General features: G+C 36.5%; 47 protein-coding genes and 1 riboswitch (1 of these 48 running past the window's edge). Of the genes, 10 read left to right on the forward strand and 37 right to left on the reverse strand.

Features of this window, described 5'->3' with window-relative positions; translation table 11 throughout:
- Positions 1-99 precede the first annotated feature (99 nt).
- The 12 genes from lysS to pth form a co-directional block, all read right to left on the reverse strand.
- On the reverse strand, positions 100-1,599 hold the full coding sequence (gene lysS / locus N0K73_RS06890) for a lysine--tRNA ligase (protein WP_112251451.1): 1,500 nt from the start codon (positions 1,597-1,599) through the stop codon (positions 100-102).
- Positions 1,600-1,671: 72 nt separating this feature from the next.
- A complete protein-coding gene (gene dusB / locus N0K73_RS06895) occupies positions 1,672-2,682 on the reverse strand; it encodes a tRNA dihydrouridine synthase DusB (RefSeq protein WP_057974366.1) in 1,011 nt (336 codons plus the stop codon).
- Positions 2,683-2,753: 71 nt separating this feature from the next.
- On the reverse strand, positions 2,754-3,638 hold the full coding sequence (gene hslO / locus N0K73_RS06900; protein ID WP_112251449.1) for an Hsp33 family molecular chaperone HslO: 885 nt from the start codon (positions 3,636-3,638) through the stop codon (positions 2,754-2,756).
- Between the two features lie 75 nt (positions 3,639-3,713).
- A complete protein-coding gene (gene ftsH / locus N0K73_RS06905; RefSeq protein ID WP_112251447.1) occupies positions 3,714-5,792 on the reverse strand; it encodes an ATP-dependent zinc metalloprotease FtsH in 2,079 nt (692 codons plus the stop codon).
- A gap of 100 nt (positions 5,793-5,892) precedes the next feature.
- Positions 5,893-6,432, reverse strand: coding sequence for a hypoxanthine phosphoribosyltransferase (gene hpt, locus N0K73_RS06910; RefSeq protein WP_112251445.1), 540 nt, complete (start codon positions 6,430-6,432; stop codon positions 5,893-5,895).
- A gap of 5 nt (positions 6,433-6,437) precedes the next feature.
- Complete coding sequence (tilS, locus tag N0K73_RS06915) at positions 6,438-7,802, reverse strand: tRNA lysidine(34) synthetase TilS (protein ID WP_112251443.1); 1,365 nt, start codon at positions 7,800-7,802, stop codon at positions 6,438-6,440.
- Between the two features lie 79 nt (positions 7,803-7,881).
- Positions 7,882-8,361, reverse strand: a complete 480-nt coding sequence (locus N0K73_RS06920; protein ID WP_057974361.1) for a S1 domain-containing RNA-binding protein — start codon at positions 8,359-8,361, stop codon at positions 7,882-7,884.
- Positions 8,362-8,459: 98 nt separating this feature from the next.
- Complete coding sequence (locus N0K73_RS06925; RefSeq protein ID WP_057974360.1) at positions 8,460-8,846, reverse strand: FtsB family cell division protein; 387 nt, start codon at positions 8,844-8,846, stop codon at positions 8,460-8,462.
- Positions 8,847-8,892: 46 nt separating this feature from the next.
- Positions 8,893-9,159 carry an RNA-binding S4 domain-containing protein gene (locus tag N0K73_RS06930; protein ID WP_057974359.1) on the reverse strand — a complete coding sequence of 89 codons (267 nt, stop codon included), beginning with the start codon at positions 9,157-9,159 and terminating at the stop codon, positions 8,893-8,895.
- Positions 9,160-9,175: 16 nt separating this feature from the next.
- Entirely contained in the window at positions 9,176-10,744 is a 1,569-nt protein-coding gene (locus N0K73_RS06935; protein WP_112251441.1) for a putative polysaccharide biosynthesis protein, read from the reverse strand.
- A 21-nt stretch (positions 10,745-10,765) separates the two neighbouring features.
- Positions 10,766-14,287 (reverse strand): transcription-repair coupling factor, encoded by a 3,522-nt coding sequence (gene mfd, locus N0K73_RS06940; RefSeq protein ID WP_112251439.1) that lies wholly within the window; start codon positions 14,285-14,287, stop codon positions 10,766-10,768.
- A gap of 36 nt (positions 14,288-14,323) precedes the next feature.
- The gene (pth, locus tag N0K73_RS06945) at positions 14,324-14,887 is read right to left on the reverse strand and encodes an aminoacyl-tRNA hydrolase (protein ID WP_112251437.1); all 564 of its coding nucleotides are present in this window, start codon (positions 14,885-14,887) and stop codon (positions 14,324-14,326) included.
- A 209-nt stretch (positions 14,888-15,096) separates the two neighbouring features.
- Between pth and N0K73_RS06950 the strand changes: the two genes are divergently transcribed.
- Both N0K73_RS06950 and cbpA read left to right on the forward strand, forming a co-directional pair.
- Positions 15,097-16,059 carry an L-lactate dehydrogenase gene (locus N0K73_RS06950; protein ID WP_057974355.1) on the forward strand — a complete coding sequence of 321 codons (963 nt, stop codon included), beginning with the start codon at positions 15,097-15,099 and terminating at the stop codon, positions 16,057-16,059.
- Between the two features lie 149 nt (positions 16,060-16,208).
- Complete coding sequence (gene cbpA / locus N0K73_RS06955) at positions 16,209-16,844, forward strand: cyclic di-AMP binding protein CbpA (protein WP_057974354.1); 636 nt, start codon at positions 16,209-16,211, stop codon at positions 16,842-16,844.
- Positions 16,845-16,876: 32 nt separating this feature from the next.
- Here cbpA and N0K73_RS06960 read toward each other — a convergent pair whose 3' ends face one another.
- From N0K73_RS06960 to N0K73_RS07010, 11 genes are all read right to left on the reverse strand, one after another.
- Positions 16,877-17,377 (reverse strand): QueT transporter family protein, encoded by a 501-nt coding sequence (locus tag N0K73_RS06960; RefSeq protein ID WP_057974353.1) that lies wholly within the window; start codon positions 17,375-17,377, stop codon positions 16,877-16,879.
- A gap of 9 nt (positions 17,378-17,386) precedes the next feature.
- A riboswitch (PreQ1 riboswitch) is annotated at positions 17,387-17,431 on the reverse strand.
- A gap of 24 nt (positions 17,432-17,455) precedes the next feature.
- Positions 17,456-17,827: a type II toxin-antitoxin system PemK/MazF family toxin gene (locus tag N0K73_RS06965; RefSeq protein ID WP_057974352.1), complete on the reverse strand. Its 372-nt coding sequence runs from the start codon at positions 17,825-17,827 to the stop codon at positions 17,456-17,458.
- Positions 17,828-17,841: 14 nt separating this feature from the next.
- The gene (locus N0K73_RS06970) at positions 17,842-18,075 is read right to left on the reverse strand and encodes a hypothetical protein (RefSeq protein ID WP_112251435.1); all 234 of its coding nucleotides are present in this window, start codon (positions 18,073-18,075) and stop codon (positions 17,842-17,844) included.
- Positions 18,076-18,140: 65 nt separating this feature from the next.
- A complete protein-coding gene (gene alr / locus N0K73_RS06975) occupies positions 18,141-19,262 on the reverse strand; it encodes an alanine racemase (protein WP_112251433.1) in 1,122 nt (373 codons plus the stop codon).
- Between the two features lie 14 nt (positions 19,263-19,276).
- On the reverse strand, positions 19,277-19,636 hold the full coding sequence (gene acpS / locus N0K73_RS06980; protein WP_057974349.1) for a holo-ACP synthase: 360 nt from the start codon (positions 19,634-19,636) through the stop codon (positions 19,277-19,279).
- A 177-nt stretch (positions 19,637-19,813) separates the two neighbouring features.
- On the reverse strand, positions 19,814-21,463 hold the full coding sequence (gene cshA / locus N0K73_RS06985; RefSeq protein WP_057974348.1) for a degradosome RNA helicase CshA: 1,650 nt from the start codon (positions 21,461-21,463) through the stop codon (positions 19,814-19,816).
- A gap of 162 nt (positions 21,464-21,625) precedes the next feature.
- Positions 21,626-23,002 (reverse strand): UDP-N-acetylmuramoyl-tripeptide--D-alanyl-D-alanine ligase, encoded by a 1,377-nt coding sequence (locus N0K73_RS06990; RefSeq protein WP_112251431.1) that lies wholly within the window; start codon positions 23,000-23,002, stop codon positions 21,626-21,628.
- Positions 23,003-23,035: 33 nt separating this feature from the next.
- Positions 23,036-24,118 (reverse strand): D-alanine--D-alanine ligase family protein, encoded by a 1,083-nt coding sequence (locus N0K73_RS06995; RefSeq protein ID WP_225416510.1) that lies wholly within the window; start codon positions 24,116-24,118, stop codon positions 23,036-23,038.
- Between the two features lie 78 nt (positions 24,119-24,196).
- Positions 24,197-24,985 (reverse strand): hypothetical protein, encoded by a 789-nt coding sequence (locus tag N0K73_RS07000; RefSeq protein WP_146343044.1) that lies wholly within the window; start codon positions 24,983-24,985, stop codon positions 24,197-24,199.
- Between the two features lie 30 nt (positions 24,986-25,015).
- Positions 25,016-25,912, reverse strand: a complete 897-nt coding sequence (gene htpX / locus N0K73_RS07005) for a zinc metalloprotease HtpX (RefSeq protein ID WP_112251422.1) — start codon at positions 25,910-25,912, stop codon at positions 25,016-25,018.
- A gap of 17 nt (positions 25,913-25,929) precedes the next feature.
- Positions 25,930-26,487 carry a LemA family protein gene (locus N0K73_RS07010; protein WP_112251415.1) on the reverse strand — a complete coding sequence of 186 codons (558 nt, stop codon included), beginning with the start codon at positions 26,485-26,487 and terminating at the stop codon, positions 25,930-25,932.
- Between the two features lie 190 nt (positions 26,488-26,677).
- On the opposite strand from N0K73_RS07010, the gene N0K73_RS07015 reads away from it, so the two are divergent.
- Positions 26,678-27,139: a low molecular weight protein-tyrosine-phosphatase gene (locus N0K73_RS07015; protein WP_225416509.1), complete on the forward strand. Its 462-nt coding sequence runs from the start codon at positions 26,678-26,680 to the stop codon at positions 27,137-27,139.
- A gap of 42 nt (positions 27,140-27,181) precedes the next feature.
- Here N0K73_RS07015 and N0K73_RS07020 read toward each other — a convergent pair whose 3' ends face one another.
- Entirely contained in the window at positions 27,182-27,892 is a 711-nt protein-coding gene (locus tag N0K73_RS07020; RefSeq protein ID WP_112251413.1) for a class A sortase, read from the reverse strand.
- Positions 27,893-27,999: 107 nt separating this feature from the next.
- Between N0K73_RS07020 and N0K73_RS07025 the strand changes: the two genes are divergently transcribed.
- Positions 28,000-29,235, forward strand: coding sequence for a multidrug efflux MFS transporter (locus N0K73_RS07025; RefSeq protein ID WP_057974341.1), 1,236 nt, complete (start codon positions 28,000-28,002; stop codon positions 29,233-29,235).
- Positions 29,236-29,316: 81 nt separating this feature from the next.
- Here the strand turns inward: N0K73_RS07025 and N0K73_RS07030 are convergent, their stop codons facing one another.
- The 7 genes from N0K73_RS07030 to N0K73_RS07060 all read right to left on the reverse strand — a co-directional run bounded on the left by N0K73_RS07030 (position 29,317) and on the right by N0K73_RS07060 (position 37,939).
- A complete protein-coding gene (locus N0K73_RS07030) occupies positions 29,317-29,580 on the reverse strand; it encodes a type B 50S ribosomal protein L31 (RefSeq protein WP_057974340.1) in 264 nt (87 codons plus the stop codon).
- Between the two features lie 106 nt (positions 29,581-29,686).
- Complete coding sequence (gene rho / locus N0K73_RS07035) at positions 29,687-30,952, reverse strand: transcription termination factor Rho (RefSeq protein ID WP_057974339.1); 1,266 nt, start codon at positions 30,950-30,952, stop codon at positions 29,687-29,689.
- 8 nt (positions 30,953-30,960) lie between these two features.
- Positions 30,961-32,226 (reverse strand): UDP-N-acetylglucosamine 1-carboxyvinyltransferase, encoded by a 1,266-nt coding sequence (gene murA, locus N0K73_RS07040; protein ID WP_057974338.1) that lies wholly within the window; start codon positions 32,224-32,226, stop codon positions 30,961-30,963.
- A 116-nt stretch (positions 32,227-32,342) separates the two neighbouring features.
- On the reverse strand, positions 32,343-33,221 hold the full coding sequence (locus N0K73_RS07045) for an RluA family pseudouridine synthase (protein ID WP_225416508.1): 879 nt from the start codon (positions 33,219-33,221) through the stop codon (positions 32,343-32,345).
- A 262-nt stretch (positions 33,222-33,483) separates the two neighbouring features.
- Positions 33,484-34,965, reverse strand: coding sequence for an AcpB/EbpR/MafR family transcriptional regulator (locus tag N0K73_RS07050; RefSeq protein ID WP_112251409.1), 1,482 nt, complete (start codon positions 34,963-34,965; stop codon positions 33,484-33,486).
- 298 nt (positions 34,966-35,263) lie between these two features.
- Positions 35,264-36,748, reverse strand: a complete 1,485-nt coding sequence (gene galT, locus N0K73_RS07055) for a UDP-glucose--hexose-1-phosphate uridylyltransferase (protein ID WP_112251407.1) — start codon at positions 36,746-36,748, stop codon at positions 35,264-35,266.
- Between the two features lie 24 nt (positions 36,749-36,772).
- The gene (locus tag N0K73_RS07060; protein WP_112251405.1) at positions 36,773-37,939 is read right to left on the reverse strand and encodes a galactokinase; all 1,167 of its coding nucleotides are present in this window, start codon (positions 37,937-37,939) and stop codon (positions 36,773-36,775) included.
- Positions 37,940-38,066: 127 nt separating this feature from the next.
- Between N0K73_RS07060 and N0K73_RS07065 the strand changes: the two genes are divergently transcribed.
- Positions 38,067-39,062, forward strand: coding sequence for a LacI family DNA-binding transcriptional regulator (locus N0K73_RS07065; RefSeq protein ID WP_112251403.1), 996 nt, complete (start codon positions 38,067-38,069; stop codon positions 39,060-39,062).
- A 37-nt stretch (positions 39,063-39,099) separates the two neighbouring features.
- Here N0K73_RS07065 and N0K73_RS07070 read toward each other — a convergent pair whose 3' ends face one another.
- Complete coding sequence (locus N0K73_RS07070) at positions 39,100-39,957, reverse strand: hypothetical protein (RefSeq protein WP_112251401.1); 858 nt, start codon at positions 39,955-39,957, stop codon at positions 39,100-39,102.
- A gap of 220 nt (positions 39,958-40,177) precedes the next feature.
- On the opposite strand from N0K73_RS07070, the gene N0K73_RS07075 reads away from it, so the two are divergent.
- Positions 40,178-40,999, forward strand: a complete 822-nt coding sequence (locus tag N0K73_RS07075) for a helix-turn-helix domain-containing protein (protein WP_225416507.1) — start codon at positions 40,178-40,180, stop codon at positions 40,997-40,999.
- Between the two features lie 77 nt (positions 41,000-41,076).
- Positions 41,077-41,493, forward strand: coding sequence for a hypothetical protein (locus N0K73_RS07080; protein ID WP_112251399.1), 417 nt, complete (start codon positions 41,077-41,079; stop codon positions 41,491-41,493).
- 241 nt (positions 41,494-41,734) lie between these two features.
- On the opposite strand, the gene N0K73_RS07085 is transcribed toward N0K73_RS07080, so the two are convergent.
- Positions 41,735-41,839 (reverse strand): family 1 glycosylhydrolase, encoded by a 105-nt coding sequence (locus tag N0K73_RS07085; protein ID WP_225416511.1) that lies wholly within the window; start codon positions 41,837-41,839, stop codon positions 41,735-41,737.
- A gap of 290 nt (positions 41,840-42,129) precedes the next feature.
- The gene (locus N0K73_RS07090; RefSeq protein ID WP_057974330.1) at positions 42,130-42,849 is read right to left on the reverse strand and encodes a GntR family transcriptional regulator; all 720 of its coding nucleotides are present in this window, start codon (positions 42,847-42,849) and stop codon (positions 42,130-42,132) included.
- A 161-nt stretch (positions 42,850-43,010) separates the two neighbouring features.
- Between N0K73_RS07090 and N0K73_RS07095 the strand changes: the two genes are divergently transcribed.
- Genes N0K73_RS07095 through N0K73_RS07105 form a run of 3 tightly spaced genes read left to right on the forward strand, consistent with a single transcriptional unit; the run spans position 43,011 to position 48,362 of the window.
- Positions 43,011-44,360: a PTS sugar transporter subunit IIC gene (locus tag N0K73_RS07095; protein ID WP_057974329.1), complete on the forward strand. Its 1,350-nt coding sequence runs from the start codon at positions 43,011-43,013 to the stop codon at positions 44,358-44,360.
- A 30-nt stretch (positions 44,361-44,390) separates the two neighbouring features.
- Positions 44,391-47,024, forward strand: coding sequence for a glycoside hydrolase family 38 N-terminal domain-containing protein (locus N0K73_RS07100; RefSeq protein WP_057974328.1), 2,634 nt, complete (start codon positions 44,391-44,393; stop codon positions 47,022-47,024).
- A 33-nt stretch (positions 47,025-47,057) separates the two neighbouring features.
- Complete coding sequence (locus N0K73_RS07105) at positions 47,058-48,362, forward strand: glycoside hydrolase family 125 protein (protein WP_112251397.1); 1,305 nt, start codon at positions 47,058-47,060, stop codon at positions 48,360-48,362.
- Between the two features lie 68 nt (positions 48,363-48,430).
- Here the strand turns inward: N0K73_RS07105 and N0K73_RS07110 are convergent, their stop codons facing one another.
- The 3 genes from N0K73_RS07110 to N0K73_RS07120 all read right to left on the reverse strand — a co-directional run.
- Positions 48,431-49,918 (reverse strand): AcpB/EbpR/MafR family transcriptional regulator, encoded by a 1,488-nt coding sequence (locus tag N0K73_RS07110; RefSeq protein ID WP_057974326.1) that lies wholly within the window; start codon positions 49,916-49,918, stop codon positions 48,431-48,433.
- A 208-nt stretch (positions 49,919-50,126) separates the two neighbouring features.
- Positions 50,127-51,533: a C69 family dipeptidase gene (locus N0K73_RS07115; protein WP_284068500.1), complete on the reverse strand. Its 1,407-nt coding sequence runs from the start codon at positions 51,531-51,533 to the stop codon at positions 50,127-50,129.
- A 144-nt stretch (positions 51,534-51,677) separates the two neighbouring features.
- Positions 51,678-57,671 carry the 3' portion of a MucBP domain-containing protein gene (locus tag N0K73_RS07120; protein WP_112251393.1) on the reverse strand. Its footprint extends 159 nt past the window's final position, so 5,994 of the gene's 6,153 nt are visible here — the last part of the coding sequence; the start codon falls outside the window, past its right edge — the gene reads right to left on this strand; the stop codon is at positions 51,678-51,680.

Here is a 57,671-nt window from a genome sequence, read left to right on the forward strand (position 1 = left end):
GCTAAAATGCACTTTGTCAACAACAAATATTCAAAATAAAAAAAGTAGCATGTTTCGATTACAAATTTGTAATCAAAATATACTACTTTCATCATATTTTTATTGGTTATCTTCTGGTCGCATTGTTGGAAATAATAGCACATCCCTGATAGATTGGGCATCTGTCATTAACATTACTAATCTATCTATTCCGATTCCCAGGCCACCCGTTGGAGGCATTCCGTATTCGAGAGCTTCAATGAAGTCTTCATCAATTCCCTCTGCTTCGTCGTTACCGTCCTCGCGTTCTTCCACCTGAGCTTCAAATCTTTCTCTCTGATCAATTGGATCATTCAATTCAGTAAACGCATTAGCATATTCTGTACCCAAAATGTACATTTCAAAACGATCAGTAAATCTAGGATCGTCCTCGTTTTTCTTTGCTAAAGGAGATATTTCTAAAGGATGTCCATAAACAAAGGTCGGATCTACAATCGTATCTTCAACAAATTTTTCGAAAAATTCATTAATTATATGTCCGACCTTCCAGTATGCCTCATATTTAACATGATGCTCGTCAGCCAATTTTTGCGCTTCCTCCACTGACATTTCTTTCCAGAAATCAACCCCAGTCACAGATTTAATCGCATCAACCATATGAACTCTTACAAATTTTTTATTAAAATCTACTTTTTTTCCGTCATATTCGATGATTCCATCATCTGAAACGACATCCGCAACCGCTTTAAAAATACCTTCAGTTTCGTCCATAACGTCATGAAAATCGTAGTACGCCACATATGTTTCAAGCATTGTAAATTCAGGATTATGCTTTGTATCAATTCCTTCATTACGGAATACTCGTCCAATTTCGTATACTTTTTCCATTCCACCGACAATAAGTCGTTTTAAATGTAATTCAAGTGCAATTCTCAAATATAATTCAATGTCTAACGCATTATGATGTGTTGTAAAGGGTTTTGCAGACGCTCCACCGGCTTGGTTATGTAAAACTGGCGTTTCAACCTCAACGTATCCATTACCATCTAAATAACGTCTTACGGCTGAAATTATTTGACTACGTTTCATGAATCGATCAAAGCTCTCACGATTTGTAATCAAATCTAGATATCTTTGTCTATATATTTGTTCTACATTTTGTAAACCATGAAATTTATCTGGTAATGGTCGTAATGCTTTCGATAAGAACGTAATTTCTGTTGGACGAATTGTCAACTCACCCATATCCGTTTTCATAACATCACCGGTTATTCCAACAAAATCGCCAATATCCGCACGTTTAAAGATATGGTACGTATCCTCACCCACGACATCTTTACGGACGTATAATTGTAAACGACCATCTTTATCTTGGATATCAGCAAAACTAACCTTACCCTTGCCACGTTTAGACATTAATCTACCCGCAACTGTTGCTTGAATATCCATACCGTCTAGTTCTTCTTTAGTTAATTCGTCATACTTATCGTGCAGTGCTTTAGTCATATCCTTACGTTCAAACCGGTGTCCAAATGGATCCACTCCCGCTTCACGAAGTTCTACAACTTTCTCGCGACGTACCTTTAATTGATCATTCATGCTCTGTTCTTGCTTTGCCATATTATATTCCTCACTTTAATTACATATTTCACTTACTATCATGCCAATTAACCCGTGAAAATGCAACTATTTCTAAGCTTCTTTTTGCATTAATTTGAATTCACGTTCTTTTGTATCTTCTAAGAATTTATCAAATATTGTAATCATTGTTTCTTCCGAATTTGCCTCGTTTAAAGCAGCCTTAGCTCTCGCAGAACGAGAAATACCCTTTAAATAGTACGCGGCCTGACTTCTAAACTCTTTAGGTCCAATGACTTCACCCTTAATCTGACAAAGCGCATGTAAATGCTCTTTAGCGACTAATATCTTCTCTGATGCCGATGGTTCAGCAATAAGTTTACCTGTTTCAAGGTATGTCGTTGTTTGCTTAATCATCCATGGATTTCCTAACGCTGCGCGACCAATCATAACTGCATCAGCACCAACTTCATCCAGCATCTTCTTGGCATCTTGCGGTGTTTTAATATCACCATTACCCATAAAAGGAATCGTTTTTAAATTACTTTTAACTTCATGTAAAATATTCCAGTCTGCTTTACCATTATACATTTGGTAACGTGTTCTACCATGCATTGCAAGCGCGGCAGCGCCACCTTGTTCAGCAGCCAGCGCATTTTCAACTGCTAAAATGTGATCTTCATCCCAGCCTGTTCTCATTTTAACAGTAACTGGAATTGATAGTTCGCTTGTTACGGCATCTACCATTTCGTAGACCTTATCTGGATCAAGTAACCAACGCGCACCCGCATCCGTTTTTGTTACTTTAGGTACAGGGCAACCCATATTAATATCAACAATATCAGCCGAGGTGTGTTCCTCAACAAATTTTGCAGCGGCAACTAATGTTTCTTTATCGCCACCAAAAATTTGAACACTGACTGGATGTTCTCTAGGATCAACAAACAACATACTCAATGTCTTTTTATTTCTAAATTGGATTCCTTTATCAGAAATCATTTCACAAACGACTAATCCGGCACCAAAATCTTTACAGATCATTCTGAAAGCCGCATTTGTTACACCTGCCATAGGCGCAACAACTACTTGATTAGGGATTAATATATCACCAATTTTCCATTCCATTCTATTCACCTCGTCATTTTTTACGCTTACTATTGTTTAGTATCATATCACAAATAACATTTTGATAATATTTATTTAGCCGAACTATTTAACAATTGCATTAATTCATCTTCGGAGTATTGGTACTTATTTCCACAAAAACGACAAACCGCTTCTGCACCATGATCTAATTCGATCATCTCGGTAATATCAGCTTTAGGTAGTGTAGCCAACGACCCATAAAATTTATCTTTTGAACAGTCACATTCAAATGCAACCGGCATTGTATCCAAAATGTTAATATTTTCTTCACCAAACATGAGATAAATAATATCTTCTGGCGTTTTACCTTCTCTAAGCAACTCAGAAACCATTGGCATTTCTGCTAATTTTTTTTCTAATGCATCGAGTACCTCATCCGTTGCGCCTGGCATCACTTGAATCATAAAACCACCGGCAACTTCAATCGTATTATCTGTATTTACAAAAACGGATAATCCAACAGAAGAGGGGATCTGTTCTGATTTGGCTAGATAGTAGGTAAAATCTTCACCAAGTTCACCGGAAATTAATGGTACCTGCCCCGTGAATGGTTCCTTCATTCCCATATCTTTCGTCACAGCCATCGTTCCAGTTGTTCCAACCGCACCTTTAACATCAATTTTATGTTTTTCATTCAAGGGCAAGTGGATATGCGGTTCATGTAAATACCCCTTAACTGTCCCATCCGCATTACCATCAATCACAATAGCGCCAACTGGACCATCACCATTAATTTTAACCGTCATCTTTTCATCACCAGATAGCGTAGACGTGCTCAATAGTAACGTCCCCACTAAACTACGTCCAAGTGCTGCCGATGCCGCACTCCATGTATCATGTCGCCTTTGCGCTTCAGCGACCGTATTTGTCGCGGTTACAGCGTACACTCTTAATTGGCCATCATAGGCCAAACTTTTCACAAGATAATCTTTCATTTATTTCTCCTTAATATTTCGTTTTAGACCAACAAGAACTCCGACAGATAATCCATCGGAGTTCTTGTGTGACGACTATTTATCGTCTTTATTTACTTTAGGATTAAACACAACTGTTTTAGTCAAATCGACTTCATTTGTTTCTTCGGCCACTTTTTGTGCATCTTTACGTTCTAATTCTTTTTTTGTTGCTTCAAAAGAACCATCTTTTTCACTTGGAAATTCATTTGCGTCATCCTTTTCTGGCATCTTGCCATCTTCGAACAAGCTTAAAATTTCTTTTTCATCAAGTGTTTCAAATTCTAATAATTTATCCGCGATCAATTTATGCTGATCTCTGTGGGCTTCAATGATTTCTTTAGCAAGTGTCATACCTTCTTCAGATAAACGACGAACCTCAGAATCAATAATATCAGCCGTATTACTTGAGTAAGCAGCACTTGGTTGACCTGAACCACCAGCGAACATTTGGCTATCGCCTTCCAATTGAACTGGTCCGAGTTTTTCACTCATTCCATATTCAGTAACCATTGAGCGAGCCATTTGTGTAGCTTGTTGGAAATCGTTTGATGCACCTGAAGATTGTTCGTTATTGATAATTTCTTCAGCTGCACGACCACCCATTAATCCAGCAATTTGTTCGCTCATATCTTTTTTAGATAATAACATTTGATCTTCTTTTGGTAACATGATTGCGTAGCCACCAGCACGACCTCGAGGAACAATCGTAACTTTGTGGACAACTCTAGCTTCATTCAACACTAACCCAACAATCGTATGGCCGGCTTCATGGAATGCAACGGTTCTACGTTCTTTTTCATTGATAACACGATCACGTTTTGCTGGTCCCGCAATTACTCGATCCTCAGCTTCATCCATATCACTTGCATCAATTTTTGATTTATTACGACGAGCAGCCAACAACGCAGCTTCATTTAGAAGGTTTTCTAAATCAGCCCCAACGAATCCTGGCGTTTGCTTCGCAATAACCTTTAAATCAACATCTGAAGCCAATGGCTTGTTTTTAGCATGAACAGCTAAGATTGCTTCACGGCCCTTAACATCAGGACGACCAACCAAAACCTTACGATCAAAACGACCCGGACGTAAAAGAGCTGGATCAAGAACGTCAGAACGGTTAGTAGCTGCAATAACAATTACACCTTCTGTACCCGTAAATCCATCCATTTCAACAAGTAATTGGTTTAATGTTTGTTCACGCTCATCATTACCGCCACCCGTACCAGAACCACGACGACGTCCAACGGCATCAATTTCATCGATAAAAATAATTGATGGTGCTGTTTTTTTAGCATTTTCAAATAAATCACGTACACGACTCGCACCAACTCCGACGAACATCTCAACAAAATCAGATCCTGAGATAGAGTAGAATGGCACTTCAGCCTCACCGGCAACAGCCTTTGCAAGCAATGTTTTACCAGTACCTGGAGGTCCCTCAAGAAGAACACCTGATGGAATCCTTGCACCTAAGTCGGCAAATTTACGTGGTGCCTTCAAGAATTCAACAACTTCAACAAGTTCTTGTTTTTCTTCTTCAGCACCAGCAACATCGGCAAAACGTACTTTATTATCTTTTTTCTCAGAAGGTTTTGTCTTTGATTTACCAAAGTTCATGACTTTACCACCGCCACCGCCACCTTGTCCTGCTTGTCCCATCATAAGATAGAAAAACCCGACCATTAATACAAGCGGGATAACCGTGATAGCTAATTGCAACCAGATGCTATCTGATTGTTCTTCTTTTGTATCTATCTTCGTCTTCGTTGCTTCAGCTGATTTCAAAATTTGTGACATATTTGAATCATTTTGAAGCACTGTTGACGTAAATTTTGTAACCTTTGTTGTTTTCTTAGCAGCCGGAATTAATGAAAATCCGGTATTCTTACTTTTTTCTGTTTGCGCCTTAGTATAAGTACCTGTTATTTTGTAAACGCCACCTGATGGTTGAATATCAAATGACTTTACCTTACTTGATTGTAAATCTGAGACGAATTCACTCGATTGAATTTCTTGTGTTTCCGTTCCGCTGTTACCATCGAAAAAGAAATACATCACGCCCATTATTCCAAGCATAATAACTATGTAAAATAAACTATTTTTAAAAAGCCCATTTTTAGGATTGTTTTTCATATCTACTCTCCTGCCCATTTTTCTTTATTTTTAATTCAGCTATTGCTTGAATTTGAATAGGATACACTATATCACAATTGACATTCTTTGACCATTATTATTACTCCGTGTAGATTTCAGGTTTTAAGATACCAATGTATGGCAAATTTCGATACTTTTCAGCGTAATCCAAGCCATATCCAACCACAAATTCATTCGGTACTTCAAACCCTGCATAATCAACTTGAACATCCACTTTACGACCTTCTGGTTTATCTAGTAATGAACAAACCTTAACGGATTTTACGTTTCTACCGTTAAATAGGTCAATCAAGTATGCCAAAGTTTGGCCTGTATCCACGATGTCTTCAACAATAATTACATCTCTGCCTTTAACATCTATGTCCAGATCTTTTATAATCTTAACGTTGCCAGTTGATACGACACCATCTCCATAACTTGAAACGTTCATGAAATCAACTTCTGCATAGTCTGAAACATTTTTGGCAATATCAGCCATAAAAAGATAGGCACCCTTTAATATACAAACAAGCAATGGATTTTTCCCTTGATAATCAGCCGTGATCTGTTGTCCTAAGCGTTGCGTTACAGCTTGAATTTCTTGTTCACTGTAAAGAACTTTTTTGATATCCGCATCCATACACTTTAGCCTCTTCCCTGACCCTGTTTTTTTAAAACGATTATGTCTTGTATTTTATCAGTTTCAAAGGGTTCTGACAATTGAGATTTCTTATAATTTATTAACCATATGATCTGTTTAGTATTCGTTTCTAGCAACCAAGCCTTATTTCTATCATCTTTGGTTACTTTTTGATCAATAAATATTTTTTTAATTTTTTGATTACCGCTATTCGCAACACTTATAAAGTCTCCTGAAAGCTTTTGTCTCAAGGTAAGACCCCCATCAATAATTAAGGGATCAACAAAAATATAATCCGATATATCGGAATCGGTTAAATTAATTTCGTCACGATTAAATACGCCAATTTTTTCATTTTCATTTAGGTTAAACCATATATTTTTAATGACCTGTATTTTTTCGGGTGTGCTGTCATTCTTTTTTTCTTTTTTCACGAAATTCATATACTCATATTGTTTAACAAATTGCTGATCATGACCCAAATCAATTTTGCCTTGTGGTTTTTTAGGATTCATCAGCAGTTGAGTGATTTGCCTAATTTGGTCCGTTTTCAAGAAAACATCTTGGCTCTCGGCAATTCTTTTCAACACTGGAATTTGCCATTTTTTCGCTAAAATCGTCCATTCTTTTATTTGAAATCCAGATTTATCTTTCAACACGGCTACCTTCTCATCAACCGATTCATCTACTAATTCCAACAAATCTGATAATTGATTCGCATAGCTCTGCGCATGCTCGATTGCTTGCTGATTATTTTCAAGCATTTTCGGTATGATTTCTTTTCTAACACGATTTCTAAAAAAATCAGTTGATTGATTCGTTTCATCTTCAAAAAATGGAATCCCTTGTTTTTCAGCATATTGCCTAATAACTTGTTTTGAAAACGACAGTAATGGTCGAATTAATTGACCTGGGCCAAATGATCGAATTCCACTAATTCCAGTTAATTGTCGGATATCTCCTCCACGAATTCCTTTCATAACAAGCGTTTCTATTTGATCATTAGATTGGTGTGCCGTCATTAGCGTTGGATAATCACCCGAACGCATAACCTGCTCAAAAAAAGTATATCGCATTTTTCGAGCCTCATTTTCGATACCTTTTAGCCCATGTTCTGACACGGGCCAAACTTTTTTATATAATTTTAGTTGATTTTCTAGACAATACTTTTCAATAAATTCAGTTTCAATTTGACTTTGCGCTCTCAGTTGATGGTCAACATAGGCAATACCAATTTCCGGTCGGCTGTCATTTGGTAGTTGTCTTAATAAATCAAGCAGTACCATAGAATCAACGCCAGTCGAAACGGCAACTAAGACTTTTTTGGGACTCCCAAGCAGTCGGTATTGAGCCTCGAACTTTGTATTCAACACAACTTTTCTCCTTTTTTAAATTAAAAAAAGAGCGGTTTAAAATTTTCATTTCAACCACTCATTTTAAAATTTGTTATTAATTACGTCGGCCGCCACGGCCACCGCGTTTACCTTCAGTACTTCTTTTTAGCGAAACTAAACGATCTTCACTATCTTTCAAAAATCCAGATAGTAATGAATCAAAGTCATCTTTTTGAGGCTCAACTTTTTTAGTCTGATAACGATTCTTGCCACCACCTGATGGACGAGAACTAGTCGATGCACGGGCATCTTTGTTAAATGTTTTCTGTGGACGAGATTTTGTTTCTGTTACTTGAGGTTTATCAACCGCTTTGCGTATTGATAAACTAATTTTTCCATCATCACCGATGGATAAAACCTTAACTGTGACTTCATCCCCAACAGTTAATGCATCATGAATATCCTTAATAAATCCGTCAGATACCTCACTAATATGCACTAACCCCGTTTTTCTGTCACCCAAATCAATAAATGCACCGAAATTTGTGATTCCTGAAACTTTACCTGAAACTTTCTCTCCGACTTCAATAGACATAAAAAAGTTGCTCCTCCTTAGATATATATACCATTTTAGTATACCACGCTATAAACCTTGATACAAAGTTAAATCATGACCAATATTTTTTGTGCCAATTAATTTTTTAAATTAGTTTTATCGCTAGGAAAACTATAAACCGTTTCCCCTTTTTTGGAGAAATAATATTTCTCACGAATTAATTTCAGTAAGTAATCATTATCATTTAACTGTTCAACCTGGAATTTAAGATCCTTTTGCTCCGTTTTAGCTTTTTTTAATTTTGTTTGTTCAACCGTTGTCTCTTGCTTATAACGTGCAACTTTAACTTTTGTTGAGATTAGCTGAACGCTAAAGAAAATAATAATAATCGCCAAAACGGCCGTCAATCCAATCAAACGGCGCCGATGAATACGCGCCAAACGTTGATCTGCTTTTTGTCCGTTCTTGTTTGCTCTCATGAAATCGTTATCCAAGAATTTAATTTTCGATTTATTATCGGCCATTTTTGTCTCCTAACCCAATAAAGGTAATCCAATCAAAAATCGATAATTATCGACTTTCTTCAGTATAAACTTCAGAAACAACTTCATATAAATCAATAGATTCCGCTTTTTTTGTCGTTTCTTTAAGTGCCATTACTTTAACAGTTAATGTTTTATTACCAAATTGAATCGTTAAATCATCCCCAACAACGACATCTGTTGATGATTTCGCAACTTTATCATTGATAGTAATACGACCTTTATCTGCAATTTCTTTCGCAACTGTTCTACGTTTAATAATACGTGATACTTTTAAAAATTTATCTAATCTCATTAGTTAGTCCCCTTTATTATCGTCTAATTTTTTTCAAAATACGTTTTCCAAATGGTAAACTTAGCCACTCTCGAATAGAAAACAATTGCCATTTAATTGCCATCAAGGCAAATATTCCAGCTCCTATAGAACCAGAAATGAGTGCGGCAAGTCCACTTAATAAGCGATTATCATCCACCAAATTAATTAATTGATTATCTAATAAATAAACCACAATTCCCATCATTACACAAACTAATGTTAATTTTATCATAAAAAGTGGATCAATTAGTAACTGTCTTATCTCACTTGGCGACATTATCCACATGGCAATTAGCACAACTAGCAAGCTCAAGATTGTTGCTACACTAGCGCCTACAGTCCCCATAACAGAAACCAAGTAAAAATTGATGCCCATTTTAAGTAGGAGTCCTATAAGCAATGAAATAACTGCCGTTCGATACAAGCCTAAGCTCTGTAATACGCTGTTGTATGTCCCGATAACCGCCGCCAAAAAGATACTTATCATATAGACGGACAATGTCCCATTTTGTAATTGATCGCCAAATAAAAATTGATTAATCATTGGCATTAAAGCAACTAATCCCACTGTTGCAGCCATTGATAAGGCTACTGTCACATGGACCAACATCTTAGCATACCGCTGAAAATCTCGTTTCCGATTTTCACGTCGTGCCGCCGCCAGAGAAGGTAGTAACATTGAAGAAAATCCAACTGAAATGACTAACCCTAACTGAACTAACGGCTGAGCACGATCATAAATTCCTTTTAACGATTTAGCGGCAGCATTTGAGTAGCCAAAATGTACCAAGCCATTTTTCACCGTGAATGAATCAATCAGTTGCAATAAAACCATCATTGCAGCAAACAGGCAAATAACCAGTCCTTCTGAAAATAACTTTTTAGTAACAGCCATCAGTCTTCGCCTATCTAGATGCATGATCACTTTTTTGAAATCGACGCTAAAGAAATGGTAAAAAGATAAACTTGCACCAATCGCACCGACAGTCGCACCAAACATTGCCCATGACCCCATTGAATACAACGACATTTTATTTTTTACCGCAATGTACGCAGCTAAAATAATTAATCCAACACGTAATAATTGTTCTACGACCTGCGAAACTGCCGTTTTATTCATTTCAAAAATCCCTTGGTAATAGCCACGTCCGACGGCTAGTACAGGTAGAAATAAGAACATAAACGAGACACTCTTAATTAAACCATCTAATTGACCGTCACCCATTGCTAACGCGATTTTAGCTGCCCCTAACTGCAATCCGAAAAAAACGATCATACTAAACACGCCTAAAACAATAAAAATATCCTGAGATAATTTTATTTTATCTTCCTCCAGAGGCTCCTCCGCAATTAGCTTACTAATATAGACAGGAAACCCGGTTAATGCAAAAGTCATCCCTATCCCATAAATAGGATAAACCTGTTGATAAATATAAAATCCAGTATCGCCAACTAAATTTTGAAAAGGTACTCGATAAATAGCACTCAAAATTTTGGCAATCAACGAGGCAACCGATAAAATCATCGCGCCTCGCATTAAATGTCTAAGCTGCTTATTTCCCATATTATTTTGATTCCTTTTTATTTAGTCAGCGACCGTTATTTCGCCAACAGACTCACTCAACGCTTGAACAAAGTTTTGTAGTTCAATTAACCAATCTTCTTCAGTCATCTTAGGCTGAATCACCAAAATCACACGCATTTGCTTGCCTTGTGGTTTCAATGACGCCTTTAATTTTGTTGTCGACAACGCCTTAAAAATGGCTTCCGTACCTAATAATGTCGTCCCTTTTTCAGAAACGGAAACAATCAACTGATCTTTATCTTTTTTAATTTTCTCAACTAATGCTTTATCGGCAAATAATTTAAGTAACCCAACTTCCATTAAGTTGTTTACTTCGGTTGGAAATTCACCAAAACGATCAATCAAATCACCCTGAACTTCTAAATATTGGTCATACGTATCGAGTTGACGAATTCGTTTATAGATTTCAATTTTTTGACGTTGATCGTCAATATATGTTGATGGTAGGTATGCTTCAATGTTAATTTCAATTTCTGAGTCGGATTTAGGATCAACTTTTTTACCTTGTTTTTTATTCACGGCTTCTGTCAACATCTGTGTATACAAATCGTATCCCACGGAATCAATAAAGCCATGTTGTTGTCGTCCTAATAAATTTCCTGCCCCACGAATAGATAAATCTCGCATGGCAATTTTAAATCCGGACCCTAATTCAGTAAAATCTTTAATTGCCTCTAACCGCTTCTCGCTAACTTCAGTTAATACCTTATTAGGTTTATACATGAAATAAGAATAGGCAATTCGACTACTACGTCCAACACGGCCACGTAATTGATAAAGTTGTGCCAATCCCATATGATCAGCATTTTCAACAAATAATGTATTCGCGTTTGAAATATCCACGCCCGTTTCAATGATTGTCGTTGTGACCAATACATCATACACACCTTGAATAAAATCATACAACACATTTTCTAATTGGTTCTCAGTCATTTGCCCATGAATATAAGCAACACTGGCCTCAGGTACCATAATTTCAATTTCTGAAACAACTTTTTCAATATCTTCAACACGATTATGCAAATAAAAGACCTGCCCACCTCGTTGAAGCTCTCTTTGAATACCATCTCGAATTGTGCCACCGTTTTGTTCCATTACGTATGTTTGAATTGGATAACGATTCAATGGTGCTGTTTCAATTACTGATAAATCACGTACACCAAGCATCGACATATTAAGTGTTCTTGGAATTGGCGTCGCCGTCAACGTTAAAACATCAACTTGTGATTTAAATTCCTTAAGTCGTTCTTTATGCTTCACACCAAAACGTTGTTCTTCATCAACAATCAGTAAACCTAAATCGGCGAACTGAATATCCTTCGATAAAATTCGATGCGTCCCAACAACAATATCTAATGCGCCACTAGCCATTTTTTCAGTCGTTTCTTTTAGCTGTTTCTTCGTTCTAAATCGTGATAAAATCCCAATTTCAACTGGAAATCCCTCAAACCGATTAATCATTGTTTCGTAATGTTGCTGAGCCAACACGGTCGTTGGAACAAGTAACGCCACTTGTTTATGGTCTTGAATTGCTTTAAAAGCAGCACGTAATGCAACCTCCGTCTTACCGAAGCCAACATCCCCAATTAATAACCGATCCATCGGTTTCTTTTGTTCCATATCATGCTTAATTTCATTGGAACTCCTGATTTGATCTTCAGTTTCAGAATATGGAAAGGCATTTTCAAATTCCATTTGGTAGTCATTGTCTTTTGAAAATGTGAAGCCGACCTCTGCTTCACGTTCAGCATACAAGGCGACTAGGTCATCAGCGATATCTTCAATTTTAGCAGCAACTTTATTTTTTGTTTTGGTCCATTCTGTACCACCTAATTTATTGATTCTAGGAGATTTAGATTCAGATGATACATATTTCTGAACCATATTTAACTGCGTTACCGGAATAAACAATTTCGCTTCATCCCTGTAGGCAATCGTCATATAATCTTGATGTTTCCCGTCAACTTCTAATGTCTCCATACCCATAAATTGGCCAATACCATGATTGACATGAACTACGTAGTCACCAGGTTTTAAATCCTGATAACTTTTAAGGCGCTCAGCATTAGCTAAAGTCTGTCGTTTTGGTCGTTTCTTAGTGACCTTGTTGAACATCTCGTGTTCAGTCACAACGACCAAGTTTGCTGTTGGCAACTCAAAACCAGCTTGTAGATTACCTTCTACAACCTGAACTTTCCCTAGTTGCAAACTATCCAATGTGGTCATAATAGACGGAATCTCAAAATCATCTAACGTCTGTGAAACTTTATTAAGTCGTTCCTTATCTTGAACCATTACGATAATTGTTTGTTTCTTTTTTAACCAACGATCCATTTCTGTCTTTAGTAGCGGCATTTGACTAAAGAATTGTTGCATCGCATGACCTGGCACATCGATGAGTTGATTGAATTTTAAATTCCCCATACCTTTTTGGAAATGAGCTAAAAATAACTCAGCGCGTGCTTCATTTTTTAATAAATCACGTAACTCAAATCCAAATTTACTCGTTGATAGAACCTGATGCGTTTTTAACTTGTCCGCCATCCAGTTATCTTCGTCTAATTTAAGTGTTTTTTCGCTTTCTAACAATCTTGGATAGTCATCCATGATAACTAAGCCATCTTCACCTAAATAGTCCAACAAACTAGTTTTAGACTGATAAATAATATCCCCAAATAATAAGTGCTCTGGTGACAAATGACCCTTTTCAAAATCACTCATAATTGGCATTATATTTGATTCTAATCGTTCTTGGTCATCACTATCCAGACGTTTATATTCTACGCCATACGCTTTTTTTAATGTTTTACTAGCTTCTAAAAGCATTTCATCAGTCGCAATAAAATCAGTTGCGGGCATGACCTGAATCTGATCCACATTTTCTAAACTGCGTTGATTAGTAACGTCAAAATAACGTAATGAATCAATTTCCGTGTCAAATAAATCCAAGCGAATTGGATTTTCTACAGTTAAAGGATAAATATCTAAGATAGACCCTCGTACAGCAAAATCCCCAGGTCGTTCAACTAATTTTTGACGTTGATAACCCATTGTAAAAAGTTGGGTCTCCGTTTCCTTCAAATCTATATCTTTACCAACGGTTAGATTTAAGGTCGCTTGTTTCCACGTTGCAACGGGGGCCAAAAACCGTCTCAATCCTGAAATCGACGTGACAACAATTTTGGGTGTTTCACCTAGAAGGGATTGGAGCGTTTGAACACGTTCACTTTTAAATTCAGGTGAACTCGTTGCCAATTCTGCAGCCAATAATTCTTCGACGGGAAAAGTCAGCACATTTTCTTCGTCAATAAAATTAGTTAGGTCCTCATTTAATTGGGTCGCATGAAACAAATTATCCGTCACAATTAACATAGACTTATTTTTATTTTTAAAGATTGTTGCCAACATCAGTGTTTTAGCTGAACCGGTTAACCCAGTCAGTAATTGTCTCGTATGAGGTTCAACATTCGTTAACCAGTTATCCACACCAGGAACAGACTGCATCATTGCTTCTAAATTCATTACGCCACCTTCTACCCTTTTCTAAGCAGTTTTTTCTTATTTATGATTGTATTTATTCATTGTGTTCATAAAATCATCTGTCTCCAACCAATCCTCAGTTGCTAAAGTTGCCGTATTGATTGCATCCCCCAAAGCTTTTTCCTGATTTTTAGAGAATTTAGTTAATACCCAATCAACTACAGAAACTTTATCTGGATGGTCAATACCAATTTTAATTCGTTTAAATTCTTGCGTACCCGTATGCGCTATAATACTTTTTAATCCATTATGCCCACCGGCTGACCCTTTTTGGCGTAACCGAATACGGCCAACTTCTAAATCTAAATCATCATTAACAATAAGTATGTCAGAAACGTCTATTTTGTAAAAATCCATCAAGGGTCTAACTGCTCGACCTGATTCATTCATGTAAGTAGATGGCTTAACCAAGACAATTTTTTCACCATTCAAATTAAAAGAAGCCACTTGCGCTTCGTATTTACTTGAACCAAAGTTAGCATTGTATTGTTTTGCAAATGCGTCTACTGTGGCGAAACCGACATTATGCCTTGTACCATCATACTTTTGACCAATATTACCTAAACCAACTATCATTTTCATTTCAATTTCTCCTTTAAATAAACGCAAACATCTGGGCAAGTTTGACAGCTCACCCAGCATTTCGACCCTATTCTTTTCTTTCAATCATTATACCATACTCGATTTATGCCGTTTTTGTAAAAGAACTCGTTCAATCTAGTATGTTTTTTAACAAAAAAACATGTTATAATTATTCAGTAATAATTATAGCTCTGAAAGGATGAATTATTTTGACAAAAACACAAAATCATCAAAAAGTTATCTTAGTCGGCGATGGCGCCGTAGGTTCTAGTTACGCATTCGCAATGACACTCCAAGGTGTCGGCGAAGAATTTGGTATCATCGATGTTGCTAAAGATCGCACTGTCGGAGATGCTTTAGATTTAGAAGATGCTACACCATTCGCATTTCCTAAACGTATTTACTCAGCAGAATATTCTGACTGTGAAGATGCAGATCTTGTCGTTATCACTGCTGGCGCACCACAAAAACCAGGTGAAACACGTCTTGACCTTGTAAACAAAAACTTAAACATCTTGAAAAGTATCGTAACTCCAATCGTTGAATCTGGATTTAAAGGTATTTTCTTAGTTGCTGCTAACCCAGTTGATATTTTAACTTACGCAACAATGAAATTCTCTGGTTTCCCTAAAGATCGCGTTATTGGTTCAGGTACTTCACTTGATACTTCACGTTTACGTGTTGCATTAAGCAAATTGACTGACATTAACGACCCTCGTTCAATCCATGCTTACATGATGGGCGAACATGGTGATACAGAATTTGCTGCTTACTCAGCTGCAACTGTTGGTGGCCTTCCATTCTTAGATTGGGCAAAAGCTAACAACATTTCTGATGACCAACTTGCTAAAATTGAAGATGACGTTCGTAACAAAGCTTACGAAATCATCAACAAAAAAGGCGCAACATTCTACGGTATTGGTACAGCATTAGCTCGTCTTTCAAAAGCAATTTTGCGTGACGAAAATGCCGTATTACCTGTTAGTGCATACATGGACGGACAATATGGTTTGAACGATATTTATATCGGTACACCAGGTGTTGTTAATGGCCAAGGTCTTGCACAAATCATTGAAGTACCTTTAAGTGACGTTGAAGCTAAACGTATGACTGATTCAGCTGCTACTTTAAAACAAGTTTTAAATGATGGTCTTAAAGAATTAGGCGAATAATTTTTAATTATTTTCCAAAAAAAGGAACGGAAGACATTCTTCCGTTCCTTTTTTAATGCAATCTTAATAATCAAATTACTGTTAAAAAGCTTTATTTATGGTATTATAAAAATGTAAATGAGAAAAATTTAATATTTGGAGGCGTCTATATGTTATTAAATACTTTAGTTAAACCGTTAAAAGAACTCACGACTGTTCGTGAAAGTGTCACGCTTGAAGAAGCACTCACGGTCCTAGAAGATTCTGGATTCCGTTGTGTGCCCATCCTAGATGAAACGGGTCAGATCTTCCGTGGTAATATTTACAAGATGCATATTTATCGTCATAAATCACAAGGCGGAGATATGTCACTTCCCGTAACTTATCTTCTTAAGAACGCGACTAAGTTTATTTCATCTGATTCAGCGTTCTTTAATGTATTCTTCTCAATCAAAGATTTACCTTATATCGCTATTTTAAATGAAAATAACTATTTCGAAGGTATTTTGACACATACACGTCTTTTAGATATGTTATCTCAGTCATGGAACTTTGACGTTGGTAGTTACGTGTTAACTGTCATTTCAGCCGGAGAACGTGGCGATTTAGTTGATATGGCAAAAGTTATTACAAAATATTCTTCAATCGCTAGTTGTATGACTTTAGATGTCAAAGAAGGCGAATTATTACGCCGAACATTATTCACATTACCTGGCGGAGTTACGCAAGAAAAAGTTGATAAGATTGTTGATAACTTGGGACGTAAAGAGTTCATTGTTTCCGAAATTGAAGACTTACGTAATTAAACAAAAAAACAGACCTTCTCAGGTCTGTTTTTTTAATGCATTCTTTTATCGAAATGAATAGCGCGATCTAAAACGAGCATCAATGGCGCCGTAATAGTCATAATCACAAATTCAGATAATGCGGTCGTACCATAAGTAGGCCAAAATGGTAAATTAGCTGTCATGTTTAGCATAATAGCAATTAAAAACATGGTAAATGAGAAGACCACAATATTTAAAAGCATCTTTTGCCACATTTCTTTAAACCTAGGACTCACAAAAATAACAATCAAAAGACCCATTATTGTTTGCGCGCCACCAAAAAGGACATCTAATGGACTACTATAAAAGAGATTAAATAAGATAACCCCTAAAGAGACACCCCAGATATACTTTTTATTGAATAAAACTAAATGATTCAATCCCTCTGACAGACGAAATTGAATGGCACCACTTGCCATACTGAATATTCCTGGAACAACTGCCAATACAATATATAGTGCAGCGATTAAACCATTAATGATAACTTGGTTTACACGATTATTTTTTGTCATTGTTACTAGACTCCCTTAGTTTTTTAGCGTGGGATGGTTACGAACCACGTTTTTTTATTACTCTATGTTGTTTTTCATTTATTCCACTTTATGTATTGCTGGAACGAGTCCAACACTTGTCCTAAGCGCCTCATCAACCTCAAGCATCCCCCTTTTAGAAAGGTGCGTGATACGATCTTTCAGGCGTTGCTTATCGATAGTGCGGATTTGTTCCATTAGTATAACCGAGTCCTTTTCAATCCCGTCTCTACTTGCTAAGAGACCAACGTGTGTTGGCATTTTAGGTTTTTGAATACGCGCCGTAATGGCGGCAACGATAACGGTTGGACTATATCGATTACCAATATTATTTTGGATAATGAGCACCGGTCTCATCCCCCCTTGTTCAGAACCAACAACGGGAGATAAATCCGCATAGAAAATATCTCCACGTACGATATTATCAACCATTTTATCCCAACTCTCTACATAATTTGAAGACGTAATAAAACCTCATCTTCAGATCCTCTAAAATCGTTACTTATTTCACTATTCAACTGTCCCATTTCTGAGTATCCGTCGATTAACTCATCCATCGTTTTTTGATGACTTAGAACAGAATTTAATATATCCGTGTCATTAAGTGCCTCGTTACTGATAGAGTAGTACGCACAATAGTCAGCCAGATGGTTCGTTATTACTTTCTCATTTTTATCCATTTGTACTTCCCCCATAGAATTACATTCTACAGCTAGTTTACCATAGGAGACTGGCCAAATAAATATTAATTTAGATAAACACGCGGTACACGTTCTGAAAGTGCACAAGTTACCTCGTAATGAATTGTACCGGCATAGGTTGCCACATCTTGTGCAGTTATGACTTCATTACCATCTTTTCCAATCAAAGTTACCTTTGTTCCGTTTGGCATTTTGTATGGCAAACGGACCATGAGCTGATCCATGCAGACGCGACCAATAATTTCACAAAATTGACCGTTAACTAGTAACTTAAATCCTTGCAAATTACGAAACACGCCGTCCGCGTATCCAATTGGTATTGTCCCAACCCACTCATTCTCTTGGGCCTGGTAGGTAATGCCGTACCCAACGGAATCACCCGGATGAATTTCTTTCACAAAACTCAATTCAGAAGTTAATCCCAATGCAGGCTTTAATTCATATGGTAATGCTACTTCTCCGCCCGAAGGGTTCAAACCATACATTGAAATACCCATTCGAATCAGATTACCGTTACAAGCAGCGTGCCATAAACTTGTTGCCGAATTAGACACATGTACATATCGAGGCCTGTCAACAACTACCGCCATTAATTTATTAAATTTCGCCATTTGCTTTTTAAAGTAGGTATCATCAGGAGAATCCGCCGTCGCAAAATGTGTAAAGATGCCTTCGAAATTAAATACGTCCTTATTGCCTTTAAGAAAATTAATTGTTTCTAAAAATGGATCAGCTTCTCTAAAACCAATTCTTCCCATCCCAGTATCCAAAGCTAAATGTACGGCTAAAGGAGCTGATTGTTCTTTTTTAAGCAGTACACTGGCCTCTTTCAACCAGTTAAGTTCCGAAACAGTTGCTGATATTTTATTTTCTGCCAACAACGGTGCATACTTACTTTGCGTTAATCCTAAAATTAAAATAGGTTCGCTAAACCCGGCTTCTCGGATTGCTAGTGCTTCATCAATGATTGCAACACAAAATCCTTTTACACCAGCTTCTTTTGCCGTTTTAGCAACCTCAATTAAACCATGTCCATAGGCATCCGCTTTAATAACAGCAAAAATGTCCGTGTCATCCGTTAATGTCTCTTTTTCGGCAGTAATATTCGCCTTGATAGCTAATCTATCGACTAAAACCTGAGTTGGACGATGATTTCCTATGACCATATTTATACTATCTCCTATTCTTTATTTTCTAAAATGACTTCAGTTATAACCAAACTATCCGTGTGTGAGATAGAAATGAAGCCATTACCGTCAAAAGGCTGTTTCATAATTACTGGTTTTCCCATTTCGTTATTGAGTATCTCAACATCTAAAAAGCCAACCTTGTTGCCTATCCCAGTTCCAAAAGCCTTACTGTATGACTCCTTCGCTGAAAATCTCCCAGCAATAAACTCGTCTTTATGTTTACCTTTTAATTTGTTAAATTGATTAATTTCATTTGTTGTGAGGATTTTAGTAATAAATTGCTCATGTTGATTAGCCAGCTCTACTACTCGCTTAATATCAGATATATCAACGCCAATTCCATAAATCACATTATCACCTATCTCTTTTCATTCAATTCATTTTAATTATATCTCTACTAAGTTTATCAAATTTATACTGTTTCTGCATTAAAATCGCTTATATTTTAACTATCAATATTGTAAGCTATGTGGCATTATAAGCAAAAAAAAAGACCCAGTTTCCCGAGTCTCTTTTCAATATTTAAATTAATCTTTTGTTCTGATTGTGAAGTTACGTTTTGGTGCGCTACTTCCGTTTGAACGGTTATCATTCGAACGTCCACCATTACTACGGTTATCGCTTGAACGGTTACCTTGGTAACCACCGCCGCCATTACCGTTACTACGACGGTCTGAGCTACCACCATTACTGCGGCGATCGCTGCTTCCGCCACGACGATCTGAACTTCCACCGTTACTACGGTTTCCGCCACCATTACGGTTGCCTTGGTAACCACCACCGTTGCCGCCACGACGATTTCCACCGCCATTACCGCTACGACGGTTATTTCCGCCACCACCGCCACCCTTACGTCTAGGTAATGGGCGTTCTGGTGTAATCTTAACAGGTACTTGTGATGAATCATTTTTGATAACATCACTAAGTAATGCAGCAACTAAATCAGCAACATCAAACTTAGCCATTAATTCAGTAGCTTGTTTTGCATATTTTTTAGTATCCGTTTTGCTAACTAAGGCTGTAACATCAGCGATTGCCGTTTCAATTTGACCAGCAAATGCTTCATCATCAGTAGGTGGCGTTAAAGCTACCATGCGTTTCTTAGTTAATTTTTCGATTTGACGCAAGTAATCCATTTCATTTGGTGAAACAAATGTCAATGAAGTTCCTTTATGTCCGGCACGACCAGTACGGCCAATACGATGAACATAACTTTCAGGATCTTGAGGGATATCGTAGTTAAAGACATGGGTAACCCCAGAAATATCTAAACCACGAGCAGCAACATCAGTTGCCACTAAAATATCAAGTTTACCTGATTTAAATTCGCGTAAAATACTCATACGACGTTGTTGTGATAAATCGCCATGGATTCCTTTTGCGTTGTATCCGCGCATTTCGAAACCTTTAGCCAATTCATCAACACGACGTTTTGTACGTCCGAAGACAATTGTTTGTGTTGGGTTTTGAGCATCGTACATACGTGTCATAACATCAAATTTTTCGAAATCTTTTGAAATTACGTAGTATTGATCAACTAAGTCAGTTGTTAATTCTTTTGCCTTAACAGTTACCAAAGTAGGATCTGTCATAAATCTTTCACCAATACGGCGAATAGCATTTGGCATTGTAGCAGAGAATAACAATGTTTGACGTTCGTCAGGAACAGTTGTTAAGATACTTTCGATATCTTCAACGAATCCCATATCTAGCATTTCATCAGCTTCATCTAAAACTAAAGTTTTAACGTTACCTAATTTAACGGTACGACGACGGATATGATCTAATAAACGTCCTGGTGTTCCAACTAAAATTTGAGGTGCGCGATTAAGACTCTTAATTTGACGACGGATATCAGACCCACCATAAACAACTTGAACTTTAGCATGTCTTTCTTTACCTAAACGGTAAAGTTCTTCTTGCGTTTGGATAGCAAGTTCACGTGTTGGTGAGATGATAAGTGCTTGAACTTCATCTTTTGTTGTATCAATTGTATCCAAGATTGGTAAACCGAATGCAGCTGTTTTACCAGTACCTGTTTGTGCTTGTCCAATAACATCTTTTCCTTCTAAAGCCATTGGAATTGTTTCAGATTGGATAGGTGTTGCTTCTTCAAAACCGCTACGTTGAACGGCCTTTAGTAGTTCATCGGATAGTCCTAATTCTGTAAATTTCAAGTATAAATTCCTCCTAATGTGTTTGCAAACTAATATCCTTCACAACACAGTTAAGAGTTCGTCGTCAATTACTGTCTTGTAAAGTTAAATTAATTTAAGTCTGACCCTTCATGAGTCACCATTTAAACTATAATAGCACCTTAAATACGATTAAGCAACTACCTAGTGACTCTGTAAATCCGATAAAACGGTTTCTAAATGAACGCCATGGCTTCCTTTGATTAAAATAGCATCATTTTTCGTACGTGCCTCTAACAAGTCCTGCGTCATTGCTTCTTTTTGATCCAAACGATAATAATGAATATGTTTATCATCATATTTCGATTTTAGCGATGTCGCTAATGAATCAATTTGATCCCCATAAAGATAGACACTTTGTATTTTTTGGTTATCGAAACTATCGGCCAAGCTTAGGTGCATATCACTCGATTGATCACCTAGTTCAAGCATATCACCTAGAACAACAATCCGATTACCTTCAACATCACTATTTGAGAATGCTTTGATAACTGCTTTTGCGGCTGTCGGATTTGAATTATAAACGTCACTTAAAATCGCCTCGCCTAAATGTCCCTTCAACCACTCTGTCCGGTTCTTAGTTAAATCGAAATCACTGAGTGCTTTTACAACGTTGTCAGGAGACACGCGATAGTGACGACCAACCGAAATAGCAGCCATTGCATTGTCTACGTTATATGTGCCAATCATTGGTATTGTAAAATTAACATCGGGCATCTCTCTCACTTTAAAACTTGTCATCACTTGATTGCCGACAACATTAGAAACACTTAAATCAGAACTTTCACCATGTCCAAATCCAAATGACCGTTGTTTAATAGTAGCGACGCGTTCTCTTAATAATGGCTCATCAGCATTATAAACCAATAATCCATCCTCTTTTAATCCATTCACAATTTCCATTTTTGCGTCCGCTATCTTATCGCGCGTACCAAAAAATTCAATATGAGCTTCACCAATCATTGTAATAACGGCGACGTCAGGCTGTGCAATACGGCTCAAAAAATCTAATTCGCCGGGATGATCCATCCCCATCTCAACAACAACAATTTCAGTATTAGGTTCAATACTTAATAAAGTCATTGGTACACCTAAATGGTTATTGAAGTTTGCTTCAGTTTTACAAACGTTATATTGTTGACTCAATATTTCTGTAATCATATCTTTAGTTGTCGTTTTACCGTTACTGCCGGTAACCGCAACGACCTTAGGATTAATTTTATTCAAGTAATATTTTGCTAAATCTTGGTAAGCTTTTAGCGTATTGTCTACCAATATAACCGGGATTTCCGTTGGTATTGTTTCTTGATGATTTACATCCCATAAAGTTGCCGTGGCACCATTATCAATGGCACTTTGAATGTAATCATGTCCATCATTTTCTGCCACTATTGGCACAAATAAACTACCAGTCGTTAATTGACGACTGTCAAAAGAAACACTACTAATATCGACCGGTTCATCACTAATTTCATTCTTGGCACCAACGGCACCCGCGACTTCAGTTAATTGCATTTTCATTATATAAACCCTCACATTCGTATGACCATTAAATCAATTGCTTGCTTGATTTTTTTTAAGTGCTAATTGTAATAACTCCTCAATTAAATCGCTATAACTAAGTCCCACTGCTTCCCATAACCTGGGGTACATTGCATTTTTATAAAAACCTGGCATAGTTGTAATCTCATTTAAATAGATATCTTGATTTGCGCTAATAAAGAAATCACAGCGGGCAAGCCCTGACCCATCAATCACAGCGAAAGCTCTTTTAGAAAAATCGACTAGTTTGGTAAGTAGCTCATCGTCAAGTTCAACTGGAATTCTAGCTTCATGGTCTTCTTTCATCGCAAGTTTGCGATCATAGACATCATCAAAGGATAAAATTTCACCCGGAACACTTGTTGCGATTTCTTCATTGCCCAATAGTCCAATCTCAATTTCTCGTGCGGCAATCCCGCGTTCAACGATAACACGTGAACCGAGTAAGAAAGCATCGTTAATGGCATTTTTTAATTCAACAACATCGGTTGCTTGTGTTACACCAATTCCTGATCCTAAGCTGGCTGGTTTCACGTACATCGGATAAAGTAATTCACCTTCACATCTGGCAATAACCTTTTCGGAATCATGCTTCCAAGCCTGTGCATCAATTGCCTCAAAAGGGACAACCGGGATGCCAGCCTGTTTAAACAACAATTTACTCATAATTTTATCATTTCCAATAGCTGACGCTAACACGCTGTTACCGACATACGGTATGTTCAACGTTTCAAGTAATCCTTGAACGGTACCATCTTCACCATTTGGCCCATGTAAAACGGGAAAAACAACGCTATCTTCCACGTTAAACCCATTTGGTAAAAATTTAATTCCTTTTGAATTTTCATGTTCATTTATTGCTTGAACTTTTTTATCCGCTTCTTCAAGTCGCAAATTATCCGCGAACTTAGCAGGCTCTGTAATTGTCTGACCTTGCAGCCATGTTCCTGTTCTCGTAATATAAATTGGAATTACGGAATAGTACTGGTAATAAATGGCTTGCGTTATTTGAAAAGCAGTTGAAAGCGAGATTTCATGTTCTGCGCTTTTACCACCATAGAGTAAATAAACTTGCATCGATATATTGCCCTCCATTTTTTGCACGTCCTATTGTACCATTTTTTTAAATTCAACAAAAATAAAAAAAGATAACATCAAAACCTCGTTATCTTTTTAAAATACAATGCTGTCTTCAAAGGCAGCCTGATTAGAAATTACAATGGACCATACTTGATCAGAAAAGTCGTAGTCTAAACTAGCAACTAATTTTGCACTTTCCGTTTCTAAGGTTGGTTCATGCCACTTCATTTGATAAATACTATCTACCATCACATAAACAGGCACCGATAATTTTGTATTATTGACGGTCATCATTGAAAAATCTAATACCGCGCCCTCAACAAATAGTGGCATTAGTTCCTCGGTAATAGACTTAGGTACTTTTTCCAACATCATTGGTCGTCTTCTGAATAAGCCATTTTTTTCACGATAAGCTCGATTAGCATGTCGAATAACTGATTTAGAAAACACACTATAAAACTGGTTCAGGTAACGGTAATAGATTTTCAACGCGTCATTAGGTAATGTCAAAAATACATAATCATTCTGTAACTTGTAATAGAATGGTGATTGGATATGTGAAAATGTATGCCCCAAATATAAAAACTCTGATACTTCTCTTGGCGTAATTAATTCTAAATCGTCTTGACTATCAAAATCAATCCAATTTTGTTTCACCCCGGTAGTCCCTTTATTCAAATAACGCGCAATATTTTCTTCCCCGGTAACCGTATTAAATCCCGTTGCAATGTCAATTTCATTTTCATAATCCACTGGATTCAATGATAAAATATTGGTTGGTAATCTGGGAATGCTCGTTATGAAATCTGTTCTAGAAATCCCATAAGATAAAATCAAATGAGAAACCGTTTCAACATGAATGTAGACTAAATTGTCTCTCACCACTATCATCCCCATTTTATAAAATAATCACTACATTGCTTCTAAACGCGCAATTCTATCTTCCATTGGTGGATGCGTTTGGAATAATCCAGACGTTTTCTTCTTCAATGGATTTGAAATATACAGTGCCGCACTACTTGGATCAGCCCGTTCCATCGGTTCACTATTAGAAATTTTTTCTAAAGCATGAATCAATCCTTGTGGGTTACGTGTTAATTCCACAGCAGAAGCGTCAGCCAAATATTCTCTGTTTCTAGAAAGAGCCAGTTGCGCGATAGTTGCCGCAATTGGTCCTAAAACAACTAACAGTACTGATAGAATCATTAAAATAATTTCCAATGAGCCACCACCTTCTCGATCGTCATTACTTCGACGACGGCCACCGCCCCACCAGAAAGAGTTCATACCAATATTAACCAATAACGAGATAGCCGCTGACAGTGCTAATGCAATTGTTGACAAGCGGATATCATAATTACGTACATGAGAAATTTCATGTGCCATAACGCCTTCTAATTCTTCTCGATTAAGTCGATTAAGTAATCCGGTTGTTGCTGCGACAGCCGCATGTTCTGGATTATTTCCAGTCGCAAACGCGTTAGGACTTGCATCTTCAATAATAAAGACTTTCGGCATTGGAACCTGTCCAACAATTGCCATATCCTCTACAACATGCCATAGTTCAGGCGCATCATCAACGGATTTCACCTCAGTCGCATGATTCATACTCATGACAACACTAGTTGATTGTGAAATCATCAATCCCATATAAACGACAGCAATAACGGTTGCCATCAATAATCCAGAAATAGCACTGTTGAAAAAGACGTAACCAACAGCGGCACCAATCGCAACCATCAATAATACAAAACCAATTAAAACGTAAACCGTTTTGCGCTTATTTTGCGCGATTTGATCATATAGCATAGTTATCTCCTAACTTCTTAATCAAATGAAACGTTTGGTACAGCCTTTTCAGTTTCAGGAACTGCAAGGTAGTCCACTTTAGTGAAATGATGAATTCCCGCAACAATATTTGATGGGAATGATTGAATCTTTGCATTTAAACTTGCTGCAGTTGAGTTAAATAATTGACGTGAATATGAAATTTTATTTTCTGTATTTGATAATTCTTCCATTAACTTAGTAAATTCTGTGTTAGCTTTTAAATCTGGGTAGCTTTCAGATAAAGCGAAGATACTCTTCAATGACTGGCTCAATTGATTAGAAACTTCCATCGTTTCCTCATGTGAGTCAGCTGGCACTTGCGTTAATTGGTTACGTAATTCAACCACTTTAGCAAACGTTTCTTTTTCATGAGTTGCATACCCTTTAACAGTTGAGACCAAATTAGGAATTAAATCATTACGACGTTTTAATTGCACATCAATTTGGCTCCATGATTCCTCGGTACGAATCTTAGCTTTTACCAAGCCATTGTATCCACTAACGTACATAATAATCAAAAGTACTACGATAACTCCGATAACGATCATTGTCATAATTTTCAGTCTCCTCTTTAATATAAAATGTTTATTTTCGGTTCTTATACCCATATATCATACCAAAGTTCGCCCTTTTTAGAAAGCAATTGACCCAACGTTTAAGCTAATTTAATCAACGGATTTTATTTAATATGATTATTATGGCATAATAGCATTATTAGAAGATTTGTAAAGGAGCGTGTTAATTATGAAGGTATTATTTGTATGTATGGGAAACATTTGTCGATCACCAATGGCTGAGGCTATGTTGCGGAATGAATTAAACAATTTAAATCTTTCTGACCAAGTAACGGTTGATTCTGCGGGTACGAGTTCTTCACAAGAAGGAAACGGTGCTCATGAAGGGACCATTGCAAAATTAGTTGAACACAACATTCCAACTGATGGGTTAATTTCACGTCCGGTCAGCTACTTAGATTTCATTAATAGTGATTTAATTATCGCAATGGATGATATCAATGTTGAACGTCTTGAAAAAGCGGCTCCCGCATCAAAGAAAAAAAATATCGTTAACTTTCTTTCAATTGTTCCAGGCAAAGAGACTGAATCTGTTCCTGATCCATGGATTACAGGTGACTTTGATGAAACTTACGACTTAGTTAATCTTGGCATGCCTTACTGGATTGAACAAATAAAAACTCGTATGTAATAAAAAAGACCAACAAATTTTAAAATTTGTTGGTCTTTTTTATTACGAATTATTATGAACCGTTTTAAATCCATCTTTAACCGTTTTTGGTGCGGCACTATACGTCCATTTTTGCACGTATTCGCCTTGAACCATCAAACGTCCAGCACCAGTGTCATCACAAGTAATCAGGGTTACCTGCGTTTTACCAGGTGTATCGTCAATGACTTGGACATCCGTTGCTTTAATATATTTTTTCTTAGTCGTCGTATATTCATAAATATTTTTGGCATCCGTCAAATAGATTTTTTGACCTAACTTCATCTGAACTAATGGGCTAAAAAGTAGGCCTTCATTAATCATATGATGTCCGGCAAGTGCGTAATTACCTTCACCCATTTTTTCGTTTTCTTTTAAGGTTCCGGCTGCAAGTGCTAACGTGTTGGTGCTAACACCTTTGGCAATTGGTAAATTCAGTGAGACATCTGGAATGCTAAGTTCTCCGAGTAAAACGAGATCTTTCTCATTAACTTTTGCCTTTAAAACATCTGCCGTATTTAAACTTTTTACTTCACTAAAATCAAATGACGCTTTTTTATTTTTATTTTTATCAACAAGAGCGGCATTAATTGTTGGGTGCGTATTGCCAACTAAAAAGCTTTTAATTTGTTCATTAAAAACTAACGAAAGACCTAATAACAATAAGATTAACAATAATACGGTTGTTAAATGTTTCTTCCAACGACCTTTTTTATCTGTTTTATTTTTTTTCATTTTTACCCCCCGTTTTTCTACTAATCCCTATTTTACCATATAACTTTTATTCTTGTTTAGTGTTATGATTGTAATTATTAAAAATATCTTGAGGGGGACTATTTGATTTGTTGACTTCGCTTAAATCAACATTTTTTCGTCCTAGACAACCCTGGGAACAAAATTTATTTGTTTTATGGTTTGGTACATTCATGGCTGGCGTGGCTTTTAGTTTAATCATGCCATTCATGTCACTTTACATTGATACATTAGGTGACTTTAGTAAAACTGAATTAAATTTTTATAGCGGTATTACCTATTCTTCTACATTTCTAATTACCGCCATTGTTTCCCCTTTATGGGGTCGTTTAGCTGATCGAAAAGGTCGTAAATTAATGATTTTAAGAGCTTCATTCGGAATGGCCATTGTTTTAGGTCTGATGGGGCTTGTTAGTAACGTTTATCAATTGATTGCGTTACGTTTGTTACAAGGTGTTTTTTCTGGTTATATTAGTAATGCACAGGCGTTAATCGCAACAGAAACACCTAAACGCCAAAGTGGTAAAGCGCTCGGAATTTTAGTTACAGGTAGTGTTACAGGTACCTTATTTGGACCACTAATTGGTGGTGCCATAGCGGGTATTTTCGGTTATCGAGTAACGTTCTTCATCACCGCTATTATCCTATTAATTGTTTTCTTACTTAGTTATTTCTTTGTGCACGAACACTTTACCCCAGTTGAAAAGGGTGAAATGCATACGTCAAAAGAAATTTTCCAAACGTTGCATCATCCTAAATTGATTATTGGGATGTTTGTAACAACATTGATTATTCAAGCATCAAATTACTCCATTAGCCCAATTCTTAGCCTATATGTTCGAGAATTACTGCATAATGTCGGTAACATTACATTCATAAGCGGATGTGTTGCATCTATTCCAGGAATAGCGACGTTAATTGCTGCTCCCCGTTTGGGTATCTTGGGCGATAAGATTGGGACTGAACGCATTTTAAAAATTGCGTTAATTGCAGCAATCTTCATTTTCATTCCAATGTCCTTAGTAACTAATGTCTGGCAACTTGGTGGTCTTCGTTTCTTAATTGGCATTACCGATGCCGCAATGTTACCTGCAGTTCAAACAATTTTAACCAAAAATACACCAGCAGAATTTACTGGACGGGTGTTCAGTTATAACCAATCATTTCAGGCCATGGGCTCAGTCGTTGGCCCCATGATTGGGTCAACCGTCTCTGGTGTCTTTGATTATAAGGGCGTGTTCGTTTCAACTGCCATTTTGGTTGGTATTAACCTTATCTGGGTAATGTATGTAACAAAAGGTATGTACGTGAAAAAGGTAAAATAGTAATGTCCTTAAAAAGGATATTACTATTTTTTTGTACAAAAAAAGAGAAAGCCAATAGACTTCCTCCTTTTGAAATAGTTCTTACTTTGCAGCGTTTGCGTCAGCAAGACCATATTTCTTGTTGAAACGATCCACACGGCCATCGGCTTGCGTGAATTTTTGACGTCCAGTATAGAATGGATGTGAATCCGATGAAATTTCGACACGAATCAATGGGTATGATTTGCCATCTTCCATTTCAACTGTTTCTTCTGAATGTTTTGTTGAACCTGAAATAAATTTGTAACCTGAAGTAGTATCCATAAATACAACTTCGTGGTAATCTGGATGGATTTCTTTTTTCATAAGTAAGTATTCTCCTTTGCCCTAATCCATCTGCTGGATTAGAGTTATTCTTTATATTGCAACATGCACAATTTTAACATGAATGAACTCGTTTTACAATTAATTTTTATTTACTCGTTTTTGTTAACCCGTTTAAAAATTCAGCATTATTTTTTGTTTTTTTCATTCTTTGAATAACGCGTTCTGTTGCACCCAATGAATCTCCGGTCATTGTCTTTCTAATCTGCCATAAATCTTCAATGGTCTTCTTAGATAACAATAACTCCTCCTTACGCGTACTCGATTTTTTCAAATCAACCGCGGGGAAAATACGACGTTCTGAAAGTTCTCTCGAGAGTTGTAATTCCATATTACCAGTCCCTTTGAACTCTTCATAAATAACATCATCCATTCGACTACCAGTATCAACCAAAGCAGTTCCTAGAATCGTTAAACTACCGCCCTCTTCAATATTGCGTGCGGCTCCAAAGAATTTTTTTGGTCGATAAAATGCTGCCGGATCAATACCACCAGACAACGTTCGACCGCTTGGCGGAATCGTTAAGTTGTAGGCCCTGGCTAAACGAGTCACTGAATCCATCAAGATAACAACATCTTGTTTATCTTCCACCAATCTCATAGCACGCTCTAAAACTAACTCAGAAACGCGCGCGTGATTTTCAGGTTGTTGATCAAACGTTGACGAGACAACATCGCCCTTAATCGACCGTTCCAAATCAGTCACTTCTTCAGGACGTTCATCAATTAGTAGCACAATTAATTTCACTTCAGGATGATTCTCAGTAATTCCTTGAGCGATTTCCTTGAGTAAAGTCGTTTTACCGGCCTTAGGTGGCGCCACAATTAACCCACGTTGACCAAAACCAATTGGCGCAAATAAATCAGTCAACCGTGTTGAAAGATTTTGACTCGTTGTTTCTAACTTCAATTGTCGATCAGGATATAACGGTGTTAATGCCGGAAAATGCGGACGTTCCTTCGCTTCTTCTGGGTTCTTGCCATTTACCGTATCCACATGCATTAGCCCATAATAACGTTCATTTGGTTTTGGTGGACGTGCTTTCCCGCCAACTAAGTCACCATTTCTCAAATTAAATCGATTAATTTGAGAAGCGGAAATATAAATATCCTCTTGCGATGGGCCATAGTTAATTGGACGCAAAAAACCGAATCCATCTTGATTAGGAATAATATCTAAGACACCTTCCATTAAAATGAATCCTTGTTTCTTTGCTTGAGCCCTTAAAATAGCCAAAGACAACTCTTTTTTATTCATTTGGCTATAATATTGTATTTTATATTCTTGGGCGTACCCATATATTTCTTTAAGCGTTTTATCTTTCAATTCGCCCATTGTCAAAAAATCGCTCATTTAATCACCTAATCTTCGTCAATAATTTCAACATCAGCGGATAAATTTGTCATCTTTTTGACAACACAATCATATCCACGTAAGATATTTTCAGCTTTTTCAATCACAGTTGTACCATTAGTCATTAAAGCGACCTCAAGTAAAGCAGCACCCGCACGAATTTCATCAGCATAAACTGTTTGACCCGTTAACTCAGTCGATTGGTTGATTCGAATAACGCCATCTTTTGATTCAATTTTAACGCCCATTCGTTGCATTTCTGGGATGTGTTTAATTCGCTCAGGATAAAGTGTATCAACAATTCGGCTCTCTCCTGCAGCTTTAATCATAACTGCGGTAATTGGCTGTTGTAAATCAGTCGCAAAGCCTGGGTAAGGTGAAGTTGTTACTTCAATTGGGATGATTTCGTCACCGCCGGGAACAAAGATACTGTCTTCGTTCACCTTAAATGTAACACCCATCTCACTGAGTTTAGCCAAAAATGAATCTAAATGCTCCGTGATAACATTTTTAACCAATACGCCCTCACCCATTGCTGCAGCAAGTGATAAATACGTCCCTGCTTCAATACGATCTGGAATAATAGTGTGCGTATTGACTGCTCTTAAGCTATCTACACCTTGAATTCTAATTTCGCCAGTTCCGGCACCACGAATATGTGCGCCCATGTTATTTAAAAATGTCGCAATATCAATAATCTCGGGTTCTTTTGCGGCATTTTCAATAACAGTTGTTCCTTTTGCACGAACGGCAGCCAATAAAATATTAATGGTTGCACCAACTGAAACAAGATCCATGAAAATACGAGCGCCCTTTAATCCTTCGGGACCACTCGTAATAATGACAGCATCGTCTTCCTCAATAACCTCAGCGCCAAGCGCCTTAAATCCCTTAATATGTTGATCAATTGGACGAGGCCCAATATTATCTCCACCAGGAAATCCAACAATAGCGCGTCCAAAACGACCCAATAAAGCACCCATAAAGTAGTATGAAGCCCTTAAGCTTTTAATAGCGCCACCGGGTAAAGGTTCGTCTTTAATCATCGTTGGATCAACCGTTAAGTTACCTTCGTTGAATTCAGATTTAACATTCATTTGATCTAGTATTTTCATTAAGTTATGTACATCTAAAATATCGGGGACACTGTCAAAGTGCACAGGTGTATCCGCAAGAATAGCCGCAGGAATCAGTGCGACGGTGCTATTCTTTGCGCCACCGATTATTACTTCACCGGACAGTTTTTTACCGCCTCGAATAATCATCTTTTTCATCTATTATTTCCTCACTTAAAGTGCTTTCACAAATTAATTATAACTAATAATAAAGAAAAAGCTAACTAAATACAATACTAATTCATCACTTTATCCAAATAAATAATCTTGGATTACTATTTTAGCAAGCGCGCCATGTCATCTGGAAGTTCAGATTCAAAGGCCAATTTTTTTCCGGTAAACGGATCTTCAAAACTTAATTTTGCCGCATGTAATGCTTGTCTTTCAATCCCTTTATCCATTGGGCCATCGTACAATGCATCCCCTACCAAAGCATGGTGAATAAAATCAAAATGAACACGAATTTGGTGCGTACGACCAGTGACTAATTTTACGTCAACTAGCGTATAGTCTGGAAATCTTGTCACAACTTTGTATGTTGTTTCTGAAGCTTTACCTTCGGCCATAACTGAACGACGGATTTCGCCTTCTTTTTTACCGATTGGTTCTTTAATATCGCCTTGATCACTTTTAACGTCACCCGCAACGATTGCTAAGTATGATTTCTCTAATTGGCCATTACTTAGTTGAGCAGCAATTAAGCTGTGCGCAAAACCATGTTTAGCCAATAAGACAAGACCACTTGTAAATCGATCTAGGCGTGTGATAACGTGCGGTACCAAGCTACTTGAACCTGTAGCAATTAAATGGCCTTTAACGCGGTTAACCAACGTTGTATCTTCATTTGAGGGTCCCGGAACAGTTACCATACCAGCTGGTTTATCAACTACTAACCAGTTTTCATCTTCGAAAACAATATTTAATGGTTCGTCACTTGCATGAATGGCATCATTATCAGGTTCTTCAGGCAATGTTAGTACAACTTCGTCACCGTCAATCAATTGATAATCCCAATATTCATTTTTTTGATTGACACGAACTTGTCCTTCACCTTGTTTAATTCTAGCGATTAATCGTTTACTAACGCCAACCTCAATCAAAAATTTTCTTAAACTAATTGTACCTTCACCGTTGTTTGTTAGCGTAAATTGCATATTGTCATCCTTCATTTCTCGTCATAGCGTTTATTCTCTATCTTATCACACTTATCAACGCATAAAAAAAGACGATTATAATCGTTAAATTATAATCGTCTTTTCTCTATTTACAATAAATGACTGTTTTCCCATTTTCGACACTGTGTAGCAATTGGTGCAAAAGAAATCCCCCACGAATATCTCTTGTTAATACTCTATGTGATAAAGTATAACGAAAACACCATAGGTTGTACTATCAAAAAAAAACGCCATTTCATTTTTACTGATAGTGCTTTCTAGTTACGTCCAATAAGCTTCTTTCTATTTCTGGTAAGTCGCTATCAAGTCCTAACGCCGTAATCACATATTTAGCAAGTGCGCTATTTTTGTAATTTTTATCCATAAAATTAGTCACGACCATGTCGTAGCGGCGACTAGAGTCATATACACTCACATTAGCCCGTAGATTTAAGTTCAGCTCTTGACTCGTATTCCTAACAAATAGTTCCTTAACACGTTCATTCGCATTCAAATCAATTCCAAGTGTTAACATTTTTTCTTTTTCAAGGAGTTTAGCACTAAATATTTCAATAATTTTATTACTAAATGGTTGCCTGAAGTGGCGATAAAAATCTGACCATTCCTTAGACAACTGTGGACTTTCAATTAATTCATCCATGGCATCCACCACATTTTGTCTCACTAAATCATTGGAATATTTTTCTCGATAACCATCCATCATGTAAGTCCCTACGGCGTCCATTGTTCCTCGAAAACAAAATGCTTCGGCACAAATTGGGTATAGCGAATCACTAACATCCCCGCCACCAATTTTAATGTCCAACTTAGATTCAAATCCTTGTTCCAAGTACGCAACGGCTTGTTGTAACTTCGTATTATTCTCTCGATTAACGGCAATAAAATCGCGAGACAAGTACGTTGTCGAAGGCACTGGAACGAACGCGGCTGTCCACGCGTACAATAAGGCACTCTCAAAATGAATATCAATTTTATTTGAGAACTGTACGTAAACATCATTCATCTTTTCTTCAACTTGATCAAACAACGAATTATTTGAAATCATGTCTTCTAGAACATCAGAGATTAACCAGTTATCCCGATTCTTCCCCATCATTCTTTGAACACTAACCTTCATCCATATTTTTATTCTCATTAAATTACTATCATTAACGTTGAAATCAAAATATTTTTCAAATAGCTTAATGTACTCAACAATAACACCGGCTTCTACCGTATCGTCGAAATTAAAGTCCGTTGCTAAAAATAATGAATAGTAGAAGAATCTAATTTGTATTTCGCTACCCACCATTTCACCATGCGCAATTTGAATATCAAACTCAGCTAATAATTTATTTAATTGTTTGATTCTTCTAAAGATAGAAGATTCACTGACGTTCAAACTAAGGCTTAAATTGTCGACACTATTGTTCTCATTATGATAAAACGCCATTAATATTTGATAATTTATTGATTCTTGAACATATCGATAAATCGTTTCATAAAAATTAATTTTACCTCGTCCAACGAATTGAACGTTATTCTTTTTAATAATCATGAAGGGCTCATCGCCTGAATTAAATTCATCATCCAATTGTTGTAGCGCGACCCGTAATGCCGTATTTGAGACATTTAATCGATCACAGATTGCTTTTCTTGATAATCCGCGTTGATCTAACGATAACAATTCAATAATTTCGCACATCAGGAACTCTTGTCGATCTAATATATCTTTCTTGTACATTTATTCCTCCAAGAATTTTTCGATCGTCTTTTATACATCGACCTTTAGATTAGAATAATATATACCTTATTTTACCACAGTGTGCCAAGAATGGAATATTCTATTTTATCCTTCATCTCTAATACCCGTTTCATCATTAAGACTAGTAACCATCCCGTCTATTAATCTCTTATTCATTAAATTAAGATTAAATTTTTACGCCAATTTTAATTTAAAATAAAAAAGAATAGTAAATTTGGTAGTCGTTCGCCAAACCTGCTGTTCTTCTTCTATTCTGACCAATAAGTTGTATTTACTTCTAAACTTGTTCAATAAACTTAACAAATGCGTCCTGTCCATGAGCATCTTGTTTATAAACGCCGGCGTCTTCCAGAACACGCATAAAGACTTTTCCGACTTCATTCTGTACAACTGTACCAACTGTTTCTTCAGAGATTACCGCATTTTCTCGTTTAATCTCATCGGCCCACGTTTGGTGATACGCTGCAATTTCATTTGGTTGATCAATCAAGTATTTTTCAACTTCTGCCATTTCAGTTTTTAAACGTGGTGGCAAGATAGCTAATCCCATAACTTCAATCAAACCGATATTCTCTTTTTTAATATGTTGTACATCGGCATGCGGATGGTAAATACCATCAGGAAATTCATTAGACGTTTGATTATCTCGTAAAACTAAATCTAATTCATAACGATCATCACGCATTCTGGCAATTGGCGTTACCGTATGGTGTGGTGTCCCATCGGTATCCTTAGCTAAAATTTGCGCGTCATCATCGCTATATTTTTGCCAAGAAGTCAAAATTTTTGCTGCCAAATCAACTAACCGTTCTGGATCTTTTCCATTTAAACGGATGACTGCCATTGGCCATTTTACAATTCCCGCCTGAATATCATCAAAGCCGACAAAATGCATGGTTTGGCTGATTGGCGCTTTGGCCATTGGAAAATCATGACGCCCACCTTGATAATGTTCATGCGTTAAAATTGATCCACCAACAATCGGCAAATCGGCATTACTTCCGGCAAAATAGCCAGGAAATTTTCCAACAATTTGTAACAGATCTTCAAATGTTTTCTTGTTAATCACCATTGGCTCATGTTTCTCATCTAGAAAAATTGAATGTTCTTTAAAATAGGCATAGGGTGAGTATTGAAATCCCCACGTCGCTTTGCCTAAATCAAAGCGTACAATTCGATGATTACGACGGGCTGGAAAATCTACTCTCCCGGCATAACCCTCATTTTCCATGCATAATTGACACTTAGGATAACCTGTTTGCTTCATAGTTTTCGCTAACGCAATTTGCTTTGGATCTTTTTCAGGTTTAGATAAATTAATCGTAATCTCTAGATCACCATAATTAGTCGGCACCTGATAAGCGATATTTTTAGCAATAGCGGCCACTTTGATGTAATCGTTGGCTTGGCTCAATTCATAGAAATATGCCAACGCAGCCTCTGGATCTTTTGCATACAAATCCCAGAATCTTTTATTAACATGACTTGGAATTGGTGTAACCAAATCCATTAATTTAGCACCAAGAATATCTTGTTCTGCGATTAATTCATTTATTTTTTCATTCTTGGTAGCTAATTCAAGTAAGGCATCTTTAGCGGCGATTATTGTATCATCAACTGGTCTATCGAGCTCTAACTCTGATTCACCAACCAAATCCAAAACAACGTTCACTAAATAATTTTTATCATCCATGGAATAAGTGATCGGATCAAACTGAATCACTTTATCGACAAATCTTGAAATCAATTGATTAGAATCCATATTTTTTCCTCTATCTCTTTATGCTTAATCTAGTTTTTTTGCGCCATCAGAAATTTCTGCTAAATAGAAACTTGGTGCATAACCAATTTTTTCTTCGTAAATGCGTCCAACTTCTTTTTCAAACGTTTCAACTTGATCTTTAGCAACGATTGCAATTGCACAGCCACCAAATCCGGCACCGGTCATTCGTGCGCCCAGCACACCAGGTTGTTTCCAAGCTGTTTGGGCAAGCGTATCTAATTCAACACCTGTCACCTCATAATCAAACTGTAATGAAACGTGTGATGCGTTAACTAATTTACCAAAACGTTCTAAATCTTTATCTTGTAAAGCTTTTTGAGCCATGATTGTTCGTTGGTTTTCTGAAACTGCATGACGCGCGCGTTTTAAAAGATTTTCTTTTTGAATCAAGTAAGTTTGTAGATCAAAACTTGCATTATCCATGTCGCCCAATGATTTAATATCATTTTTTTCTTGTAATAATGCTAATGCTGCTTCACATTCACTACGTCGTTCGTTATACTTGGAATCTGCCAATTCACGACGTTTGTTTGTGTTCATAATAATAATAACATTGTCTTGCAAATCAATTGGTACCAAATCATACTCAAGCGTATTTGTGTCTAATAAGATGGCATGATTTGCTTTACTCATACCAACCGCAAATTGATCCATAATACCTGAGTTAACACCGATAAATTTATTTTCTACCGTCATACCCGTTTTAACAAGGTCAATTCGATCGATATCCAAATTAAATTGATCTTCTAGAATAACACCCATCAATAATTCGATTGATGCTGATGATGATAAACCGGCACCATTTGGGATATTACCTTCAAGAAGAATATCTAATCCTTTATCAATTACGTATCCTTGTTCTTGCAAGTAAACAATCATTCCTTTTGGATAATTTACCCAATTATGTTCTTTTTGGTATGATAGATCGCTTAAATCAAATGATACAACACCATTATCTTTAAAATTATTCGACATGATATTAATCTTTGTATCATCACGTTTTGTTGCAACTGCATATGTGCCTAATGTAATGGCCGTTGGAAATACATGTCCACCATTGTAATCTGTATGTTCACCAATCAAATTAATTCGACCTGGTGAGAAATAACTTGCATCTGCATCCACGCCGTAAACATCTTTAAATTCGTTCTTTAACTTATCAATTTTCATTATATTTTCCTCCAATTTATTAACCGCTTTCATTTTACTAAATATTTACTAAAATTACAATCTTTTTCACTCAATTATTTTTATTATGGTAAACTAATAAACATAATCACCCAATCAGGAGGTAGTCATGGCAACACTTAAAGATATTGCACAGCTTGCTAAAGTTTCTAATGCGACTGTTTCCCGCGTACTAAATTACGATCAAACATTATCCGTCGGAGATGATACCCGTAAACGTATTTTTGAAGCGGCAGAAAGTTTAAATTACTCAAAGAGTACAAAGAAAGCAACCACAACTAAAGGCAAAATTGCCATCGTTGAATGGTACACCGAAAAAGAAGAATTAGAAGATTTATACTACCTTTCTATTCGCATTGGTGTTGAGCGTAAATTAATTGAACTCGGCTATGAAATTACCCGATTTTTCCAAAATGATCAATTCGATTCTTTAAATAATGTGCTTGGGGCCGTCGTTATTGGAAAATATAGTCCCGCACAGATTGCTGAACTCAAAAAAATGAATTCAAATTTAGTTTTTGTTGATATGGACACACTAGATGCCGGTGTCAGTTGTGTTATGACTGATTTCAAATCACCAGTTAAGTCAGTAATCGATTGTTTTAATGAACAAGGTCTTACAAATATTGGCATGCTGACTGGACAAGAAAGTACTTTTGATGGTGTCAACTTAGGCCTTGATCCTCGTTTCATCTACTTTAAACTGTACTTAGAAAATATGAATAATTATCATCCCGAATGGATTTACACGGGAGATTTCACGCCAGAATCTGGTTACCAGTTAACCTTAAAATTATTGGCTGACCACCCGGATGATTTACCAAATGCCCTATTCGTCGCCAATGACGCGATGGCTATTGGTGCATTACGTGCGTTAAATGAATCTAATATCGACGTTCCAGAGCAACTTAGCATAATCAGTTTTAATGATACGTCAATTGCTGAATACACTTTTCCCGCACTTAGTTCGGTTAAAGTTTACACTGAACAAATGGGGAAATCTGCTGCCGAATTATTAGTTAATCAACTGGCTACGGCTGATGAAATTATCCCTCAAATCATCACAATTGGCACGACCCTATCTCTCAGAAATAGTTCAAAATAAAATAGCAGATTTCAGAATTTTTCTGAAATCTGCTATTTTATTTATTTCTATTACGACCAATTAACCAGAATACTAAACCGACGACAACCATCATCAAACTTCCAACTAGCATTGTATTGAGAGTGTCATTAATATATGAACTTACGATGCCTGTAAAAACGGCTGCCCTACTAGATACAATGCTGATTAACCCGGTGTATAATGCAAGTGCCGAGCCCACAGCAATTAAAATACCACTCCAGATGGCACTAGATCCTATATATTTAAGCGGTATAAAAAACGCACGATTAACAACTAGTAAAAGTAACGCAAGTACAACTGAGACAATTAAACTATATAAAAAGAAAGACTGCACTGTCGATTTTATCGAACTAACCGTTGAGGAAATTTTTGATAAGTACGAATTTTGAACATTATTCGTTAAATACTCATTCAAATTACTTTTAAAAGTTGCAACAAGGCTGTCTGCTTCAGCATTATCCGTCGCGTTTGACGTGTTTACCTTTTTCGAAATGTTACTAGCAACTTGATTTGTTATCTCTGTTGGATTGATTACTTTTTCTTTACCCGTGTAGATATTACCGAGACTCGCTTTTGCGATGTCATCAACTTGTTGATCCGTTAACGCATCTTTGACAATTGACGCTGGTACGTTATTTAATGTCGCAATATTTGATATTGCATCGTTCATCTCCCTAGTCACTAAACTTACACTCGTGTCCGTCAAGACTCTATCTTCCGTATATTTTTGATTTAACACAGTCATTCTTAAAACACTCGTCACAAATAATACGATTAAGCTAAGTGTTAAGAAGAATGCCAACCAGCCGTTCAACCCTTTGTGATTATCCCGACTACCTGTTTTATTGATTTCACTTTGAAATTCTGCGCGCATATTGTTTCCCCTCTCACTAAGTTTTCGGATTTATTTAAGTTTTAATAACCACCTAACAGCCTAATTGTACTCGGCGCGCTTGAAAAATGATAGTTTATAAAAATAAAGTACTTTATAACCTTTCGGCTATATCTAAATTATGATAAGTTAACTGTAACATTTCCCAATTAATCGTCTTATCCAATCTATTTTTACAAATAATTAAAAGAAGGTGATTGTCTTGATTACAATAGGCTCAATTTTAAAAGAAACTCGCAAGAAACAACATTTAACTCAAAAAGAAGTTTCCCAGGATATTTGTGCACAATCTATGCTTAGTGCCATTGAGACGAATAAGTATATGCCTAATGCGCAACTATTAATTCATTTATGCCAAAAACTGTCTATTGATTTAGATCAAATAAGCCTTTTAAAAAATTTTGATATTAGTTCAGAAACTCAATTTAATAATCGCGTTGATAGATTATGTAATCAACATTGCTACAATGAATTACTTCAGTTTCTCAATGAGAAATCAATCATTGATGACTTAAAAACAGACAAACAACTACAAGCCTACTATTACTATGTTGGCGTTGCCTCCCTGCATACTGAAACTAACACTGCTAATGCTGAAAAAGCCATCAAACTATCTCTTGCTTCTGGCAAAAATAGTCTTCAAGGTACACTTTCCAGACTTGGAACCATTTCTTTAGCTTTTATCTACGCAAAACATCACCTTAAAACGACAACTCAAACCTACATTGACCAAACTTTTGAAAATTTTGCTAACTTATTTTATGAAGAAAATCAAAATATTTTATTTTACTTAACGTCACTCATTTATTTTGAACTCGCTGATTATACTACATCCCTTAATTGGATAGACAAGACTATTACCTTCGCCACTGAACATAACTCGCATTATATGCTAGCAAATTCCTTTTATTTAATGGCACAAATTGCAAAAAAATCTGAAGATGACGACAAACTTTTAGAAGCCACTCAAAATCAAAAATTATTAACTAATCTTTTTAGCGAAAAAATCTATAAAAACATATAAAATATCAGAATACTGATTTTAAATTTCTTTATAGATTAGATAGACTGAAGCCATCAAATAAAAGGAGGCTTCAATTTATGAATGAATTACTATTTTCAAATACTATTTCAATTGAATCAAGTAAAGAAACAATTACTCTACTTTTACAAAATCCAAAATTTTTACTCAAATGGGTTCCAGATATTATTCAGGTTGATCCGCTCGATGACCAAAAATTTAATATTCGCAGAACAGATTCTGCTTTAAATAAAAATGAACAACTCTCTATTAGTACTGAAAATGATACAATCTCCTATCAAAGTACAGGCGGTAAACTCGAATATACATTAAGTTTTATTTTAACAAGCAATGACACTAAAACATTAGTCGAAGAATGTTTTTACCTATCTCCAAATAATCATTCACATTTACCCTTAAAATTACTTACCCCAATTGCTAAACATGCTTTTAATTCAAATTTACAAGGACTAAAAAAAGTTATAGAAATTAATTAAATAAAAGGACAACTCACTTCAGAGTTGTCCTTTTATTTTATTGCCATTCAAATGACAGTTTATAAAAATAAAGTTATTTATGCTAATTTAGACCCATTTGATTTTATAACATCACGATACAAATTGAATGATTTCTTCTTCGTTCGTTTTAATATGTATCTTGGTTATAGTCATCTAAATCTACCTAAATGAACCTATATCTTTTACTCCTTTGTGATGTCGGGGCACTAACTAGATCAATTCATCCCCATGATGCGTAGCCTCGAACGCCAACCCCATCTTCAATGGCATCAGAGATTGACTGAAAATGATTACGGAAATACTCAATTTGATAATCATCTTGAATCGAACCATCTGATTCAACTTTATCATTATTGCCTAGTCCGTTTTAAATAATCCACAGTGGTTTACCATATCTATCATATAAATAAATCAATGGAATTTACAGGCCTTTAGAATCAACTTACCAACCCCAATCTGTCATAGATAAATAAGGATTTTTCACTCCTGTGCTGTTGACGTCCTATATATTTAGCACAAAGATCATAAATTACTTCAATATATCACTCACTTCTATTGCCTAGCACGTATTTAATTTACAAGGACTAAAAACGATTTTAGAAAACATTTGATAAATCAATCCATTTTAGATAAGTGCACATCAAGTACAAATTTATTATGATTACTCACAAATCTCGATGTTGAATACTCAAAAGCGCGCCCTTTTTGATCGTAAGCTATTTGATCTATCACAAAGATTGGGCTATTCATATCCACTTCCAAAGCTTGGCTCGTTTCTTCACTTGCCGGTTCCGCGTAAACGACTCTCCGCGCATCCGTTAACTGTATTTTTGCGTAACTACCTAAATAATCATACACAGATCCAGATAATATTTTTTCATTAATTGGTGCAACTGAAACCGGCATCACAGAATGTTCAAAACTGTACACCTGATTATTAATTAAACGGATCCGTTTAATTTCATAAACTGGATCATTGGATAAGATTTGTAAATTTTTTCGTTCTAACTCGGTCGGTAATCGTGCGTTAAAGTACAATAACCTGCTAGTTATTTTTTGATCCCTATGTGAGTAGGTTACTCCAATCGGCAAATCTAAAGGAAGCATCTCGGTCGACTGAGTATCCATCCTAGGGCGGACATACGTTCCTGAACCCTGTTTGCTATAGACTAATCCTTCGTCGATCAATAAATTTAAAGACTTTTTTAACGTCAGCCTAGAAACTTCGTATTTTTCAGTTAATATTTCTTGAGTTGGCAGCAAGGAACCCGCACGATAATGATTTGTTAATATATCTCGCTTGATATCTGAATATATTTCTCGATACCTATACATTTGTCTACCTCATTTCTTTATGATTGTATATACATATTATACTAAATTAAATAATTTGTAAACGTTTTTAATTAAAATATGTATTTACAAATTATATGTTAATGGTTATACTCTATTTATGGAAAGCGCTTCCTAAGACGAAATAAAAGGAGATTTTTATTATGCATTTTAACTTAGAAAAGATTCAAGAACCACTCTTAAAAGTTTCTGCATGGGTAGAAAAAAATACCATTTTGCAGGCGATTAAGAATGCGTTCGTTAGAACCATTCCCTTTACCGTTGTCGGATCATTCTCCAACTTAATTAAAATGGAACTCGACGCATTAATCAAAGCAAAAAATATTCATAATGTTATTTTAACAAGCATTAGCGATTTATTTGGTTATATTGGTACCGCAACCCTTGGTATCGTCGCATTAATTGTTGTTTTCTCATCGGCATACTCGTACGCAATGGAATTAAAAAAAGACGAAAAAAATAAAGGCTTGAATCCAATCATTGCAACATTGTTAGCATTCGCGGCATACTTCGTTATGATACCAAACAATGTTAACTTTTTGGATGGAAAAGCAAAAATTGTTGAAGGATTTTCCACCTCATTTTTTAGTTATGAAGGAATGTTTACGGCTTTAATTGTCGGGATGCTTGCCGTATCACTATTTGCTCGCTTCGCGAGAAGTAAATTTACTATCAAGATGCCAGGCAACGTTCCACAAAATGTTTTTGATTCATTTTTCTCATTAATCCCAATTTCTGAAGTATTAATTATCTTTGGAGTAGTTAGAATTTTAATTCAATCACTTGGTTACGTTTCATTGGTTCAAATGATCGCGGATATTGTTATATCACCCATGTTAAGCGTTGGTGTTGGACTACCTGCTATTATTATTGTTATTTTATTGGAACAGATTCTTTGGTTCCTTGGCTTACATGGCTTTAACATCGTTTGGGGTGTTATATCTGCATTTTGGTTACCACTTTTTCTCAAAAATGTTGCAAAATTTGCTGAAACTCAAAGTTTTGCGGATATTTCAATTTCACCTAATACAATGACAAACGTCTACGCTATGATTGGCGGTTCCGGTGCAACATTTGGATTAATTATTGCAATGTTAATTTTCACAAATAAAGGGGAAAAGGAACGAGAAGTGGCAAAACTAGGTTTTATCCCTAGTTGTTTTGGTATCAATGAACCTGTTATTTTTGGGTTACCTATCGTTTTAAATCCATTAATGTTTATTCCATGGATAGTTGTTCCCGTTACGAACGCAATTATCGCTTATGTCGTAACATCAATCGGTTGGGTTGTACCACTTGTTGTTCTAAATTCCGGTAATGAACCTATTTTTATTAGCACGTGGGTACTAGGTGCATTTCACTTAAGCCCTGTAGTCTTAACTGCCGTTTTAGTCGTTCTCGATACCGCATTATATGCGCCATTCGTCATTATTAATCAACGTCACGAACGTGCAGAAGCAAAAAAAATGGAACCAAATACGATTACTGAATAACTACATTTAAGAAAATAAGAGGTGTTTCCTTTGAAAAAAATTCACGCAATTGCTCATACTCATTGGGATTTTGAATGGTATTTTACTCGTCAAGAAGCTCGAGTTCAATTTGCTTTCCACATGGATGAAGTTTTTGAAGCATTAAATAAAAATGAATTAGATTATTACCTATTAGACGGACAAATGTCAATTATTGATGATTACCTGGAGACATCGCCAGGAAAAGAAATTCTTATTAAAAAATACGTTACTGCTGGACGATTACTTATTGGACCTTGGTATACTCAAATTGATGAAATGGTCACATCAGGTGAATCGATTGTTCGTAATATTAGGATTGGTTCGAAGTTAGCTGATGATTTAGGTGGAGTCATGAAAGTTGGATATCTTCCTGACTCTTTTGGTCAAGGTCAAGACATGCCAAAAATATATAATGGTTTTGGTATCGATAGCGCCGTTTTCTGGCGTGGATTCCCCTCTGATAATGATTCGCGTTACTTCTATTGGACAAGTAATGACTCCTCAAAGGTATTAGTTGCTAATATTAAAAACGGATATTATGCTGGCGTAGATCTAGTAGAGAACGACGATTTCCTTAACTTATCGGAAAAAATTACAACTAATACAGCTTCTAATAGTCTTGCTCTACCAGTTGGTGGCGATCAAAGAGCCATCGATCATAAATTAAAAGATAGACTTGAAGTTGCAAATAACATCCTTTCAGAATCAAACTTTATTATTAAGGAAAGCACCTATCCAAAATTCTTCACTTCGCTAGCTGAAGAACCTAATTTACCCACTTTTAATGGGGAATTTATCGATCCATCGGATTCTAAAATACATCGTGGTATCTACTCTTCTCGTTATGATTTGAAACAACTTTACGATCGGTTAGAACGACGAATGACCTATGAAGTCGAACCGCTAATGGCAATAGCTACACATCAAGGCATTCCTGAAAAGCAAGGATTAGTCGATAACATCTGGAAAACAATTGCTCGCGGTCAAGCTCATGATAGTTCCGGTGGTTGTAACAGTGATAAAACTAATCAAGATATTTTACATCGTGGTATATCGGCGGACCAATTATCCATTTCATTAAAGAGTTATCTGCTGAGGAAACTGAGCATTTCAATTACAGAAAAAAACCAACCTGACTTATTTGCATGGAATCCTCTTCCAGTAACAGTCAGTGAGGTCAGAGAATTCGAGGTTAGTACACTCAATGCACATTTTACAATATCAACAATTGACGGCGCCAACGTTCCTTTTGACATTATCTATCAAAGAAAAGAAAATGCTGCTGTTTTACGCCGTAATACCGAGGAAATGACCAACGATTTTTACTTTATAACTAAAATTTCTTTTAAAACAACAATATTAGCAACTGATTGGACTGGCTATTATTTTCAATCAACCCAATCAAATAAACCTGCAAACGAATTACAACTATCTAACGATATTCAAAATGATTTTTATAAAATTTATTTCGAAAACAACCAATTAACTCTTATTACAAAATTTAATAATAATTCTTACTCCAATTTCATAACGTTTGAAGATAGTGGCGATGAGGGAGATACGTACGATTATTCTCCAGCATTCAAAGATTGGATATTAGACTTAAACTTTTCAGATACTAATTCAGTCACCTTCAAGTCAGGATATTTCAATCAAATAATGTCCATTAACGGTTCATGGGATTTGCCAATGAATCTAAGCGAACGCGCTTTAAAAAATAAAACCGGAAAAGTTAATTACCAATTAACACTCAAATTAATTCAGAACTCAAATATAATTAATTTTAATCTTAAGATTGATAACTCAGTTTTTGATCATCGAATGCGTCTTATCCTAAATACACAATTAACCGATATCGATAATTCCTATGCGGACACACCATTTGGAGTTATTACTCGTCCTACTGAAGATAAACATCTTAAAGACTGGAATGAAATTGGTTACCATGAAGAGCCAACAAGTATGCGACCAATGATTCATTTCGCAAATTCTCACAATAAAAAAGCAAGTTGGTCTTTTCTAACCCTTGGTACAAAAGATTTTCAATTAATAGGTAAGTCATTTGATAAAATGGCCATTACGTTATTTAGAGGCGTCGGTTTCTTAGGTAGACCCGACCTAATGCGTCGTCCATCGGATGCATCTGGTTTACAAACAAAAATAGTTCCAACTCCGGACAGTCAATTAAATCAAGAATTATCATTTGAAGGTGGTTTAGTTATTGAATCAAAGTTTAATCCGATTGAACTTCAAAATAAACATCGTCAACTAAGCCAAAATAACCTTTTCTACCAAAATCAGATAATAAATCGCTTCACTACTCCTCTACAATATTTTATGATGAATCCAACTTCATCGAGTGTTATTCATAGCCAAATTATGTCCGTTGAAAATTTAGAAGTGGTAATAAGTAGTTTTTCAATCTCAGACGATAAAGCCGGTTATGAACTACGTCTTTATAATCCAACAGATGATTTAATTGAAAAGCCAGGTCGTATTGCATTAGAAGTCGCATGCAATATTGCAGAACTTGATCTGAACGGTAAAGTCAAAAAATTCATTGAGTCAAAGGTTAATACCATTGAATTATCGAGTTTTAGACCTGGGGAAATTAGAACCTACGGTATTATGCCAATTAAATAAGTAATTATGCTAACTAATAATTGAGGTGCACAAATGATAAATCAAAAAGAGCTCATCAACCAAGTCGAGGATTATTCACTAACGGTATCGCTTTTTTCAAAAAAATCAGAGGCGCTATTCCAGAATATCTTTATCGATACTTTAACAAATACTGTTAAGGTAAAAAATAACTCAGATATTTTTGTTGCTACGGGAGACATTCCCGCTATGTGGCTCAGAGACTCAACGTTTCAAATACTTCCTTATCTCTCCTTAACAGATAAGATACCTGAATTAATGCAATTAATTCATGGTGTCATTAAGCAACAATTAACATATATTCAACATGATCCTTATGCAAATGCCTTTAATGAAACTAGTTCAGGCGCCCATTATGCAATTGACAAGTCAAATATTCCCATATCTGACTTGGTTTGGGAAAGAAAATTTGAAATTGACTCGCTGTGCGCTCCTATTCACTTAGCTTCAGAACTTTATCACAAATCTGGATACTCGAACCATCTAGACGCTAATTTTTGGCAAACCGTGGATTTAATTATTGATACGTTCATCAAGGAACAACATCATGAAAATTCTGATTATATTTTCAATCGTTCTGACGGTCCATCAACTGATACGTTGAGCCATGATGGCAAAGGATCACCAGTTGGATACACTGGGATGGTTTGGAGCGGTTTCAGACCGAGTGATGATGCGTGTCTGTACGGTTATCACATTCCTGGAAACTGTTATATTGTATGTATATTAGACGAACTTATTTCATTGTCGGAAACACAAATGGTTGCATCCAAATTAATTGATAAAATATTAAAACTTCGATCCGATATTAAGTTTGGTATTGATAATTTTGGAATTGTGAAAGAGCCCAATACCCTGGAGACAATTCTTGCTTATGAAGTTGATGGTTTAGGTAACATCAACTTCATGGACGACGCGAATGTTCCAAGTCTATTATCACTACCATTTCTCGGATATATTTCATCTAGTGACGCCCTCTATCAAAGAACTAGAGAATTTATCCTAAGTAATAAAAATCCATTCTATTATTCGGGAAAATATCTGAAGGGAATCGGTAGCCCACACACACCGAATAATTATGTTTGGCCAATTTCATTAGCGATGGAGGGATTAACATCCGATAACTTAGAATTTATACAAGGAAGACTAGATACCATAAGCACAACCGATAACAACACGTTACAATGTCACGAAGGTATTAATGTTGATGATCCAAGTCTCTACACTAGGGATTGGTTTTCTTGGGCTAATATGACTTATTGCCAACTCGCCCTACGGTACATGGATATTCAAGAAGAAACATCCGGGCTAAAAACCTAACACATGGTATGAATCAACTTCTAACGAAAGCATACTCTATTTAATTAAATGCAAACAAAAAAGTATTATCAATTTTCATGATAATACTTTTTTAGTATCGCCGTTAATTTTTGCTCTACACCAGTCACATCGTTATCCGTGCCTAAACCAGTAATAATATATTTTTCTAACGTTGAGTTTAAATAATTTTTATTCATGAAGTTTGTAACGACTAAATCATAATTTCGATTAGAATCATAAACATCTAAGTTCACGCGCAAATTACCATTTAATAATTGGCTGACGTACATAATAAAAACGTCCTTAACCCTTTCGTCCGTGTTTAAATCAACACCTACAGTCAATAATTGTTCCTTAGCCAACAGCCGTGAATTAAAGATTTCCATAACGGAATTAGCAAATGAAACACCATACCTTAAATAAAATTGATGCCATTCAGGTTGATCTTTTACTTCTTCAATCATTGCATCCATTGCTTCTTCCACATTTTTACGAACTAGAGCGTTATCACTTTTCACACGATACGTTTCCATCATTGTTGTGCTAACTGATTTTAAAATACCGTGAAAACAAAACGCTTCCGTACAAATTGGATATAATGATTCACTTAAATCTCCACCAGAAATTTGAATGCCCAGGCTTTTTTCAAATCCATTTTCTAAAAACTCGACAGCTTGTTGTAACTTATTATTATTTCTCCGATTAATGGCAACGAAATCGTGCGCAACAAAAGTACTCCATGGCACCGATACAAACGCTATCGTCCATGCATAGAGCAGAGCACTCTCAAAATGGACATCAACTTTATCTTTAAATTGTTTAATTATCTCCCCGAACTCTTCTTCGACACTATCAAATAAAGAGTTATTCGTAACCATATCTTCTAAAACGGATGAAATATTATGGTTATCTTGATCGTTTACCGTCATTCGCTGACTCGTCACTTTTAGCCAAATTTTCACTCGGACTAAACTACTGTCATTTACATTGAAATCAAAATATTCTTCAAATCGTTCAATAATTGTCATGATACTTCCATTTTCAATTGATTCTTCAAATTTAAAATCAATCCCTAAAAATAGTGAGTAATAAAAAAATCGAATTTGACTCTCATCACCCAACATGACGCCTTGCGCAATTTTTAAATTAAAGCCCTCCAAAAGAGGCGTTAACCGTTTAATTCTTCTAAAAACAGAAGCTTCACTCACGTTCAACTTAGCACCTAAATTTTCAACCCTACCGTTACCTTTAGTGTAAAATGCCATTAAAATTTGATAATTAATAGACTTCTTAATGTAATCATATATTTTTTCGTTGAAATTAATTTTACCTTTGCCTACCAATTGAACATTATTTTTTTTAATAATCATGTAGGGTGTATCCCCAGAATTGAAATCTTCATCTAGCTGAAGCAAAGCAACTTTTACGGCAGTTTCAGAAACACCTAATTGCTCACACAACGCTTTTTTTGATAATCCAGTCTCATTCAATGCTAAGATTTCAATAATCTCACAAATCAGCCATTCCTGCTTATCAAGGATACTTTTTTTGTACATACTTGCCTCCAAGTTTTTATAATCATCATGTTTTTTTAAATGAACTTATTTTATCATTCGGAATACTGTTTCCAAAAGAATAAATTCTCTTTTTAAAATTCTAACATTTAACGTATCCTGTGTCATTTTTTTCCTAGTCTAAATGGGTCTCATACCAACAAAAAAACCATTATCGTCAGATAACAGTTTTTCCACATTATTTATTAACTTAATCGTTCAAGTTATACCTTAATTTCATTTGTTCAGAACCAGAAATAACCATTTCGCCTAATAATTGTGTTTGGCGTTTCAATGATTCTTTAGCCAATTTAGCATTAATTTCTTCTAAGAATTTAGTCGCATTGGACTTTGTAGGTAATGCCTTATCAGCAGCATTTTGAATAGCATGGTACGCGCTCATTGCTTCTAATTCAAATGTATTTCGCATATCCACATAGAAGTCATAATTCGTATCGCCCAATAATGCCGTCGTACAACTCAACCAATACATATTGTTTAAATCAAATTCGCCGGTCGCATTTTTATACGAATCTGGCGTGTCATTAACGTTAGCATAGAATGGCACAATCGTGTTAAACGTGTTTGCCCCATAAGCCAACCAATGAATACCAGCGATTTCATCAGGAACATCATTACGAACTTGTAGTAAATGCACATTATGATTACGGTTAATTCCAATTGGACGGAAACGTGTTTTAATATCTTCAGGTGCACTTCCGTAAGGATCATAATCCGTATTTTCAAAATGTGCACTTAAAACAAATTTCACATCTTCAATCGATATTTTACGATTTGCCCGACGGATAAATGGTAAGTCTTGATCCATTGGATCCTGTGTAATTTCAGGATTAAAGAATTGTTGACCATACCATGTACGAGGATTGTTATAAACTGTATCCTTAATTGATGCACTACCAAAAATATGACGTAGATTATAACCGTCAAAATCAGGATTCAAATGGTTGTTATCAATCAAAACTTGTAAATCTTCAGAACAAAGGGTGTCTTCTGAATCAAAATCAAATGTATCAATATTTCTACGATTAGGTGCTACTACGTAAGCGTCATCCGGAATACGGACGGCAGCCCAGTGATGGCCACCAATTGTTTCAAGCCACCAGATGCTATCATTATCAGAAAATGCAATACCATTTGGTTCGTATGTGCCATGAGTTAAGAGTAAGTCACCTAATCGTTCTACACCTTCTTTAGCGCTATGGATATAAGGTAAAACAAGTGTGACAAGATCCTCTTCACCAATACCACCAGCAACATACGGATCAATTCCTTGAATCCGTGGATTAGTTGTTATTGTTTCTGTCGCAGACATTGTAACGTTATCACTATTGATTCCCGCTGCGGGCCAAATACCGTTCGTTAAAAGTGAGTTTGGAATTGATGTGTAACGCATTGGGTTATCAGGTAATTCTACCTTCACACCACTGATCACAGCTTGATAATTACGAGGTTGATCTTCAGGTTGTACCACAACAAAGCGTTGTGGATCTAAAGCTTCATGCCCATCGTCATTTCGAGAAATCATCGTTGAACCGTCGATTGAAGCCTTCTTACCAACTAGAATTGATGTACAAGAACCGTGAACTCTTTTTTTCATTTTCCAAACACTCCTTATCGATTTAATACTAATAGTATAGCCGTTTTTACAAGAAAATAACAGGTCTTAACGCCAAACAAAAAGAAGCCTCAATGCCAAAACTGGCGTTGAGACTTCTTCAATTAATTCTTAATACTTATCTACTTACTTCTTTGTCCGTTTTGCTTTTTTTCTACCTACCATAAAGATCAGCGATGTTGCGAGTAAGGCTGCACCAACCAAGGTCATCAAGAGACTTGTTGCTTCATCAGTTTGAGGCAAACTTCCTGTTTCAGTTTTTGTCTGATTAGCTGAGGTTGTGCGTGACCCGTCATTTGGTGTGTCAGTCAATGTTGTTGTCGTTCCTTTTGACTGATCATCCGTTGTTGGTGGCGTTACGACAACTGCTTCCTCATCCTTAAGATAAACATACATGACTGTTTGCGTCGTATCTGTGAAGATCCCTTCAGCATTGTTTGGCGTTTCCTTCAATTTCCAACCTGAAAGTTGTTTTGCCTTAGATGTATAGTTGTCGCCAACTTTTCCAGAAAGTGTAATCGATGCCGATAATTCATTACCATCTTTATCAACATATTTTACGGTTACATCTTTAGCTTCTGATCTGGTATAAACATAGGTCACTATCTGAGCGCCGCTTGTAAACTTACCCTTTGCATTATCCGGCGTCGCCTTAAGCGTCCAACCTATAATACTCTTAGCAGCTGTTTCATAAGCATCCCCTAACTTACCAGAAAGGTTATCAGGTGTTGCTAGTTCGTTACCTTTTTCATCTACATATTTAACTGTTACGGGTGCAGCATCTGTTTTTTTATATACATACGTAACCGTTTGAGCCTTATCTGTAAATGTCCCTTTAGCGTTCTTTGGTGTTTCTTTCAATGTCCAACCTGCCAACTCTTTTGAACTAGATGTATAGTTATCACCAATCTTTCCTGACAAACTATCAGGCGTTGCCAATGCGTTACCATCTTTGTCAACATAGTTAACTGTCACATTAGCTGCATCTGTTTTTTCATACACATACGTGACCGTTTGTGCAGCATCTGTAAATAGTCCTTTAGCATTACTTGGTGTTTCTTTTAGCGTCCAGCCAGCAAACACCTTAGAATCAGTTGCATAAGCATCTCCAACTTTTCCCGAAAGTACGTCCGCCTTAGCTAAATCATGACCTTCCCCGTCCACATATTTAACTGTAACAGGGACAGCATCCGCTTTTTCATAGACATACGTGACCGTTTGTTTAGTATCTGTAAATGTCCCGGTCGCATTTTTGGGCGTCTCTTTCAATGTCCAACCAGCAACATTTTTAGCCATTGTGCTGTATGGATTGTCAATCTTCCCTGAAAGAATGTCTGATGCCACTAATTTGTTGCCTTTTTCATCAACGTAATTAACCGTTACATCAGCCGCGTCTGCTCTTTCATACACGTACGTGACTGTTTGTGCTTTATCTGTAAACGTTCCTTGTGCATTATTTGGTGTTTCCTTCAAAGCCCAACCGGAAATATTTTTAGCCATCGTGTTATAAGGGTTAGCGATCTTTCCTGAAAGCACATCTGATGCCGCTAATTGATTACCTTTTTCGTCAACATAATCAACTGTCACATTTGCCGCATCTGCTCTTTCATACACATATGTGACTGTCTGTGCCTTGTCTGTAAAAGTTCCTTGTGCATTATTTGGCGTTGTTTTTAACGTCCAACCTGATAATACCTTAGAATCAGTCGTATAAGCATCCCCAACTTTTCCTGAGATAACGTCGGCTTTAATTAAATCATTGCCTTTTTCATCCACGTATCTAACCGTAACGGACACAGCGTCCGCTTTTTCGTAAACGTATGTGACTGTCTGCGCCTTATCCGTAAAAGTTCCTTGTGCATTATTCGGCGTTTCCTTCAACGTCCAACCAGCAAGATTTTTAGCTGCTGTACTGTACGGATTAGAAACTTTCCCTGAAAGAATATCTGATGCTACTAACTTATTACCTTTTTCATCAACATAATCGACAGTTACATCGGCCGCATTTGCCTTTTCGTAGACATATGTCACTGTTTGTTTAGCGTCTGTAAACATTCCTTGCGCATTGTTTGGTGTTTCTTTCAATGCCCAACCAGCAATATTTTTAGCCGTTGTGCTGTATGGATTAGCAATTTTCCCTGAAAGCACATCAGGCGTTGCCAATTCCTTGCCATCTGTGTCAACATATTTTACAGTCACATCGGCTGCGTTCGCTCTTTCATACACATATGTGACTGTTTGTGCTTTATCCATAAATGTTCCTTGTGCGTTACTTGGTGTTTCTTTTAATGTCCAACCTGATAACACCTTCGAGTTAGTTGTATAAGCATCTCCAACTTTCCCCGGAAGGACATCAGCGTTCGTTAAGTCATTACCTTTTTCATCCACATATCTAACCGTAACGGGAACTGCATCTGCCTTTTCATAGACATATGTGACCGTTTGTTTAGTATCCGTAAAAGTTCCAATGGCATTCTTTGGTGTTTCCTTCAATGTCCAACCGGAAATGGTTTTAGCCGTTGTATTGTATGCGGCATCTATCTTTCCTGAAAGAATATCCGATGCCACCAGTTTGTCACCTTTTTCATTTACGTAGTTAACTGTGACGTCAGCCGCGTCTGCTCTTTCGTACACAAACGTAACTGTTTGTGCATCAACCGTGAATATCCCAGTTGCATTATTTGGTGTTTCTTTTAATGTCCAACCGGCAATATTTTTAGCCATTGCGCTGTATGGATTCGATACTTTCCCCATCAACGTATCTGGATCCGCTAATTTGTTGCCTTTTTCATCCACATAGTTAACTGTGACTGGTGCCGCATCTGCTCTTTCATAGACGTAAGTTACTGTCTGTGCATCCGCAGTAAACGTGCCACTCGCATTTTTGGGTGTTTCCTTCAATGTCCAACCAGAAACGTCAGCTGCAGTTGATGTATAAACGTCACCAAAATCACCTGTTAATTCTTTTGAAGCAGCAATTGTTTTACCAGTTTCATCGACATATTTTACGGTAACTGGTGCAGACGTTTTCTTATAAATGTAAGTCACTTTAACAGCGTCTGCTCCAAATTTACCAGAAGTTTTACCTTCTACCTTCACAAAATCATAACCTGGAATCTTCTTCTGAGTTGTTGTGTAGTCATCATCGAAGTAGCCACTTTGCACAACATCATCGGCAATCGTATCGCCTTTAACATCAACGTAGCTCGCCGTTACATCCGCACTGGCACGAATTAATTGTGTTCCTATCGCACCTGTCTCAACAACTTGTAGTTTGTTAGCCGCAATTCCGAAACTGTTATAAGCACCACGCGTTTCTTGAACGGCACGTGAAACTGCTGTTGTTTTAACTGGTTTATTACTAATTAACGTTGAATCTGAAATTTCAGATTCTTTAGGGGCAACTAAATCAAATGATAACGTTACACCTTTGCCTTGGGCCCATTCAACGCCATCATTAAGTGTGATTTTGTATGAATGAATGGTTGACCAATCAGTCACTTTGTCAGCCGCTACCCAAGTTGCATCTTCAGCACCTGCTGGATCAACAATTTTAGCAGCACCTGCTGGGTAAACGGTATTTTTATCCAAGATACCCGCACGTTTAGGATTCTTAGAAGTGCTATAGAGCACGGTCATCTTATTTTCCCACTCGCTTGGTAATGTAATTTCACCATCTAACTTCATTTCATAAGCTGAATTACGAGCAGCGCCATCAGTAATATTAGCATCTCCGATTGAAGGTAAGACATCTAAAAATTGCATTGATGTTATTTTTTCGTCAGTATCATTTTTAAGAGTTGCTTTGTAAGTGGCTTTTTTACCAACCGTCACATTACCTAAATCGCCATAACCAGTATCCTTATCACCTTTGATACTTGTGCTAATATCGAGATTAGATGCTTTATTTAAGACGTAAGCATTACCCGTTTTAATAATTGGGGTATCTGTCTTACCATCTTTATCAATATCATCCGTATCCTCAGATTTAACGGTATCCGTTAAGAGAACCGTGTCACCCGTTGGTTTAACCGCTGTATAATCGGTATCACCGATGGTACCAGTCATATTAAACGTCATATTAGGCGTCGCATCTTTTGAAATATCTACTTTAAATTGTCCCGTTAAGTAACTACCGGAAACCAACTTCCCGTCTTCCATCGTCACTTTGACCATTTGACGTCCAGTACCTTGATAATCTTTATCATAGAGTTCGGCACTGTATTCAGCTGAAGAAACGGCTTCTTTAAATGTGACCCCTGTTGGTAAAAGAACGTAACTCGTATAAGGACCATTTAAGGGTGAAATTGATGCTTTATTATTTTCAATTGATGTTAAAACCGTATTTTCACCTTCATTAACGGTACTTCCAACAGTATCTAGTAAACTAACCGAAGCTTTAACAACTTTAGTTTCACCGGTCGTTTTAGCTGCAACTTCAACGTGACGAGGTCCAATTCTGTCTGTATAGACCTGACCAACATCGCCACTAAATTCTTCTGCCCATGTATTCGTTGTATAATCTACATATCTTGCTGCTTCAAAACCTGTTTCATCAGCAGACTGAGCACCGTAAAAGGTCATATCCATGGTATTTTTTACTTGACCCGTATAGCCCTTATCAATCGTAGCATTAACCCTCATACCATTATTGTATAACCCGGCCGGAGCCATTTTGATTGGTTTTCCGTCTGGACCTTCAGATCTTTCTGCTGCCGCATCTCGATTTGCCGGAACTTTTGTATAACTTTTATCATGGAACCATAACCAAATATTCGCAACCTTTTTCCCGTCTGGAATTCCTAATTGAGAACGTGAATATTTAGCGTTCGTTTGCATATCCATCTTAAGTAATGACCAATCGGCATCGACTTTACCATTTGTTTCATATTTTACCAACATCGCAAATGAAACTTTTTCCTTAGGCGCTCCATATGTTGGTAGCTTATTATTTGGCATGTAATAAAAATTACCAGTTGTAAAACTATCAAGATCTAGATGCGTGTCCATATTATAATAAATGTTGTAATATGCGAACCCAATATATGTTGACGTTGCCGTTTGCGATGATAATGTTAATCCATAACTCAGAAGAGCATCATCATTAACCGTTATATCGGGATCAATTAACGAAGTTGATGCTACCCCACCGTTTCCATTCGATGGTCCTAAGTGATTAGTTGGAAATGCCGAACCGCCGGGAATTGGAATTGGTACATCCGTTGGATCATTTGGCATAACCATGACAACTGATTTAATTGGTGTCGTATCATTTGTGCTGCCATCAAGGAATGTTGCCGTTGAACTCATTGTGTTCGTTATTTGTGAGTAGTACGCCGCTGTATCTGAAACTTTAGCTTGAATTGTGACATTTTTTTCAAAGAAGTTAGTTGCCGCGGCCTTTTGTTCTGCATAACTTGGTGCCGTATATTCCCAAGTCAATGTTCGGCCATCAGCACTGACTTTAGGCTCTTGTGCCCCATCTTTTACACCGTAATAGTCTAAACCCGCTCCTAAAGTATAAGTTGCCTTAACTGTTGATCCTTCTTTAACGTAAAGGGCTCCTGATGCTTTTTTTGGTGCACTAATACCGACACCGTAATTAACGATATCGCCACGATTAGGATTAGTATAGGTTTGGCCTTCGATGCCAAGTAGTTTATTTGTTGCACCATAATTATTATCAGCCGTAATTTTCACTGCTGATTTAGAGTCGTAACTCTTACTTTCACCATTTTGATCTGTACCAGTGAAAGCTGCAGCTACATTCAGGGTCGTATTAGGTAAAACTGCCCCATTAGTTGTTTGAATTTTTAAAATTGCTTTATTAGCGGTTCTTGCATCTAGTTTATCAAAATGATAATTCAAGATGCCCTTATTTTTATCGTAAGTTGGTGCGATACCTGCAATTTTAAGCTCAGCTAAATCTTGCGTGAATGTCATATTCTCATTTAAATTGTCTGGTAACGTTACTTTTAAATCAACATTCGTAAATGCGGTATCTCGACCCGACATTTTAAAATACAAATTAAAGTCAGCCCATTGGCCGGCTTCAATTGTATCTTTTTGAGCCTCAATGGTAATATCCGTATTAACATCTCCGGCACGCGTCATACCCGT

It is taken from the genome of Dellaglioa algida (assembly GCF_030127605.1).
Taxonomy (GTDB): domain Bacteria; phylum Bacillota; class Bacilli; order Lactobacillales; family Lactobacillaceae; genus Dellaglioa; species Dellaglioa algida.

Excerpts from the sequence above, each read along its gene's own strand:
- N0K73_RS07080 (WP_112251399.1), top strand. The coding sequence starts at position 41,077 with ATGAATGAATTACTATTTTCAAATACTATTTCAATTGAATCAAGTAAA.
- alr (WP_112251433.1), bottom strand. The coding sequence starts at position 19,262 with ATGGTCATAGGAAATCATCGTCCAACTCAGGTTTTAGTCGATAGATTA.
- N0K73_RS06965 (WP_057974352.1), bottom strand. The coding sequence starts at position 17,827 with ATGGTTGATAATATCGTACGTGGAGATATTTTCTATGCGGATTTATCT.
- hslO (WP_112251449.1), bottom strand. The coding sequence starts at position 3,638 with ATGAAAGATTATCTTGTGAAAAGTTTGGCCTATGATGGCCAATTAAGA.
- N0K73_RS07090 (WP_057974330.1), bottom strand. The coding sequence starts at position 42,849 with ATGTATAGGTATCGAGAAATATATTCAGATATCAAGCGAGATATATTA.
- rho (WP_057974339.1), bottom strand. The coding sequence starts at position 30,952 with ATGAGCGATTTTTTGACAATGGGCGAATTGAAAGATAAAACGCTTAAA.
- ftsH (WP_112251447.1), bottom strand. The coding sequence starts at position 5,792 with ATGAAAAACAATCCTAAAAATGGGCTTTTTAAAAATAGTTTATTTTAC.
- N0K73_RS06960 (WP_057974353.1), bottom strand. The coding sequence starts at position 17,377 with ATGACAAAAAATAATCGTGTAAACCAAGTTATCATTAATGGTTTAATC.
- N0K73_RS07110 (WP_057974326.1), bottom strand. The coding sequence starts at position 49,918 with ATGTACAAAAAAAGTATCCTTGATAAGCAGGAATGGCTGATTTGTGAG.
- N0K73_RS07050 (WP_112251409.1), bottom strand. The coding sequence starts at position 34,965 with ATGTACAAGAAAGATATATTAGATCGACAAGAGTTCCTGATGTGCGAA.
- N0K73_RS07030 (WP_057974340.1), bottom strand. The coding sequence starts at position 29,580 with ATGAAAAAAGAAATCCATCCAGATTACCACGAAGTTGTATTTATGGAT.
- N0K73_RS07060 (WP_112251405.1), bottom strand. The coding sequence starts at position 37,939 with ATGAAAATTGATAAGTTAAAGAACGAATTTAAAGATGTTTACGGCGTG.
- htpX (WP_112251422.1), bottom strand. The coding sequence starts at position 25,912 with ATGCTATATGATCAAATCGCGCAAAATAAGCGCAAAACGGTTTACGTT.
- galT (WP_112251407.1), bottom strand. The coding sequence starts at position 36,748 with ATGGATTCTAATCAATTGATTTCAAGATTTGTCGATAAAGTGATTCAG.
- cbpA (WP_057974354.1), top strand. The coding sequence starts at position 16,209 with ATGTTATTAAATACTTTAGTTAAACCGTTAAAAGAACTCACGACTGTT.
- hpt (WP_112251445.1), bottom strand. The coding sequence starts at position 6,432 with ATGGATGCGGATATCAAAAAAGTTCTTTACAGTGAACAAGAAATTCAA.
- N0K73_RS07045 (WP_225416508.1), bottom strand. The coding sequence starts at position 33,221 with ATGCAATTTACGCTAACAAACAACGGTGAAGGTACAATTAGTTTAAGA.
- N0K73_RS07010 (WP_112251415.1), bottom strand. The coding sequence starts at position 26,487 with ATGACAATGATCGTTATCGGAGTTATCGTAGTACTTTTGATTATTATG.
- murA (WP_057974338.1), bottom strand. The coding sequence starts at position 32,226 with ATGAAAAAGATGATTATTCGAGGCGGTAAAAAACTGTCCGGTGAAGTA.
- N0K73_RS06920 (WP_057974361.1), bottom strand. The coding sequence starts at position 8,361 with ATGTCTATTGAAGTCGGAGAGAAAGTTTCAGGTAAAGTTTCAGGAATC.
- N0K73_RS06930 (WP_057974359.1), bottom strand. The coding sequence starts at position 9,159 with ATGAGATTAGATAAATTTTTAAAAGTATCACGTATTATTAAACGTAGA.
- lysS (WP_112251451.1), bottom strand. The coding sequence starts at position 1,599 with ATGGCAAAGCAAGAACAGAGCATGAATGATCAATTAAAGGTACGTCGC.
- N0K73_RS07105 (WP_112251397.1), top strand. The coding sequence starts at position 47,058 with ATGATAAATCAAAAAGAGCTCATCAACCAAGTCGAGGATTATTCACTA.
- N0K73_RS06925 (WP_057974360.1), bottom strand. The coding sequence starts at position 8,846 with ATGGCCGATAATAAATCGAAAATTAAATTCTTGGATAACGATTTCATG.
- N0K73_RS06990 (WP_112251431.1), bottom strand. The coding sequence starts at position 23,002 with ATGAAAATGCAATTAACTGAAGTCGCGGGTGCCGTTGGTGCCAAGAAT.
- dusB (WP_057974366.1), bottom strand. The coding sequence starts at position 2,682 with ATGGAATGGAAAATTGGTGATATATTAATCCCTAATCAAGTAGTTGTT.
- N0K73_RS07065 (WP_112251403.1), top strand. The coding sequence starts at position 38,067 with ATGGCAACACTTAAAGATATTGCACAGCTTGCTAAAGTTTCTAATGCG.
- N0K73_RS06970 (WP_112251435.1), bottom strand. The coding sequence starts at position 18,075 with ATGGATAAAAATGAGAAAGTAATAACGAACCATCTGGCTGACTATTGT.
- N0K73_RS06935 (WP_112251441.1), bottom strand. The coding sequence starts at position 10,744 with ATGGGAAATAAGCAGCTTAGACATTTAATGCGAGGCGCGATGATTTTA.
- pth (WP_112251437.1), bottom strand. The coding sequence starts at position 14,887 with ATGAAAATGATAGTTGGTTTAGGTAATATTGGTCAAAAGTATGATGGT.
- N0K73_RS07015 (WP_225416509.1), top strand. The coding sequence starts at position 26,678 with ATGAAGGTATTATTTGTATGTATGGGAAACATTTGTCGATCACCAATG.
- N0K73_RS07070 (WP_112251401.1), bottom strand. The coding sequence starts at position 39,957 with ATGCGCGCAGAATTTCAAAGTGAAATCAATAAAACAGGTAGTCGGGAT.
- N0K73_RS07020 (WP_112251413.1), bottom strand. The coding sequence starts at position 27,892 with ATGAAAAAAAATAAAACAGATAAAAAAGGTCGTTGGAAGAAACATTTA.
- N0K73_RS07095 (WP_057974329.1), top strand. The coding sequence starts at position 43,011 with ATGCATTTTAACTTAGAAAAGATTCAAGAACCACTCTTAAAAGTTTCT.
- N0K73_RS07115 (WP_284068500.1), bottom strand. The coding sequence starts at position 51,533 with ATGAAAAAAAGAGTTCACGGTTCTTGTACATCAATTCTAGTTGGTAAG.
- N0K73_RS06995 (WP_225416510.1), bottom strand. The coding sequence starts at position 24,118 with ATGGAGGGCAATATATCGATGCAAGTTTATTTACTCTATGGTGGTAAA.
- mfd (WP_112251439.1), bottom strand. The coding sequence starts at position 14,287 with ATGAATTTAGAAGCAATGATGCAGTCTGTTCCTGGTGTGGATAACTGG.